Source organism: Vibrio sp. OPT18 (assembly GCF_015163615.1).
Classification (GTDB): domain Bacteria; phylum Pseudomonadota; class Gammaproteobacteria; order Enterobacterales; family Vibrionaceae; genus Vibrio; species Vibrio coralliirubri.
Genome location: NZ_JADDYK010000036.1, coordinates 63,878 through 121,548 on the forward strand (window position 1 = coordinate 63,878; position 57,671 = coordinate 121,548).

The window sequence follows — 57,671 nt, forward strand, 5'->3', positions numbered from 1 at the left end:
TCAATATCAGGGTCGAGCAGCGCATCTATCGCCATGCCTTGATAAACGTTCTTTGGTGTGATGTCCCACGCTCTGCGATTCATCAGCCTTTCGCGGCTGAGGTCTCTCAGTGTAATGCTTTCCGGCTCAATCTCCTCGACTCGAGCGGCAAAATCACTTTCTTCGTCAATCACATATTGGTTGAGGAAGGTTGGCTCGAACGGCGCTCTTGCTAAGGTGTGCAGCGTCTTTCCGCCTAGGCTTCTGCTCTCGACATTATCGATACCATCCCAAAATGAGCCTTCCAGTTGTTGGAAGCCTTTGGTGAGGTATTGGATATCATCAATCAGTTGGTCGGTTTGATAATCTTCAACAAAACGGACACCAGCGCCTTTGGCTCGCAAACGCATGTTGATGTCTTTGGTGATGAGAACCACTTCGCGTGGCGCGCGTTTATTTTGAAGATAGAGGACTGCGTTGAGGATTCGGTTATCGCCTGCCTTGTCATCGGCGAAGGCTTTGATGCTTTCTTGAAGTTCGTAGTCAGCGAGTATTGAAATACTGCCAGATGCGTTTATGTCTTTAGAAAAAGGGATGCCTTCAGATATTTGGTCTGGTGTGGCTTCCCTGAACAGGTCTTCGAGCGTTCGAATCGCAATTCTCGCGTCTCGAGCAACGTCTCTTTTACTGTCTTTGATTCTGTCGAGTTCTTCTAGCACTGTCATTGGGATAACGACATCGTGCTCTTGGAAAGAAAATATAGCGAAGGGTTCGTGAAGTAGAATATTGGTGTCTAAAACAAATAGCTTCCGGTTGGTCTCGCCCATAGCATCTCCTTGCCGACATGCGGCTTGCCTTGCATTCATTGAACGTAGATAAAGCTCATATAAAGATTAGTATCTGATTTTGGTGATAGTCAACTACTCACCTAAACTTCATCTAGAGGAACAGCGCCATATCGTTACGAGTGAACATGGCGTATTCGTTTGAGAGCAGCAATCTGCTACCTATAGATTAACCATGAATTTTTGACAGTTTGATTGCACTGGCGAAAACAGAAAAAAAGCATGAAATCATCTCCTTTAGGCGTGACCTAAATCACAGCATCGAGTAAGATTAGCGACCTTTTTCTGCACCATTTTCTCGAGATATTTATTATTGAGAGCGCACTTAAAAAGTGGCTGCAAACTAGACATTTTTGGCTATATTTTTAGTTCAGGAGCGATAACGTTCTTGTTTGAAACTGCAGTTAAGAAGACCAAATTCCAACTATAAGATTGAGGTAGTCGATTCATGACATTTGCTTTGGGGCAACGCTGGATAAGCGATACGGAGAGCGATTTAGGTTTAGGTACCGTTGTAGCAATGGATGCTCGCACAGTGACACTAATGTTTGCAGCGTCAGAAGAAAACCGTGTTTATGCACGTACTGATGCTCCCGTAACCCGAGTAACGTTTAATGTAGGCGATGTCATCGAATGCCAAGAAGGTTGGTCTCTGTCTGTCGAGGAAGTTATCGAAGACAAAGGGCTGCTAACCTACTTAGGTACTCGCGAAGATACCCAAGAAACAGAAGTCACCCTGCGTGAAATCTTCTTAAGCAACCAGATCCGCTTTAACAAGCCACAAGATAAGCTGTACGCGGGTCAAATCGACCGTATGGATAACTTTGTGTTGCGTTACCGCGCGCTGAGCAACCAGTACCAACAACACAAGAGCCCTATGCGTGGCTTGTGTGGTATGCGTGCTGGCTTGATCCCTCATCAGCTATACATCGCTCATGAAGTGGGTCGTCGTCACGCTCCGCGCGTTTTACTGGCTGATGAAGTTGGCCTAGGTAAAACCATCGAAGCGGGCATGATCATCCACCAACAGGTGCTGTCTGGCCGTGCTGAACGCATTCTGATTGTGGTTCCTGAAACTCTACAACACCAATGGTTAGTAGAGATGATGCGCCGTTTCAACCTGCATTTTTCTATCTTCGATGAAGAGCGTTGTATTGAAGCGTTTGCTGAATCAGACAACCCATTTGATACCCAGCAATACGTTCTGTGTTCTTTGGATTTCCTACGTAAGAGTCGTAAGCGCTACGAGCAAGCACTTGAAGGCGAGTGGGACTTGTTGGTTGTCGATGAAGCGCATCACCTTGAGTGGAGCCAAGACAAACCAAGCCGTGAATACCAAGTGGTTGAAGGCTTAGCGGAAAATACGTCTGGTGTGCTACTACTAACAGCAACGCCTGAACAGCTTGGTCGTGAGAGCCACTTTGCACGTCTGCGTCTGCTTGATCCTGATCGCTTCTACGATTACGAAGCATTCGTTGAAGAAGAAGACCAATACGCACCGGTTGCTGATGCAGTAACGGCATTGTTCTCCGGCGTGAAGCTTGAAAACAGCGCGAAGAACCAGATTACGGAACTGCTCTCTGAGCAAGATGTTGAGCCTCTGTTCCGTGTGATTGAAGGTGATAGCAGCGAAGAAGAGCAAGCGTTAGCTCGCCAAGAATTGATTGATAACCTTATGGATCGCCATGGTACAGGCCGTGTTCTTTTCAGAAATACACGTGCTGCAATCAAAGGCTTCCCTAAGCGTAATGTAAACCTACTGCCGATGGAGATTCCAACGCAGTACACAACCTCAATGCGTGTATCTGGCATGATCGGTGGCAAGATGGCTCCCGAAGCTCGTGCAATGAAGATGCTGTACCCAGAAGAGATCTTCCAAGAGTTTGAAGGTGAAGATTCAAGCTGGTGGCAGTTTGACTCACGCGTTAACTGGTTGATTGAAAAGATCCAAGACAAGCGCAGCGAGAAAATCTTAGTGATCGCCTCTCGTGCAAGTACGGCTCTTCAATTAGAGCAAGCACTGCGTGAGCGTGAAGGTGTACGTGCAACTGTATTTCACGAAGGCATGTCGATTCTAGAGCGTGATAAAGCTGCGGCTTACTTTGCTCAAGAAGAGGGCGGCGCTCAGGTTCTTATCTGTAGTGAAATCGGCTCTGAAGGTCGTAACTTCCAGTTCGCGAATCAATTAGTGATGTTTGATCTGCCGTTCAACCCAGACTTGCTTGAACAACGTATTGGTCGTTTGGACCGTATTGGTCAGCTGCGTGATATCGACATTCATGTTCCTTACCTTAAAGGCACATCACAGGCGATTCTTGCGCGTTGGTTCGATGAAGGTCTGAATGCATTTGCGGAAACTTGTCCAACGGGTCGTACGGTTTACGACAAGTACTCAGATGTTCTTATCGAGATGCTGGCTTCTGGCAACACAGAGCAACTTGATGAAGTGATTGAAGAGTCTGCCAAGCTAAATCAAAGCCTGAAATCAGATCTAGAAAAAGGCCGAGATCGCCTACTAGAGATGCATTCAAACGGCGGCGACAAAGCGCATGAAATTGCAGAAAAGATCGCGTCGACTGACGGCGATACTAACCTAGTGACGTTTGCACTGAGCCTGTTCGATACGATTGGATTGAATCAAGACGACAAGGGTGAGAATGCGCTAGTTGTGACACCATCTGAGCACATGATGGTGCCAAGCTACCCAGGCTTACCATACGAAGGAGCAACCATCACGTTCGATCGTGATACTGCACTTTCTCGTGAAGACATGAACTTCATTAGCTGGGAACACCCAATGATTCAGGGCGGTATCGATCTGCTACTGAGTGAAGGTGTTGGTGCATCAGCGGTATCGCTACTGAAAAACAAAGCGCTGCCAGTAGGTACTATCCTGCTTGAGCTGGTCTATCTTGTGGATGCGCAAGCGCCGAAACGCAGCGGTATCAGCCAGTTCTTACCTAAGACGCCAATTCGTTTGATGATGGATGGCCGTGGTAATGACTTATCAGCTCAGGTTGAGTTCGACAGCTTTAACCGTCAACTAAGCCCTGTAAACCGTCACCTAGCGAGCAAGCTAGTTAACTCGGTACAAGGTGAAATTCACAAGCTAATCGAAGCGGGTGAGACGCACGTACTTCCTAAAGTGGAAGAAGTGCGTGAACAAGCTCAACGAGACATGCAGACTAACCTGAACGGTGAATTAGAGCGTCTACAAGCGCTTAAAGCCGTGAACCCTAACATTCGTGATGAAGAGCTAGAAGTCATTGAAGCTCAAATCAATGAATTGACTGGTTACATCAGCAAAGCTCAGGTTCAGCTAGATTCATTACGCTTAATTGTGGTTTCTCACAACTAGTTTTGAATTAGCGAGATGCTTCAACGAAATAAGGCCTTCATCATGAAGGCCTTATTTTTATCTAGCGTTTGAAAGCTGTATTGGTTGTTGAAAGATGTATAGGTAGAAGAGCTACATCAACCACTTCCACCAAACAAATACCGCTAAGAAACCAAACAGGTAAACAAGACCCGCGATAGACAGCCATTTTAGCTTGCTGCCAATGGCTAGGGCTTCTGGAAGCTTAGCTTTGTTCACCAAGATGAAGTTAAGCAGCGCGAAGAATGGCGTAGTCGCAAAGGCAAGCACCATCGCAAAATCAAGCATTGGCATCAGTGCAGCGCTAAAGAACATCACAATCGCTAATGCCGCGAGAGAGACAATGATGATCCAGCCTTGCAGCATTCTTGGGCTTGAATCTTTTTTGAATAATAGACGCTGTGATTCAGCAAGCACGCGTGAGTAGCCATCGATAACGGTAATCGTGCTACCAAAGATACAGAAGAAAGCGATAAGAGCGATTAATGGACGAGACCATTCACCAATTGTCGAAGCGTAGATGCCGACCAATTGATGTGTGAAACCAACACCAGAGCGAGACAGTTCAACACCTGAACCGTGAAGTACTAGCGCGCCTAACGCAACAAATACTAAAGCAAGCAGTGCAGTACCAATGTAGCCGACATTGAAATCGAACAGCGCTGATTGTGCGGTCACTTCCTGCTTCTCTTTTTGGCTTTTTAGCCACATAGAGGTGATGCTTGAGATTTCGATAGGCGCAGGCATCCAACCCATGGTCACCACGATAAAACCAATAGCAGCCAATGACCAAGGCGACGGCGGAACAAAAGCAGCATCAGGTTCGACAGGTGAGCCAATAGCAATGGCGACTGCAGCTAAGGTTGTGATGGTTAAGATCGCCATGATCGCTTTAGATAGTGTATCTAGAGCACGATAATGGCCAGCAAACAGAATGATCAAACAGGTCGCTAAAACGATCATGCACAAGGTGCTGGTGGCTAAATCGAAAGGAACAAAGTAACTGAGTAGGCTTGCACTGAATAATAGCAGGGCAGCGGTATTCACGACCGCAGAAATAGCACTCAAGATCGAAAAGATCACAAGGTATGGGCGGCCTAGGTTAGAGTAACCTTCCACCAAGCTTTGACCCGTTCCTAGCGTGTATTGGATGCCGGCTCTGAAGAATGGATATTTAAATACGTTAACGAGGATAATGAGCGCGGCAAGCTGCCAACCATAAATCGCACCCGCCTTGGTTGAGGCGACTAAGTGAGAACCACCTACAGCCGCTGCAGCCATCATAATGCCTGGGCCAAGAGACTTAATTAAACTTGATAGGGGAGCTGAGGTTGGTGCTTTTGTGTTGGTGGTTTTAACCGTACTGTCCATCGTTTTTCCTTTGATGCTGACTTCTTATTATCCGTTACCCTATCAATACCATGTTTTGTAAAGTCGTCAACTTTTATGTACGAAAACGTTGAAAATTGTATTTATTTATAAACAAATTAAACGTGAATTATTTATTAACTAGCAATTAAGAGGCTTCAATGGCGTTAGAACAGTACACACCACCGCGTGAACCGTGGATTGATATTGTTTATCAAGATGACGATATTCTTGTGGTGAACAAGCCTGCAGGCCTGCTTTCAGTGCCAGGAAGGTTACCTGAGCATTACGACAGTATGTGGAGTCGGTTAGTTGTCGAATTTCCAGAGATTCAAGTCGTGCATCGATTGGACATGTCGACATCGGGCTTGATGCTGCTCGCTAAACACAAACAAGCTGAGCGTCATTTGAAGAAGCAATTTCAATATCGACTGACACACAAACTCTATTACGCGCGAGTATGGAGTTCCGTTGAAAAGAAAGAAGGCGTGATTGACCTTCCTCTTATTTGCGACTGGCCAAATCGACCAAGACAAAAGGTGTGCTTCGAGGATGGTAAGCCATCTCAGACTCGCTATGTGGTGGAACAAGAAGAGGCTCAAACGACCTTATTGAAATTACTGCCAATTACCGGGCGTTCCCATCAGTTGCGAGTGCACTGTATGGAGATGGGGAATCCGATTGTGGGTGATGAGTTTTATGCAACACCAGATGCTTTTAACTATAGCGATAGGTTGGCTCTGCACGCGTGTGAACTCAGTTTTTATCACCCGGCCAATGATCAGTTGTTCAAAGCCTTTGTTCCGTGTGAGTTTTATCCTCAAGCATCGCCACAAATCGAGCTGCACTTTGAAATTGCGTCAGAGCTTCCAGACTACAGTAAGCTAAAAGCTTAGAATGGTCTCATCAATACCAATTCAAGGACGTACAATGCCGAAGTTGAAAGTGGTCTTTCTCGACAGAGCCACCATCCCATCTCAAATCCATTTAAAACCTCTCAGCTTTGAACATGAGTGGGTAGAGTATGACTTTACTGCTCCAGAACTCGTTGCTGAGCGAGTTGTCGGAGCAGATGTTATTATCACCAATAAGGTTGTGCTCAATGCTGATAATTTAGCTCAAGCACAACAACTCAAGTTGATCGCTGTGTCAGCGACAGGCGTCAATAATGTCGATGTCGACTATTGCAAGAGTAACAATATCGCAGTGGCTAATGTGCAAGGCTATGCGACTCAGTCGGTACCTGAACATGTGATTGCTATGCTGTTTACGCTAAAACGAAATCTGGTTGGCTACCATCAAGACATTGAAGCCGGCGAGTGGCAAAAGGATAAGCAGTTCTGTTTCTTTACTCATCCTATTCAAGATGTGGCTGGTAGTGCATTGGGTTTAATTGGTAGTGGCAGTTTAGGGCAAGCGACTGCGATATTGGCTAAAGCGATAGGTATGAAGGTGATTTTTGCTGAGCGAAAAGGGGCGGAATTTTGTCGAGAGGGGTATCTACCTTTTGATACAGTGTTGCAGCAAGCGGATGCGATCAGCTTACATTGTCCGTTGACCGAAGCGACTCGAAACCTGATTTCAAAGCGAGAGCTAGCAATGATGAAACCAAGTGCGGTGTTAATTAATGCTGGCCGTGGTGGACTTGTCGATGAGCAAGCCCTAGTTGAGGCTTTGAAAAGTAATGAAATCGCAGGTGCGGGTATGGATGTGTTCACACAAGAGCCTGCAGACAATTCGAACCCACTATTGGCCAACAGTCACCTACCTAACTTACTGCTGACACCACATGTGGCATGGGGCAGTGACAGTTCAATTCAAAAGCTGTCTGATATCTTAATCGACAATATTGATGGGTTTGTTGCGGGTAATCCGCAGAACTTAGTGAGTTGATTGAAGAATTAAATTGCGTGAACGAAAAACAAAAAAGGTTGGCTTTTAGGCCAGCCTTTTTAGATCGTTGTGTCGATTAAGTGATTTAGCCTTGCGGCTTAACTACCAATACATTGATTGGTGAGTTCTGTACCACTTTGCTTGCAACAGAACCAAGCACAACTTTGTCGATTTTCGAACGCTTATGGCTAGGCATCACGATAAGGTCAGCGCCCAGTTTTTCTGCGTAATCTAGAATCGTTGTGTAAGTCTTGCCTTCGGCAACGTGAACTTTATACACCACTTCATCGTCAATGTGCTTGTCAGCAAACTCTTTGAGCTGATTTTTCACATCAAGCTTCATTTGGTTCGCTGCATCTTTCGGGAAGTAAGACGCAACCATCGACATGTGAATGCCCGGTAGTACGTTCAGAATGTGGACTTCAGCATTGCTGTGTTTCGCGTGCCATACCGCTAGCTCGACTGCTTTATCAGAAAAGCCTTTGTCGTTAAGATCAACGGGAACAAGGATTTGTCTATACATGTATTCGTCTCTTTTTGAGCAGCGCTTAGTACATACCAAACGCTGTAATTATCTTTTCCATGTAGTAAAAAAGCCAAATAGAGTAGAGCGCTACTTGGCTCTATCCATTACGCGCTAATCTCATCCTTACGAGCACGCCTTCTTTGGTTCATCGCTAAACCAATCAAAATCAGTAGGGCAGGTAAGAATACCCACTCTTTCATTGGTCGTTCTGCGTCTTGGATAACTGATTTAATTTCCCAATCAAAGTCAATGCCAGCGGCTTCTGCAGGGCTACCAAACTCAACCATATCAACAATCATCTTGTCGTCAGCTTGTGTCAGCATTAGGCCCATTGAAGCAATGCGGTCTTCACTTGTTGTCGCAGAATCTTCAAACGGAAGGCGAACTGTTTTCTCAGAATAGTTACCTTCTAAGTTTTCGCCACCTACTCTCAATTCAAGTGATTGTCCCACAGATAGGTTTTCTGTGATTTGAGCGATCTCAACTCCAGGTGAAAGAACTTTCTCTGGATAAATCATGTCCCACCAGAAACCTGGGCGGAAGAAAGAGAAGGTCAGAACGATAAGCAGTATAGTTTCCCACCACTTGTTCTTGGTGAACCACCAACCTTGAGTTGCTGCGGCAAAGATAAGTACCGCAGTCACAGAAGAGAAAATCGTTAGTGCTAAGTGCCACCAAGAATCAATGCCCATCAACAGTAGTTGGGTATTGAAGATGAACATGAACGGCAAGATCGCGGTCCGGATATCGTAGGTGAAACCTTGAATACCTGTACGAATTGGGTCTGATTTCGCAATCGCGGCGGCCGCAAAGGCTGCGAGACCAACTGGAGGTGTGTCATCCGCAAGAATACCGAAGTAGAACACAAATAAGTGAACCGCAATCAGTGGAATGATCAAGCCGTGCGCTGCACCTAGGGTCACAATTACCGGTGCCATCAGTGTTGAAACAACGATGTAGTTCGCCGTTGTTGGCAAGCCCATACCTAAGATCAAGCTGATTACCGCAGTGAATAGCAACATAAGAATGATGCTACCGCCTGAGATGAACTCAACGAAATCCGTCATTACAAGGCCGATACCCGTTAGAGTCACCACACCTACAACCGTACCTGCAGCCGCTGTCGCGACACCGATACCAATCATGTTACGTGCACCTGAAACCAAGCTCTCTGCGAGATCAACGAAGCCAGCTTTAGTTTGCTCTGCAAGATCGTCAGATTTGTTCATCAGAGTCATTAAAGGACGCTGCGTGATCAAAATGAAGATCATGAACACGGTCGCCCAGAATGCAGATAGACCTGGCGAGAAACGTTCAACGGTTAGACACCAAACTAGCACTACGATAGGCAGTAGGAAGTGCAAACCAGATTTAATTGTTGGACCTGGATCTGGAACTTCTTTGAGATCCGCATCGATTTCCATGCCGCCTTCAGCTGCGTATTTTGCTGATACACGAACCAGAGCGATATAAGCGACTAATAGAGCCACCGTTACGATTGGTGTTGCAGCATCGCCAAAGACATCTTTCGTCCAACCGACACCGTAGTAAACTGCGGCACTGATAACACACAGACCTAAAATGGTACCAGTGAAAGACAGTAGGCTCTGTACGATAGTTGGCGTGCGGCGACGAGGTAGGCCAGTCATACCTGCTTTACATGCTTCTAGGTGAACAATGTAAATCAGAGCGATGTAAGAGATCAGAGCGGGCAGTAGCGCGGCTTTGATAACTTCTACATACGAAATGCCCACATACTCAACCATCAAGAAGGCTGCAGCACCCATAATAGGTGGCGTTAATTGACCATTGGTTGAAGCTGCTACTTCTACTGCGCCTGCTTTAGTGCCAGGGAAACCAACACGCTTCATAAGCGGGATAGTAAAAGTACCCGTGGTTACCACGTTTGCAATAGATGAACCTGATACCAAACCAGACAGACCTGATGCAACAACGGCTGCTTTCGCTGGGCCGCCTTTCATGTGACCAAGCAGTGAGAATGCGACCTTGATGAAGTAAGCACCGGCGCCAGCACGCTCTAGCATTGCACCAAACAGTACAAACAAGAATACGAATGACGTTGATACGCCAAGTGCCACACCGAATACACCTTCAGTTGTTAGCCACAGATGCGACATTGCCTTGTTCAGGCTCGCACCTTTGTGGGCAATAACGTCCGGCATGTGAGGGCCGCCAAAGGTATAAAGTAGGAATACTGCTGCCACAACCATAAGAGGTGGACCCAAAGCGCGTCGTGTTGCTTCAAGCAGTAAAACCATACCGAATACAGCCGCAACAATATCGAATGTTGTTGGTGCGCCTGAGCGTTCAGCGAGCTGAGTATAGAAAATATAGATATAAGAAGCTGAAAAGCTACCTACAAGCGCTAATATCCAATCGACTGCGGGGATGCGATCCCTAGGCGAATTCTTCATGGCTGGATAAGCAGTAAAGGCTAGGAAAATAGCAAACGTCAGGTGAATTGCTCGAGCTTCAGTGTCGTTTAAAATTGCGAAGTTAAAAATGAACGGCAGCGGAGATGCATACCAAAGTTGGAACAGTGACCAACATAGAGGCACAAACCATAAAATACGGCCTTGGATACCACGAGGGCTACGCGCACCAGTATCTGATTGTGCCACCATTTCTTGCACATCTGGAGACGGTGATGTTGTCTGCGTCATGTACTTTATCCTTATTATTGATGGTCTGCCTTTTTTTACGAACAACCAAACGTTATTTATTTCCTATCTAGTGTAGTGAATGGATAGGGAAATGCGTTTTTTGTTCGTCTTTGTCTTAGGCTTGATACGAAGGTAAGTCCTCCAAATTGGAGAAACTTAAAGGGCTGTTCTTTTCACTTAAGTTATTTTTATAAAACGTGAAAAGCCAATAAGGAGGGCTAGCCTCCTTATTGGTGTAGTAGGCTTAAAGTAGAGTTACTTTAGAAGACCCACTTCTTTGTAGTATTTTGCTGCGCCTGGGTGAAGAGGGATAGAGATACCCGCTTTAACCATGTCTTCTTTTTTCAGGTTAGCAAATGCTGGGTGTAGGCGTTTGAAAGTGTCAAAGTTTTCAAATACTGCCTTAGCAACGTTGTATGCAACTTCTTCAGAAACGTCTGAAGTTGTTACCATTGTTGCTGCAACACCGAAGCTGTTTACGTCAGCGTCAGTACCACGGTACATACCAGCAGGAACTGTGCTGTAAGCGTAGTATGGGTTTTCAGCTACGATCTTGTCGATCTGTGGACCTGTTGCTGAAACCAGTTTTGCATCACAAGACGTTGTTGCTTCTTTGATTGATCCGTTCGGGTGACCAACCATGTAGATGAATGCATCAATCTTGTTATCACAAAGTGCTTGTGAACGCTCAGAACCTTTAAGTTCAGAAGCAAGCTTGAAGCTGTCGTTAGTCCAGCCCATAGCGTCCATTACAACACCCATCGTTGCACGATCACCAGAACCTGGGTTCCCAATGTTTACACGCTTACCTGCTAGGTCAGACACATTGTTGATGCCAGCATCTGTACGAGCGATGATGTTGAACGGTTCTGTATGTAGCGAGAACATAGCGCGAAGTTTCTTGTATTCGCCCTGATCTTTGAACTTACTTGTACCGTTGTAGCCGTGGTATTGCCAGTCCGATTGAACAACACCGAAATCTAGTTCACCAGCACGGATGGTGTTAACGTTGTAGATTGAACCACCAGTAGACTCTACAGAACAACGAATGTTGTGGTCTTTGCGGCCCTTGTTCACTAGTTTACAAATCGCACCACCAGTTGGGTAGTAAACACCCGTCACTGAACCAGTACCAATCGTGATGAACTCTTGAGCGTTAACAGCGCCAGCGCCCATTACAGCAGCTGCAATAGCACCAACTTTAATAAGTTTGGTAAATGCCATGAATTTCCCTTCCTTTATTCATTATTAACCCTGAAACAAGTGTAGTTGCTTCTGGAGTTTCCTATTTGGAAACGGCACCTTTTTCAATCCATGTGATGAAAAAGTGGCTGAATAATATCAAAAATTGGCAGAAAATTACTCGAATGTTAAAAGATATAGCTAAAAAATCTAACAAATGATGTCTGGATCTCGTGTTTGATTTGCTACTGATTTTTTTAAAATCAATGGTTTAGTGTGATTTTGGAAGGGAGGTATGGATATTCTAGGATGTGATTTGGATCACGAAGCAAATAGATACTCGTGATCCATTAGTAAGGTTGATAATTATGAAACAGAGATCAATTATCCTGCGTATTCAAACAGTTCGCACACTGAATCAAACAGTTGCTTAGTGGTAACCGATAACGTTGGAGTAATGAAGATAGTGTCATCACCTGCGACTACGCCCAGTATACCTTCCGACTTACCTAGTGAGTCTAATAAACGAGCAATCAGCTGCGCCGCACCAGGGCCTGTGTGTATCACCACCAATGCATTGTTGTGGTCAATATCTAGTACTAATTCTCGTAAAGAGCTAGAAACGGTCGGAACACCAAGTTCAGCAGGAAGACAGTAAACCATCTCCATTTTTGCGTTACGAGTTCGAACGGCACCAAACTTGGTTAACATACGCGAGACTTTAGACTGGTTGATGCTTTCAAAACCTTCATGTTTTAGGGCATCCACAATTTCGCCTTGTGAGCCAAAACGTTCTTCTTTTAGTAAGGCTTTAAATGCACGAACTAAGTTGTCTTGCTTTTCTGTATTGCGCATATGTCATTCTTATTCATTAACAAAGATGTTTGCATATTCTCGCATACATATTCAATTTTAGCCAAAACATCCCTGTAATTTGTTAGTCATATCACTGTAAATATTTAATAGAATAATGTGTTATTTGCGACGACTTATTTTGTTATTTCAGTCGATTATCGCCATAATGCGAACTTGCTGTGTAGCACGGTTTTATTGACTTGCGCGAAGTCGCAAAGCTAGCGTTAATTGATTGTAATCACTTTGTGATTAATATAGTTTTTTAACTTAGATTTAGCTCAAGAATTACCCTACAAAGAATCTATAAGAGAAAGCTCTCAAGGAGAATAACAATGAAAGTAGCTGTTATTGGTGCCGCTGGTGGCATCGGTCAAGCCCTAGCCCTACTACTTAAGAACCGCCTACCTGCTGGTTCAGATCTTGCACTTTACGACATCGCTCCGGTAACACCGGGTGTTGCTGCCGATCTTAGCCATATCCCAACGCCTGTTTCGATCAAAGGTTACGCGGGTGAAGATCCAACACCAGCACTAGAAGGTGCGGATGTTGTACTTATTTCAGCGGGTGTTGCTCGTAAGCCTGGTATGGATCGTGCGGATCTTTTCAATGTGAACGCTGGCATTGTTAAGTCTCTTGCAGAGAAAATCGCAGTTACTTGTCCTACTGCTTGTGTTGGTATCATTACTAACCCAGTAAACACAACAGTGCCAATCGCGGCTGAAGTACTGAAGAAAGCGGGCGTTTACGACAAGCGTCGTCTATTCGGTATTACGACTCTTGATGTGATTCGTTCTGAAACGTTCGTTGCTGAACTAAAAGACAAAGATCCAGGCGACATCCGTGTTCCTGTTATCGGTGGTCACTCAGGCGTAACGATTCTTCCTCTACTTTCTCAAGTTGAAGGCGTAGAGTTCACTGATGAAGAAATTGCAGCGCTAACGACTCGCATCCAAAATGCAGGTACTGAAGTAGTAGAAGCTAAAGCTGGCGGCGGCAGTGCGACACTGTCTATGGGTCAAGCGGCTTGTCGTTTCGGTCTTGCACTAGTTAAAGCACTTCAAGGTGAAGAAAACGTGATTGAATGTGCATACGTTGAAGGTGAAGGCGAGCACGCTCCATTCTTCGCACAGCCAGTTAAACTAGGCAAAGAGGGCGCTGAAGCGATCCTTAGCTACGGTGAGCTGAGCGACTTCGAACGTAACGCTTTAGATAGCATGCTTGAAACGCTAAATGGCGACATCGAGATTGGTGTTGAATTCGCTAAATAAGCAAAACGCTATTTAACTTAGTCTTAAGCTAATTAATAAGGGCCGGTCATTATGATCGGCTTTTTTGATCCTGAAGTTCAAGCTATTCGTATGTACCTCCAAACCAAGGTGAAGGTAAATGTTATGGCTACTGTTCAGAAAGGTATGAATGTCGAATATTTGGGGCACTTAGGAAAAGTGTTGGTCATTGATGAGCAAGAGCAGTATGCCCTAGTAGAGACTTACAACGGGCATGAGCAGTACGCGGTGCCAATGGAAGAGCTTGAAGAGATTGAAGCACAACTGCCGTTATCATTAGAAGCCAGTCGATATTGAATTTGGCCCACCTACAAATATTTGTTGAAAACCAAAAAAAGAGCCCAGAGGCTCTTTTTTGTTATTTATATAGAAGCTAGAAGCGAGTTGTCTATTAACCTGCTTACTTACTGCGTTTAACAGCTAAGTGTGCGAGCGTGGTTAGCGCTTGCTTATATTCTGAGTCAGGAAGTACAGAAAGCTCAGCGATGGCTTTATCGGCCTCTTCGTAGGCTTTATTTGTTGTGTACTCTAAAGAGCCTGTCTCTTTCATTACAGCCATAATGTCGTCAAGACGTTCCATGCCGTTCGCTTTCTCAATCGCTTCACGAATCATGCTTGCTTGTTCAGGAGAGCCATTATGCATTGCGTAAAGCAGAGGCAGTGTTGGTTTGCCTTCGGCTAGGTCGTCACCAACGTTTTTACCCATCTCTTTACCATCTGCAGTGTAATCCATCACATCATCAATCAATTGGAATGCAGTACCGAGGTATTTACCGTAGTTTTGCATCGCCGTTTCGATTTCTGGTGATGATTCGCTAAGAATTGCACCGATTTGCGTTGCAGCTTCAAACAAACGAGCGGTCTTCGAGTAGATGACCTGCATGTAGCTTTCTTCTGTGGTGTCCGGGTTATTACAGTTCATTAATTGTTGAACTTCACCCTCGGCAATCACGTTTACCGCTTCACTCATTAGCTCAAGGATCTTTAAGGATCCTAGCGTTGTCATCATTTGGAATGAGCGTGTGTAGATAAAGTCACCCACCAAAACGCTAGCGGCATTACCAAAAGCGGCATTGGCCGTCGCTTTACCGCGTCTCATGTCTGATTCATCGACAACATCGTCGTGAAGCAGGGTTGCGGTGTGAATAAACTCGATAAAGGCTGCAGAGGTGATATGAGCTTCACCTTGATAACCAAGTGCGCGAGCAGATAAAAGAGCAAGCAAAGGGCGTAGGCGTTTGCCACCACCGCTAACGATATAAAAACCAAGCTGGTTGATTAAACTTACGTCAGAATTAAGTTGGGCTTGAATTGTTTCATTCACTTTTGCCATATCATTGGCAGTAAGCGTTTGGATAGCTTTAAAATCCATTGTTCATCCGGCTGAAGTTAGACCCTGTAAGGCTTATACGTTGTATTTAATTGTTGAATAATACACTAAAAAACGTTGATTAATACATCGCTAAAGGGCATGATTGCCGCACTTTTCTTTGGCGAACAGGTTTTCGCCAATTTTTTAAAAATATGGCTTGTCATAGCGCCATGATTCCCGTAGAATCTGCGCCCTATTGATTAGTTTAGCGCACACCCGAGTTGTACAATTAACAACCATAGGCTGTGCGGAAAAAGCGGAGTAAAATATGTACGCTGTTTTCCAATCTGGTGGCAAACAACACCGAGTAAGCGAAGGTCAAACACTTCGTTTAGAGAAATTAGACGTTGAAACTGGTGCAACTGTTGAATTTGATAAAGTTCTTCTTGTTGCTAACGGCGAAGAAATCGCTGTTGGTGCACCTCTTGTTGAAGGTGGCAAGGTTACTGCAGAAGTAGTACAACACGGTCGTGGCGATAAAGTAAAAATCGTTAAGTTCCGTCGTCGTAAGCACTCGCGTAAGCAAGCTGGTCACCGTCAGTGGTTCACTGAAGTGAAAATCACTGGCATTAACGCTTAAGTATTAGGAGAGTTTAACAATGGCACATAAAAAAGCTGGCGGTTCTACTAATAACGGCCGCGATTCAGAAAGCAAACGTCTTGGTGTTAAGCGTTTTGGTGGTGAATCTGTTCTTGCAGGTAACATCATCGTTCGTCAACGTGGTACTAAGTTCCACGCTGGCACAAACGTTGGCATCGGTAAAGACCACACTCTTTTCGCTCTTACTGAAGGTAAAGTGAAATTTGCTGTTAAAGGTCCTAAAAACCGTAAGTTTGTAAGCATCGAAGCTGAGTAATTTAATCTTTAACTAGATTATTTTATTAGCTTTCAAGCTGAATTCAAAAGCCCTGCCGATTCGGCAGGGTTTTTTATTTATAGCAAGAATAAAAAAGCAGACGCTCTTGTTTTGGTTTTGAGAAGCCGTTTTATTTTTTGATAAACAGATTAGTTTTTAAGAAGCCGTTTGTTTTTAAGAAATAAGAAGCAAAGAACCTCTCCTTATTTGTTCCTTGGTTGCAGGTCGGCCTAGATCTTAGGTGATCGATCTAAACACGGATCTGCTAGAATTTATATCACTCCTTGATGAGTGGTAACGCAACGTAAGTGCGGAGTTAAAAAATGAAATTCGTTGATGAAGCGGTAGTAAAAATAGAAGCCGGTGATGGCGGTAATGGTACAGTTAGCTTTTGGCGCGAAAAATTCGTCGCTAAAGGTGGTCCTGACGGCGGTGACGGCGGTGACGGTGGTGATGTTTACATCCAAGCGGATGAGAACTTAAACACGCTGATCGATTATCGTTTCCAACGTTTTTACAACGCAGAGCGTGGTGAGAACGGTCGCGGTGGTAACTGTACTGGTAAACGTGGTAAAGACATTACACTGAAAGTGCCTGTAGGTACTCGTGCAGTTGATATCCACACCAACGAAATCGTTGCTGAAGTTGCTGAACACGGCAAGAAAGTGATGGTTGGTAAAGGTGGTTGGCACGGTCTTGGTAACACGCGTTTTAAATCGTCTGTTAACCGTGCTCCTCGTCAAAAGACAATGGGTACTAAAGGCGAAGTTCGTGAACTGCGTTTAGAGCTTCTTCTATTAGCTGACGTTGGTATGCTTGGCCTACCAAACGCAGGTAAATCTACTTTTATTCGTTCAGTATCTGCTGCGAAACCAAAAGTGGCTGATTACCCGTTCACTACTTTGATCCCAAGCTTGGGTGTGGTAAGTGTTGTCCCTGAAAAGAGCTTCGTTGTTGCCGATATCCCAGGACTAATCGAAGGCGCAGCTGATGGCGCTGGCCTTGGTATCCGATTCCTTAAGCACCTTGAGCGTTGTCGTGTTCTTCTGCATATGATCGACATTATGCCGATCGATCAATCTGATCCTATTCAGAATGCACTAACGATCATTGATGAGCTTGAGCAATACAGTGAAAAAGTTTCACAGAAACCTCGTTGGTTAGTGTTCAACAAAGTTGACCTAATGCCAGAAGACGAAGCAGACGAAAAGATTCAAGAAATCATCGATGCTTTGGGCTGGGAAGGCGAGTACTTCAAGATCTCTGCTGTGAATAAAATCGGTACCAAAGATCTTTGCTTCAAACTAGGTGAGTTTATGGAAAACCTACCTCGCGAAGTTGTAGAAGTTGAAGAAGAAGAAAAAGTAGACTTTATGTGGGATGACTACCATAAAGATGCGATGAGCGGTAAGAATGTCGTTACTGAAGATGACGACGATTGGGACGATTGGGATGACGAAGAAGATGACGGCCATGTTATCTATGTTCGTGACTAATCCTCTTAGTTTCTCATAACTCATCGGTCGCTTCTTCCAAGTACACTGATAGTTTTATTAAACCGCAATGAAAATTGCGGTTTTTTTGTATCTAAATCATTATGTACTGTCGAATTTTAATGCAGAATTTATTTCTAGATAATTAATACTAATCGTAGTAAATAACTGGTCACCCTAGCTTGTTAAAACGCTCGATAACTGCGTTAGAGGTTTTGATTGTAGAATAACTACTTATCGAAAATCTCTGCCTTGTTTTCAAGCTTTTTTCCTGCGCTATTTCTGATCACTTACTTACTGTGATTGGTATAACGCCTATGGGAAGGAAATCATGGCATCAAAGCAAAGAGCGATCTCAAGACTCGTCGCTCAATCAGGACAAATGTTATTGGCGCACGGGGCAGAGAGCACTCTGGTTGGCGATATCATGCGCCGCATCGGTATTGCTTGTGGGGTTAATGAGGTTGAAGTCGCACTGTCAGCCAATGCGTTGGTGGTAACTACCGTAATGGATGATCACTGTATTACCACAACTCGAAGTTGTGCTGATCGTGGCATTAACATGCAGGTTATCACCGACATTCAACGCATTTGCATCATGATGGAGAAGGGAATTCTCGATTATGATTTGGCGTATAAAAAGATTCAAAATATCAGCCCCGAGCGCTACAACCGATGGTTAGTGGTTGTGATGATAGGGTTGTCGTGCGCCTCTTTTAGCCACCTTGCGGGTGGAGACTGGCAAGTTTTCATGATGACTTTTATTGCTTCAGCTTGCGGTATGATCGTCAGACAAGAGATTGGTCATCGCCATTTCAATCCGCTATTAAATTTTGCTATCACAGCATTCGTTACCACTACCATTTCTGCTCAAGCCGTACTTTACAATATTGGCGGTCAACCCACGATCGTGATGGCTTCATCTGTATTGATGCTAGTACCCGGTTTCCCTCTGATTAACTCCGTCGCTGATATGCTTAAAGGCCATATTAATATGGGGTTAGCGCGCTTTACCATGGCCAGCTTATTAACTTTGGCGACAAGCTTGGGCATTGTTGCGGCGATGAGTCTGTCGGATGTTTGGGGGTGGGTGAGTTAATGAGTATTTTCGAACTGTTTTTAGGTTTGCTCAACGATATGTTTTTCGCCGCTATTCCAGCGGTTGGGTTTGCATTGGTGTTTAACGTTCCGCAACGTGCTTTAATTTATTGTGCACTCGGTGGTTCTATCGGTCATGGTAGCCGTTATCTGATGATGCACTTTGGTATTCCAATCGAATGGGCGACGTTCTTTGCCGCGACTGTCGTTGGCATGATAGGGGTTCATTGGTCACATAAACTGTTAGCACATCCGAAGGTGTTTACGGTTGCAGCTCTAATTCCTATGGTTCCAGGTGTGTTTGCCTTCAAGGCGATGATTGCGATGGTCGAGATTAACAGGGCAGGCTACACGCCTGAGCTGTTGGCAATGTTGATGGAGAACTTTTTAAAATCGATGTTCATTATCGCAGGGCTGGCGGTTGGCTTAGCTGTGCCAGGGCTGTTATTCTATCGCCGTAGACCTATTGTCTAACGTTAATTTTCTTTTAGGGACAGGACATTCGATTTATGATCATCAGCATGATAGCGGCAATGGCGAACAACCGTGTAATTGGTAAAGACAATCAGATGCCTTGGCATTTGCCTGCGGATTTCGCATGGTTTAAACGCTCGACTATGGGTAAACCAGTCGTGATGGGACGTAAGACCTATGACTCAATTGGTCGCCCTTTACCGGGTCGGCCGAATATTGTTATCAGCCGTGATGAGAGTTTAAAGATTGAAGGTGTAACGACGGTAACCTCTATTGAACAGGCACTAGAGCTGCTCAGTGATGTTGAAGAGGTGATGATCATTGGTGGCGGCTCGATTTATGAGAGCTGCTTACCTAAAGCGGATAAGTTGTATCTGACTTACATCGATTTCGCCGTCGATGGAGATACACAATTTCCTGACTGGGGTGAAGGTTGGAAGCAGAGCTTTAACGAGAGTTATCAAGCTGACGAGAAAAACAAACACAACATGGAGTTTGTGATTCTCGAGCGTTAACTGTGGTTATCAATAGCTAGTCTCTGAAAAATACTTGCGTTACTGTACCAAGGTAGCGCAAGCTTCTCGTATCTCTATAGCGCTTTTTGGGTAAAGAACTGTTTATCTTCCCAGCGAAGTATCGTCAACTCTCCTCCCCAGACGCACCCAGTATCGAGTCCAATCACGTCTTTTCCGTTATAGCCTTCAAGCGCAGCCCAATGCCCAAAAACAACGGTTTTATCGAGCTTTATGCGTTGAGGAAGGTCAAACCACGGCACTAATGGTTCATCGGTTATTTCATTCGGTGGTAGCTTACATGCCATGTCGAGTCGGCCATTTTCAAAACAGAAACGCATTCTTGTCAGGCTATTTATCGCATAGCGATAGCGCTCAATATCATGTAAATCCTGATGCCATAAATCAGGTGCGTTGCTGTACATGTTTTCGATTAACCATTGCCATTTATCGGACTTTAACAAGGATACGATCTCTCGATTTTCAACACGTGCTCTTTCTAGGCCCCACTGCGGTGAGATACCCGCATGGCACATCACGAACTCTGGGTGTTCTTGAAGCAAAGGCTGTTGTCTTAACCATTCGAGTAGCAGTTCACGATCTTCAGCATCAAGAATCGCTTGAGTCTTATCTTTTGGTTTCGCTGGAAATAGCCCTAAGGAGACCGCCAGAAGGTGTAAGTCGTGGTTGCCTAGTACAACCTTAGCTGCGTCACCAAGGCTACAAATAAAGCGTAGTGTCTCCAATGACTTAGGGCCTCGAGCAACTAAGTCTCCGGCGACCCATAAAGTATCTTGGTGTTTATCAAAGCTGATAGTTTCAAGCAGTAATTGAAGTTCGTCGAAGCACCCTTGGATGTCCCCGACAATATAATTCGACACAATAATTTCCTGTAGATACGGATGTACGGCTAATTAAGAATATTAGGGATTGCGAGTCTGAATGGGTCAACTTCGGTAATAAAATCAATGCCCTTGTTATCGGTCATCACATAGTGACCTTGCATAACGCCAACAGGGGTTTCGATGACAGTACCACTCGTGTAAGTGTATTCGTCGTTAGCTTCAATCACGGGTTGTTGCCCAACCACACCATCACCCTCAATGGTGAGTTGCTTGCCGTTAGAGTCGGTAATTAACCAGCGGCGAGACATAAGCTGCACCGTTGTTTTACTTAGATTTTTGATGGTAATAATGTAGGCGAAGACATAACGATTCTTCGTTGGCTCAGATTGTTCTTCTATGTACTTAGAGTGAACCTGGCATTTGATACAAGGCGTAGATATATCCATATTCGCACCTTTTGTTGTTGATATACTTAATGTAATTAAAGTATTACATAAAAAAGGCTCCTAACCGAAGTGTAGGAGCCTTTTTTATTTATTTGTCAGCGTTGTGACTGTCGTACAACCAGTTTGCCATGTCGACAAACTGCTCGAGCGTTAAGTTCTCAGGACGCATGCTTGGGTTGATACCTAGCTCTTCAAGCACTTCTTTATCGATTAAGCTCTTGTAGCAGTTACGAACTGTTTTACGACGCTGGTTAAAGCCTTCACGACATACGCGATCAAGCCATTTCAGGTCTTTTGCCGGGTAAGGCAGCACTTCGTATGGCTGTAGGCGAACGACTGCTGAGTCTACTTTCGGTGGCGGAACGAAGGCCGTTGGTGGCACTTCTAACACCGGCGTTACTTTACAGTAGTACTGAGCCATTACAGTAAGGCGGCCGTAAGCTTTGCTGCCAGGGCCTGCAGCTAGACGGTTAACCACTTCTTTTTGAAGCATAAAGTGCATGTCTTGCACGTCTTTATGGAATTCAAAAAGGTGGAACATCAATGGTGTAGAGATGTTGTATGGCAAGTTGCCAAAGATGCGTAGCTTATTGTTTGGCTTAACCAGTTCTTGGAAGTCGAACTTCATCGCATCGCCTTCACGGATCGTTAGCTTGTCAGCAAGATCTGGATGGTTACGAAGACGTTCTGCAAGGTCTCTATCCAATTCGATAACGGTAAATTTATCGACAAGCTTACCCACAGGCTCAGTAATTGCGCCTAGACCAGGACCGATCTCTACCAAGTTTTGACCTGGTAGTGGGTTAATGCTCGATACGATGCCATCAATAATGTATGGATCGTTAAGGAAGTTTTGACCAAAACGTTTACGCGCTTTGTGCCCTAAGTGGACATCATTTCTCATTGCTTTTTCTCTACTAATTCAATGGCGTGCGTGAGCGCTGTTCTAAAGCTCCCTGTATCGGCTTGGCCTTTCCCTGCCAAGTCTAAGGCGGTACCGTGGTCGACTGATGTGCGAATAAACGGTAAGCCAAGCGTGATGTTCACTGAGCGACCAAACCCTTTGTATTTCAATACCGGGAGTACTTGGTCGTGATACATACCTAAAACAGCATCTGCATCTTGCAAATATTTTTCATTAAAGATGGTATCCGCTGGCAATGGGCCAACTAAATTGATGCCATCTTTTTGGCGAATTTTTTCTAGCGTTGGGGTGATGGTTTCAATCTCTTCACGCCCTAAACAACCATCTTCACCAGCATGTGGATTCAAGCCACATACGTAGATAGTTGGTTTTTCAATAGCAAATTTCTCAACCAAATCCTTATTCAGAATAGCAATAATCTGCTCTAATCTGTCTTCGGTCACTGCTTGAGATACATAAGCTAGTGGGATGTGCGTTGTTACTAGCGCAACACGCAGCCCTTCAGTTGCCAACATCATCACCACCAGTGGTGTATTGGACTTCTCTGCAAAGAACTCGGTATGGCCGCTAAAAGCAACGCCAGCTCGGTTAATTACACCCTTGTGAACAGGGCCGGTGACAATAGCATCAAATTCATCATTCATACAGCCAATTGCTGCGGTTTCTAAAGTATTTAATACGTAATGACCATTAGCTTCGTTGAGTTGACCTGCGACTGCCGTTTCAGCAAGTGGAACGTGTTTCACTACCAGTGTGCCGGCGCGTTGCGGTTGCTTAGCTGCGTTTGCGTCATAATCTATCAGATCAACGTCGATACCAAGAATTTTGGCTCTCTCGGATAGCAGTGTTTTATCAGCACAAACCACGAGTTGATGAGGCCAGCTTTCTTGAGATAGAGCCAGAGTCAAATCTGGACCTATCCCTGCTGGTTCACCTGCGGTTATGACAATACGTTTAGTTGTTGTCATCTTGGTCGTCCTCAACCATTTCAACAAACGCACTTGCTCTTACTTCTTGCAGCCAAGCGCCAGCTTCTTCGTTGAATTTACGGTTAAATAGAATTTGGTAAGCCTTGTTTTTCAAAGCTGAATCGGTACGGTCTACTTCGCGACGGTCTAGTACTTCAACAATGTGCCAACCGTGTACGGTTTTGAATGGCGCACTGATCTTACCTTCAGGTAGCGTTTCTACTTGGTGTTTGAACTCTGGTACATACAAATCTGGTGTTTGGTAGCCTAGCTCACCATCTTGTACTGCAGAACCTGGATCTTGACTGTATTGTTGTGCAAGGTCACCAAAGCTCGCTTCCCCTGCGTTTACGCGGCGCGTGATCTCTTCAAGTTGTTCCTTCGCGCCATCGTCACTCAAGATTACGGTTGGCTTAATCAGGATATGACGAGCATTCACTTCCGTTACTGCTACGGTTTCTAAGCCTTTCACATCTTCAATTTTTAGAATATGGAAACCAACGCCACTTCTGAAAGGACCGATGATGCTGCCTTTATTTTGCATTTTGATTTGATCAGCAAAGATGGTTGGCATTTCTTCTTTACGCATCCAACCCCAATCACCACCTTGCAGTGCTTTAGGGCCCTTAGAGTAAGTATAAGCCATGGTGCTGAAATCTTTGCCTGAGTTTAGTTCTTCAACCAGTTCAGTAGCTTGAGCTTCTAACTCTTCTTTGGTTTGGTCATCATTAAAGCGCAGTTGAATGTGGCCAATTTTGTATTGAACGGTCGCGTTAGTCTCTTGAGCTAAGATATCTGCTAGGTTATCGACTTCCGCAGGAAGAATATTGATACGACGACGAACTAAGGCATTACGTGCTTCACTTGCCGCAATCTCTTTTCTTACTTGCTCACGAAACGCATTATAGCTAAGGCCTTCTTCCGCAACCGATGCGGTAAGTTGTTCAACCGTTTGATTGTTGTCTTTCGCGATGCCTTCGATTGCTTGATCAAGTCTAGTATCATCAATACGAACGCCAATACGTTCCGCTTCTTGAGTTTGAATTGTATCGATGATCAGTTTTTCGAGCACTTGTTCATTGAGCACGTCTTGCGATGGCAATGTTTGACCGCTTTTTTTAGCGTTTGCACGCAGCGTCTTCATCGAGGCATCGATGTCGCTTTGCAAGATAACGCCTTCGTTAACGATAACTTTTACGCTATCGAGCTCTACCGGCGCTGCAAAGCTTGTTGATAAAGTACAAGTCGCTGCGATAGCAATTAATGTGCGTTTCCACAATGTCATGTGTAATCCTTTAAATTTACTGATGTCTTATCAGTAAAGAAAATTAGTTGTTTAAGAAGAATGGGCGGCCGTACTCTAAAGAGTTTCCAGAACTATCGAAGCCTGAAACGTTTGACCCAGATCCAGCAGATGTACCGAAGCCTACAATACCAAAATTGACACTAAAGTTGTTTTCGTAAACAGGATCAGCATTTATGTCTGAGTAGCCATTACCAGTCCAGCTTCGGAGTTCGTTGCTATAGGTAACTCCTACATACCAACAGTCATCTTTATAGCGTAGGTTTGCTAACCATTCGATAGCTATGTTTTCATTTACATCATGATAGTACTGAGCGCTCGCGTACCATTTTGGAGTGAACTGGTAGCCTGTGACTAAACCTGCTTGTGAGATACCTTCACGTGTTATTTCATCTATATTGGTAATGGTCTCACCGACATTGTCTTCAATGTACTCTTTGGTGACGTATCGGTAGTTTGCTTGAATAAAACCGTTACTGTCTATTCTATATTCAATAGTACTATTGGCTAATTGCATTTCTGCAGAGTCGATATCGTACTGAACGCCGCCATGGTAAAAAAGATAGTCATCATAATTAAAATCTACTTCAACGGCCCAAGATGAATAATTAGAATTTTCTGATGAATCGTTGCTGCCAGATGACTGCTTCGTTTCTTTATCGATATAAAAAATTTGACCAAAAGAGATATTCAGTCGCTCTTTGTATTCGTCATCAAAGAAACGAGACGATGCCCCATAGCTAAGTTGATTGGCAGCTGCTATAAAATCTACGCCGCTGTATTTCCTGCTTCTAAATAAGCCGTAATAATCTGTCTGTAAAAGAGTTGTATCGTATCGACCAATATTAGTCTGATCTTTTTCAGGAACATAAAGATACTGTACTTGTGGCTCAAGAGTTTGTGTATACCCATTCATTAAAGTAGTGTCGCGTTCAAGCACAAGGCCTGCATGACTTCTAAATTCTGGAATTACTCGGCTAACGCTTGTTTCTAAATCTGCATACTCTGATGTAGATGTATCCACACCACTGAGGTCTTGGTTATAGTATGTTCCAAGTAGGCGAGCCTCGGTTGTCCATGTTCCCCAGGTTGTGCTTAATGGTACTTTTAATCCTGGTTCTATGTGCAATCGTGTTGCTGTCGGTTTTCCTTTTGCATCTGTATCAAATTGAGAGACATGACTAATCATATCAACCTCTACAGAGTCCCATATAATAGGAGCGTAATAGTTAAACGTTAGCTGTGGCATTAAGCGATAAGCTTGGGTATTTCCATCGGTGAGTACTTGGAAGTCACGAACGGCGAGAGAAGCATCCCAATTCAATGCTCGATAACTTATTTGGCCAGACTGCATTAGTTGACCATCTTCACGATTACCTATGTTCGAATCCACGTCTGAAAAATAGTTAACATCACTTACCTTCGAGTAATCGATATCAAACTTCCATGCTTCTTTATAGATACCTTCAAAGTTGAACTGTCCTCCCCAGCGACTGCCTTGTTCTGGATATTTATCATCGCTTTCTAGGAACTCAAATTTTAAATTGCTTTCACCAAAAGCACTTAAATGACGGAACTCATTGTTTAGTTGTGTTCCACGCTCGGCCATATATTTAGTTGTGAAAAGTAGATCGTAGTTTGGTGCTATATTCCAATAGAAAGGTATTTCGGTTTCGAAACCATCACTTGAACCGTACGAAATCGTAGGGTACAAAAAGCCAGTTTTACGCTTATCTCCTACTGGAACAGTGAGATATGGCATGTAGAAAACAGGAACATCTAGAATCTCAAAACGTGGGTTGTAGAATGTGGCTTGTTCTTCATCTTGGTCTAGCTCGATACTAGAAGCTTTTAGCCTCCATGACTTATCACCTAGTGGGCAAGAAGTGATAGATCCATCTTCCATGGTATAAACCGCTTTACCAGTGCGGGATATATATTGGGCATCCCCTCGGCCTGGTTCACAAAGGAACTGGTATTGGGTGTTCTCTAGTTCGATTTGATCTGTAGTCAGATTATTGGTCGCTCTGTCTGAGATAGATTTGATTTGACCATCACTAAAGTTTACGTTGCCTTCAGCTACAACGATATTTTCTTGTTGGTGCAGGGTTACGTTATCGGCAAGGATGGTCTTGTTCCCTTGCGTAACTACTACGTCACCTGAATATATGGCCTTGTCACCATTGATAGCTTCTAAGCGATCTGACTCAACGTGAGCGGGTAGCTGTGTCTCGTTTTCTGCAGCGGGCTCGATCAAGCATTGATCTATAGAGGGCATTTCCTGCACACTACTATTGGTGATTGTTTCAGCTTGAGTTGTCGACACGTATAACGCTGTACTTATAGACGCGGCTAACAAGGTGCGGGAAAAAGATTGCATGAAGTTGAACTATCCTGTGTCACTAGATGAAGGGTTGATCTAGTATCAATCCAATTAATAAAGCATTTTCCTTATGATAAAGGAAATATTAGCATTCAGCATCATCAGACAGCGTTACTCAGATAAAATTCATAGATAGAGAACACATAATGCAAATATTTGGCAAAATTTTGGGCGCTTTTTTTGGCTTTTTATTTGGGCACATCCCCGGTTTATTTTTTGGCCTGTTTTTAGGGCATCAATTTGATAAGGCTCGACGTTTAAGCCAATCGGGCTTCAATAGCTCTGGTTTTGGCCGAGGTCCAAGCCAAGCTGAAAGACAAAATGAGTTTTTCAAATCCGCTTTTGCGGTTATGGGACATGTTGCTAAAGCGAAGGGGCAGGTAACGCCAGAAGAGATTCAGCTTGCTTCTACTATGATGGAGCGCATGAACCTACATGGAGAGCAACGTAAAGCGGCGCAAGATGCTTTTCGTGACGGTAAAGAGAGTGACTTCCCGCTGAGCGACGTACTTGAGCGAGTGAAAATCTCATCGGGTGGTCGTTTTGATTTGCTGCAGTTCTTTTTAGAGCTACAAGTATCTGCTGCATTTGCTGATGGGAGCTTGCATCCAAGTGAGCGTCAGGTCTTGCATAAGATCGCGCAAGGCCTAGGGTTTTCTGCAGAGCAACTAGAACGCCGCTTACAGATGCAAGAAGCTGCGTTCCGTTTCCAACAGCAAGGTGGAAGCTTTGGTGGCCATCAAGGCCATGGGCAATCATCAGGTTGGCAACAGGCTTCACAACAGAACCAGCTAGGCGATGCATATAAGGTTCTTGGTGTGAGTGAAAGTGCTGACGGTAAAGAGGTGAAGAAAGCCTACCGCAAGCTGATGAATGAGCATCACCCAGATAAACTGATGGCGAAGGGCTTACCGCCTGAGATGATGAATGTTGCGAAAGAGAAATCGCAAGAAATTCAAAATGCTTACGACCTGATAAAGAAAGTCAAAGGTTTTAAGTAATCGAACACTAAACCGAGTAATAACAAAGTTACTCGGTTTTTTATTAAAGGGAATTATATGACGGTAACGTATCAGGATGTTCTAGAGTTTTGGTTCGATGAGTTGACGCCTAAAGATTGGTTTACTGGCGGCGCCGAGATTGACACTTTGATAGAGTCTCGATTTTCTGAACTGCATCAAACAGCCGTTCAAGGTGAGCTATTTGAATGGCGACAAAATGCACAAGGGCGATTGGCAGAGATTATCGTGCTTGATCAGTTTTCTCGAAATATAGGCAGAAACAGTTCAACAGCATTTTTTGCTGATCCGATGGCGTTGGCTCTAGCCCAAGAGGCGGTCGCGGGTGGATTTGATCACCAGCTTAACGAGCAACAGAAAAGCTTCCTGTATATGCCTTATATGCACAGTGAGTCTTTGTTAGTCCATGAACAAGCCGTGGAACTCTTTTCTCAAACGGGATTAGAACATAATCTGGATTTTGAGTTTAAGCACAAGGTTATCATTGAGCAGTTTGGTCGCTACCCTCACCGTAATGAGGTGTTAGGGCGAGCTTCAACTCCTGAAGAGGTTGAGTTCTTGCAGCAACCGGGCTCAAGTTTTTAATTGTAGATATATAGTCCAATAGATAAAAAGAGGCAAGGGCGTGTTGACCTTTCGAGCTGATTTTTCCAGCAAACGCTGCCCAAAGGGTTCGGCTAAAAGCGTTTTACTCTTTGTTGAGGGAGATTGGCTTAGAATGACTAGGCTACTTCCCCTCGCCGCGATTAAAACGCTTTTATCTCGAACAAAATTTAACCGCGAAAGGTCAACACGCCCTAGCGGTAAATAAAACCTCTCGCCTATTTTTTTGCTTTAGTGATGAACTTTAGTGATCAACTTTAGCCTTAGAGCTAGTTTGCTTGGTTGAGCGACCAATCGTATTCATAACTGATGTTTTGAGTATTGGTTACTGCTTCAGTTCGATATTGGTCTAAGTGCTGAATAAGTTGTTTCTCTGTACCAAAATCCACAGCAAACCATTCGTAAATCGATGATAGTTGAAGCTTATTGTTTGTAACCATCACGCCTTTGTCACTGCTTACAAACTCAGTTGCAGCTTGCTCTAGCAAGGCTTCAGTATTGTCAGAGGTAAAAGCGTCAGGTTGTAAGTTAGGGCAACCTAGGCTAGCACAGTTCACTGCATAATGCGTGCGAGGATCTTGCCAAATCGGTCTTAGGATTCGGTGTTCAATGTCGTTGAGTGTCAGTGATTTTCCGTTAACGACTACCACATCATCTCCCCACGGCCCAAAACTAAATAGTCCGCCAAGTTTAGTGATGGATTTGATCGGATAGGCATCAAGAATCAAATCGACAGTCACGGCGTTGTATAGGTTAACCCAATAGGCATACTGCTCCGCTTTTGAATAGTCGAGCGGATTCACCTGTTCGAGTTGCTTGATGTATTGATTGAGTTTTGTCTTATCGGCAGTGTTCACTGCTTTATAGCGAACTAGGGTGTTTTGCCCTTGTTTAACTAAGTAGTTATCGAGAAATTGCTGCCAATCTTGGTGAGATACCTGTTCTAGATTGGCTTCGTCGCTTTGGTTCCAGTATGGCCAAAGATCGGATTTAGGCGCAGACCAAGCTAAGGTTGAGAAAAGTAGGCTGACAATAAAAAGTAGTTGTTTCATGGCATTCTCCTGATGACTGACTACTAAGACCTTAAGGCTTACCGTTTTCTTTCATTGCTCTTCATTTTAATAAACATATGAAGTTAAGTTAAAAGCTTAGACAAATAAAAAAGGTTGGCACTTGGCCAACCTTTAGATTTATTCAGAAACGTCTCATTATTTTAGGAAGCTAGGAATCTTAGCTTCAAACTCTGAGATCTTATCGGCGTGTTGAAGTGTAAGGCCGATATTATCTAAACCATTCAGTAAGCAGTGACGACGGAACTCATCAATTTCAAACGAGTACTCTTTGCCGTTCGCGCTAACTTTCATCGCTTCTAGATCAACCGTGATTTCTGCTCCTTCATTCGCTTCAACGAATTGGAATAGCTCGTCCACTTCTTGCTCAGTCAATCGAACTGGCACCATTTGGTTGTTGATCGAGTTACCGTAGAAAATGTCGGCAAAGCTTGGTGCGATCATTACTTGGATACCGTAATCGGCAAGCGCCCAAGGTGCGTGTTCACGAGATGAGCCACAACCGAAGTTTTCACGAGCTAGAAGAATTGAAGCGCCTTGGTAGCGAGCTTCGTTCATTACAAACTCAGGGTTTGGTTGTTGGCCTGCGTCATCTAGGAAGCGCCAATCGTGGAACAAGTGTTTACCAAAACCGATGCGGTTTACTTTCTGTAGAAACTGCTTTGGAATGATCGCATCAGTATCGATGTTGGCCGTATCTAGAGGAACGACTAATCCGGTGTGTTGTTGAAAACCTGACATGTTAAATCCTCTAATTAAAGTTCACGAATATCGACAAAGTGACCAGCGATTGCCGCTGCGGCTGCCATTGCTGGGCTAACTAGGTGCGTACGACCATCACGGCCTTGGCGACCTTCAAAGTTACGGTTTGATGTAGAAGCACAGCGCTCTTGTGGACCTAGACGGTCGTTGTTCATTGCAAGACACATAGAACAGCCTGGTAAGCGCCATTCAAAGCCGGCTTCGATGAAGATCTTATCTAGGCCTTCAGCTTCAGCTTGTGCTTTAACTTGCTCTGAACCCGGAACGATAAGCGCTTGAACATGTTTCGCTACTTGACGGCCTTTCGCTACCGCTGCTGCTGCACGCATGTCTTCGATACGCGAGTTAGTACAAGAACCCACGAACACTTTATCTACGTTGTAATCAGATAGAGATTTACCGGCTTCAAGGCCCATGTAAGCCAGAGCTTTTTCTGCAGATGCTTTTTCAACAGGGTCAGCGAAGCTTTCTGGTGCAGGGATTGGCGTGTCTACCGAGATAACCTGACCTGGGTTAGTACCCCAAGTAACTTGTGGTTTAATATCTGCTGCTTCTAATGTAACAACTGCATCGAATTCAGCGTCAGCATCGGTTTTCAATGTGTCCCAGTATTCGATTGCCGCTTCCAAGTCTTGGCCTTGTGGAGAGAACTTACGACCTTTGATGTACTCGTATGTCGTTGCATCAGGGGCAATTAGACCTGCTTTAGCGCCAAGCTCGATAGCCATGTTACATACCGTCATACGACCTTCCATCGTAAGGTCTGTAATTGCCTCACCACAGAATTCCACAACGTAGCCAGTACCGCCTGCAGCTGTAGTTTTACCGATGATCGCTAACACGATGTCTTTTGCCGTGATGCCTGGAGCAACCTTGCCTTTTACTTCGATCTTCATCGTTTTAGCACGAGCTTGTTTTAGTGTTTGCGTAGCTAGAACGTGCTCAACTTCTGAAGTACCGATACCGAATGCAAGAGAACCAAATGCACCGTGTGTAGCCGTGTGTGAGTCACCACATACGATGGTCATGCCCGGTAGCGTAATACCTAGCTCAGGACCCATTACGTGCACAATACCTTGGTATTTGTGGTTTAGATCGTAAAGCGTGACACCAAACTCTTCACAGTTCTTCGATAGCGTTTCCATTTGGATACGAGCCATCTCACCAGAAGCGTTGATGTCTTTAGTTTGTGTCGATACGTTGTGATCCATGGTCGCAAAAGTTTTGCCTACTTGGCGAACTTTACGGCCTTTTTCACGCAGACCATCAAAGGCTTGTGGCGACGTTACTTCGTGGACTAAGTGACGATCGATATAAAGAATTGGCGTTTCGCCTTTTGCTGCAACCGCAACGTGAGCGTCATAAACTTTTTCGTATAAGGTTTTTGCTTGCTGGTTTGTCGACATAGCTTTTCTTCCTTGGGAGCATCAGTCCCAGTGTTTGTTTCGAGCCAAGTCATGCGGTTTACGCTGACTTGGCTTGATATTATTCTTATGTACTTGCTTCTAATCGGAGCATTTAGCTTATGAAGCTAAGATGTACTCAGCGATCTTGTCACCCATTTCAGAGGTAGTCAGTGCTTGGTTCTTACCTGCAAGGTCTGCCGTTAGCTCGCCTGCAGAAAGCGCTTTAGATACCGCTGATTCGATGTCTTGTGCTGCCGCTTCTTCGCCTAGGCTGTAACGAAGCATTAGCGCTGCAGAAAGAATTTGCGCTACTGGGTTCGCGATGTTCTTACCTGCGATATCTGGTGCGCTGCCACCTGCAGGTTCGTATAGACCGAAGTTGCTTTCGTTTAAGCTTGCAGAAGGAAGCATACCCATAGAGCCGGTGATCATTGCGCACTCATCAGAGATGATGTCACCAAAGATGTTTGAACATAGCATTACGTCAAACTGAGATGGGTCTTTGATTAGCTGCATGGTCGCGTTGTCGATGTACATGTGGTTTAGCGTGACATCTGGGTAATCTTTTGCGATTTCTTCAACCACTTCACGCCATAAGATAGAGCTCTGCAGAACGTTTGCTTTGTCGATTGAGTAAACGTTTTTGTTACGTAGACGTGCAGATTCAAACGCGATCTTTGCAATACGTTCAATCTCGTAACGGTGGTAAACCTCGGTATCAAAAGCTTTTTCCGTTGCGCCTTCGCCTTCACGACCTTTAGGTTGGCCGAAGTAGATGCCGCCAGTTAGTTCACGGACTACAACGATGTCGAAGCCGTTACCTGAGATGTCAGCACGCAAAGGCGAGAAAGACTCTAAACCTTTGTGGATTTGTGCAGGACGTAGGTTACAGAACAATTGGAAGTGTTTACGTAGAGGAAGTAGGGCACCACGCTCTGGTTGATCGTTTGGTGGAAGGTGTTCCCATTTAGGGCCGCCAACCGAGCCAAATAGTACTGCGTCAGATTCTTCACAACCCGTTACTGTCGCTTCTGGAAGTGGACAGCCGTGGTTATCAATTGCGATACCACCAACATCATACTCTTCACGAGAAAAGCTAATCGCGTGCTTCTTTTCAATCGCGTCTAGCACTTTGTGTGCTTGCTGCATTACTTCTGGGCCAATGCCATCACCAGGTAGTACGGCAATCTTGTATGATTTATCAGTCATGTTAATCCTTTAATTCTTGTTACTGAGCTCTTTCGCTCGTTTTAAATTTTGTCCCTAAAGCCAACAACATCGGCTCTAGGGCTCTGTTATTGGGTGTTTAAACTGTTGCGATTCTTTGCTGTTTCATTTCAGCAATGGTGTCTGCGCGTTGAATGCTATTAATAACGTGCAGTAGCGCCTGACCAGAGGCTTCAACGATATCCGTTGAAACGCCCGTACCGTGGTACTTGCGGCCTTTATAGTTAGCAATAATATCAGCTTGGCCTAAGCCATCTTCGCCTTCACCTTTCGCGGTAAGGTCGAATTTATCCAATGCAATTTCGTAACCCGTTAAGCGGTAGATACATTGGTATAAAGCATCAACCGGGCCGTTACCGACAGCCGCTTCGCATTTCTCTTCATCACCACATTGCAGCTTGATGCTGGTGGTAGACATAACACTACCAGATTGTACGCTTAGGTAGTTAAGTTTATAGAAGTCATCTTCGTCACGTAGATTTGCGAAGTGCATCAGTGCTTCTAGGTCGTAATCGAATACTTGGCCTTTACGGTCAGCCAGTTTCAAAAAGTCTTCGTACAATGAATCCAGGTTGTACTCATTGTCTTTGTAGCCCATTGCGTCCATGTGGCTCTTAACGGCTGCACGACCACTGCGGCTTGTTAGGTTCAATGCTTTGTTTTTTAAGCCAATAGACTCAGGCGTCATGATCTCGTAAGTGTTCTTGTTCTTAAGCATGCCGTCTTGGTGAATACCTGAAGAGTGGCTGAATGCGTTAGCACCAACGATTGCTTTGTTGTCTTGAATTGGCATGTGGCAAAGCTGGCTAACTAACTTACTGGTACGGTGAATCTCTTTGTGGTCCAAACCAGTATGAACACCTAATAGCTCTTGACGAGTTTTGATGATCATTGCAATTTCTTCTAAAGAACAGTTACCCGCACGCTCACCAATACCATTGATTGTGCCTTCAATTTGTCGAGCACCTGCTTGAACGGCAGCAATTGAGTTAGCAACCGACATGCCTAAGTCATCGTGACAGTGAACAGAGATGATCGCTTGATCGATGTTTGGTACGCGATCAAATAGCGTTTGGATAATGCCACCAAATTCATTCGGTACTGTGTAGCCTACGGTGTCTGGAATGTTGATGGTTTTTGCGCCAGCGTTAATCGCGGCTTCAACCATACGACATAGGTTGTCGATAGGGGTACGACCGGCATCTTCACAAGAGAACTCAACATCGTCAGTGTAGTTACGCGCATGTTTTACTGCTTTCACTGCCATCTCGACAACATCGTCGTAGCTGCGGCGTAATTTGTCTTGTACGTGAACCGTCGATGTAGAAATGAAGGTATGAATACGGAACTGTTCAGCCACTTTTAGTGCTTCGGCAGCGGCGTCGATATCTTTTGCAACGGCACGAGAAAGCGCACAGATGCGGCTATCTTTAATATTTTTGGCGATGGCTTGTACTGATTCGAAATCGCCTGGCGATGAAACAGGGAAACCCGCTTCAATAACATCTACACCCAGTCGTTCAAGTGCATAAGCGATCTGTAATTTCTCTTTTACCGTAAGGCTTGCTGCCAACGCTTGCTCGCCATCACGTAAGGTCGTGTCAAAAATTATCACTTGATCGTTCATGGGTGCTTCCTTATATCGATAATGAATCGATTGCTATCCAAATTATTATTAAGAATGATGTTCTTTTAAAAGTGCCAGTTACAAAAAAACCCGCTCAGCGCGGGTTTTAATATTTGTGTAGTTCTTGACCCACAACTTACCCGCGCGATTGGTTCACGATAAGGAGAAGTTTCAGCAGTCGAGAAGAAGAAAAAATCATTACACAAATATCCGTAAATAAACTGTTAACACCATATTTACCGCAATTTATTCTGAGCGTCAAACAAGAAAATCCAATATCAGCGTGCATTGGCGACGTTTTGGTTTGGTTTGTGCTGTTTTGTACTGTGTTATTGGCTAAATCATCTGATTGGTGGTTTTGTATTGGGGGGTTAGTTTATCGTTTGGCTTATGTGTAGGTTAAAACTTTGTAGTAAATCTTTTTGATGGAACGATTCACCAAAAAAATCACAAGCGTGACCAAATTAATTAATCACTTGATTAAATAGTGAGTAATTAATCTTCTACTGTTACGCCTGTTTATCTCTATAATTAATCAGATGATTAATTATAGAGATGGATTTTTGCCATGACGGCACGAAAAGCGGGGCGACCTCAAAAGAACTTAGATGTTCGACAGTTATTGATTGAGCATGCTCGTGATCTGTTTGTCGTTCAGCCATACGACAAGGTCTCGACACGCCTGATTGCTGAGCGTGCGGGTGTGAACATTGCGATGATCCGTTATTACTTTGGCAGTAAGGCCGGGTTGTTTGAAGCGATGCTGCGTGAAACGCTACGACCGATGCAATTGCAGATGCAAAGGTTGGTTGAAGAAAGCAGTCATGAGAACTTTCTTGATTTAATGCGGACTTACTACAAAGAGATGGTCAAGGTGCCGAAGTTTCCGCGCTTGATAGCCCAAGTGATGAATATGCCTCCCTCTGAAGTGCAAAGAGAGTTGCTCGAAAAGGTTTTCCTCGATGTTGCAAAGCCAGCCCAAGATGTCATTTTTGAAAAGTTGGTTGAACAAGGCATCTTAAAACAGAACATGGATCCAAAATTGTGCCGTGTTTCGTATGTAAGCTTGATGGTGTTTCCTTTCATCGCTCCGCCGCCTTTATTGGCAATCCATGGGATTGAAATTAATGAAGAATTTCTTAATCGTTTAATCGAACACAACATTCAACTGATGACTGAAGGCTTTATCAACGCGCCGAGCCCTTCTTCCGTGCAGGACCAAAGATAATGAAAATAAATAAAAAACTACTCTTCTTTCCAGCACTTGCGGTTGGTGTGATTGGCCTTGTCGCCGCGATTAACTTGAAGCCGGATCTTCCAACCAAACCTGCGGGTGATAGGGCTCGCTTAGTTGATACTGTGAGCCTAGAACAACAACTGATAGCGCCGTTAGCGGTCGGCTTTGGCAAAGTGGTGCCTAAAGTTGAATGGAAAGCGATTGCTGAGGTGACAGGACAGATCGTGTATCGACATCCAGATCTTGAAAAAGGCCAGGTGATTCCTGAAGGAACGGTCGTGCTCAAGGTTGATCCATTGGATTATGAATTGAAGCTGATACAAGCAGAGGCGGATCTAAAATCAAGCCAAACTTCATTAGCGAAATTGAATCAAGAAGAAGACAACCTGAATCAGACTCTTAAGATCGAAAAGAATCGTTTGGTGATCAGCAATAAAGAGCTACAGCGTAAACAAGATCTGCGTAAGAAAGGTCTCACTTCTCAGTCTGATGTCGACCTGCAACAACAAAGTGCATTGTCTCAGCAGAAATTGGTATTAGATATTGCGAACCAAATTGCCTTAATGCCAGATGAAAAGCGTGTCGCGGAGGCGGTGATTAAGGTCAACGTGTCTAAGGTAAAAGAGGCGCAGCGCTCTCTCGATAAGACCACTATCACTTTGCCAAGGGCAATGCGAATTGCTCAGGTTGATATCGAACAAAATCAAGTGGTTAATCTTCAACAAGAGATGTTTATTGCTCACGGAATTAATGTCATGGAAGTGGAGGCGCAACTTTCTATTCACGATATGCAAACTTTAGCCTCCAGTTTCAACCAGTTCCCTCGCGATGCTGCAGGGATCCCTAATCCTTATGAAGCGCCAATCAAAGCGACGATTCAACTTAACAGCGGCAACCTGAAGCTGAGTTGGCCTGCGAAGGTGGCAAGAATCAGTGAGACGGTTGATGAAAACCAAGCGACAGCCGGAATTATTCTTGAGATCGCTCAAGACTATTCACAACTGCAGCCAAGCAATGCGACCCCTTTGGTCAACGGCATGTTTGTAAAAGCTGAGATTGAAGGTGTCGCGAATCTAAGTTGGGTGGTTCCAGAGCGAGCACTGCATGGTGATAAGGTTTATCTGATGGATGACAATCAGCGTTTGCAAGTGGTGAATGTTGAAGTGCTTTATCGCAGAGACAATCAAGTGGTTGTGAGTGGCGAGCTACAAACGGGAGATAAACTGGTTCTCAATGATGTTCTGCCAGCAATAGAAGGCATGCTACTAAGAGAGTCGAACTCTGAAGAGGCTGAGCTTGAATCAGATACTCAGGAGAGTGTGTCATGATCAAGTTTTTCTCTCGGCACCCAACAGCAGCAAACTTGTTGATGCTTGGATTGTTGATCTTGGGTATAAGCTCACTATCGACCATCAAACGTGAAACCTTCCCCGCTTACGATCCGCCTTACATTATGGCTGCGATTGTTTATCCCGGAGCTTCTCCACAAGAAGTGGAAGAGAGCTTATGTGTGCGAATGGAAGATGCAGTAGACGGCTTAGCCAACATTGAAGAGACTCAGTGTGAAGCCATCGAAGGCAGCGCCCGTTTAATTCTCAAGTTAAATGAGAAAGCGGACATCGGCCGAATGCTGGTGGATGTGCAAACCCAGATCAACTCGATCAATGACTTCCCAACTGAGATTGAATCACCTGTTGTTCAAGAGCTAGATTGGAATGAACCGGTTGTTGATATCGCTATCACAGCCGAAACGTCATGGCCGGAACTTAAGGCCTACGCGGAAGATCTTAAGCGAACCATGAAGCTTGATTACGATGTCTCTTTGGTCGAGGTCAGTGGTTTCTCTGATCATCAATATCGAGTGGAACTGGATACCCAAGCGATTCGCCAGCTGGGCTTGAGTGTCGGTGATATCGCAGACCAAATTGGTCGACAGAATGTAAAACTGCCGAGTGGTAACGTTGAAACACCAGACAAAAACTTTCTGATTCGTTTCGACGAGAGACGAATTACGCCTGTTGAACTGGAAAGCATCGTGGTTGGATCTGCGCCTAATGGATCAGTGATCCGTCTGAGGGACATTGCAAAAATAACCGACCGCTTTGAGCTTGATGAACAGAAGGTGTTGTTTGATGGCAAGCCATCGGCTCTGTTGAAAATCAGTAAAAACAAAGAAGATGATGCGCTACGAATCAAAGAGAACGTGACGCGTTTCGTTGAAGATCAGAGCGCGATTGCCCCTGATGGCGTGACGCTACAAATGACCAACGATCTCTCCTCTGTGCTGTGGGATCGCCTTACCATGATGGTTCGCAATGGCTGGCAAGGTATTGTGCTGGTGTTCGCAACCATGTGGCTGTTCTTCAGCTTACGTTATTCATTTTGGGTCGCGGCGGGGTTGCCGGTGGCCTTCCTTGGTGGCTTGTTCTTAATGGCCAACCTTGGTTTGTCGATCAACATTATGTCGCTGGTCGGGTTGTTGATGGCAATCGGTATTATGATGGATGACGCCATCGTGATCGCTGAATCGATAGCGTCCCATTTAGACCGAGGGCAGAATGTTGATGATGCGGTGTACAACGGCGTTAAGAAAGTGCTTCCCGGAGTACTGTCTTCTTTCCTAACCACTGTGTGTATTTTCGGTAGCTTATTGTTTCTTGATGGTGAGATGGGCGCGGTGCTTAAGGCCGTTCCTCAAGTCTTGATTTTGGTGCTGTCGTTGAGCTTGATTGAAGCCTTCCTGATTCTACCTAATCACCTATCTCATTCATTACACAAAGAAAAGAATGACAAGCCAGTGCTGCGCTTTAAGGTTGTGTTACTTGAGAAATTCGAGAACTTTCGTAATACCACTTTGATGGACATGGTTGAGAAAGTCGTGACCTTCCGTTATGCCTTTATGGGCGGAGTGATTACGCTGTTGTTGCTTTCAGTAGCCTTGATTGCTGGTGGCGTAGTTAAGTTTCAACCTTTCCCAGAGCTGGATGGCGATATTGCCGAGGCGCGTATTATTCTTCCGCCGGGCGCATCACTGTCTCAAACCGAGAAAGTGGTCGACAAAATCGTCGCGTCTGCTGAGCGTTTGAACAAGCAATGGAGCGAAGAGGTTGAAGAAGGCAATACACTGGTCGAGCATATCACCAGCCAATTCAATGCTAACGCCGATGCCAATGAATCTGGCCCACACTTAGCCACTGTGCGTTTAGACTTACGCGGAGCAGAGAGCCGTAACACCGTTATCGATGATTTCATCAATGCATGGCGAGAGGATATCGGTGAGCTGGCGGACCCTATTTCATTAGTGTTCAAGCAACCGACAATGGGGCCGGGTGGTCGTGCTATTGAAATCCGCGCCAAACACGATGACCTGAGCGCGTTGAAATCTGCTTCTTTGGATATTCAGGAGTACCTCAATCAGTTTGATGGTGTGCACGGCGTGCTTGATGACATGCGAATGGGTAAGGAAGAGATCTTAGTTAAACTTCGTCCAGGTGCGGAAACCTACAATGTGAATGGGCAGATGATTGCATCTCAGTTACGAGCGGCTTTCTTTGGGCAAACGGCGGACGAGATTCAAATCGGTGTTGAGAATATCTCGATTGAAGTGCGTCTTGATAAGGAGCAAGCAGGAGACATACAGCAGCTAGCTAACTTCCCAATCATTACCGCAGATGGCAGTCAGATTCCATTGGCTACATTGGCAACGTTAGATTTCCAGCGTAACTACGTGCGAATTCAACGTATTGATGGGCTGAGAACCATCAGTATCTTTGGTGATATTGATAATAAGAAAGCGAGTTCATCCGCGATTTTGGCTCAATTCCAAAAAGATGAAGCCACCAAACTTATTCAGAAGTACCCGGGTTTACGCTTTGATTTCGAAGGGGAAGCCAAAGATGCGGCTAAGACGGGCGCTTCGATGGGCAAAGGATTCTTGCTTGGCTTATTCGGTGTGTTTGCGATTCTTAGCTATCAGTTTAGAAGCTACTTAGAACCTGTGGTCGTGATGTTGGCCATTCCACTCGCCTTTATTGGGGTGGTCGTTGGACACTGGATACTTGGCCACTCTTTGAGTATGCCAAGCATGATGGGTTTTGTGTCGCTTGCCGGTATTGTGGTTAATGATTCCATCTTGTTGGTGCAGTACATTCGTCACCATGTCGATGAGGGAGATAGCGTGCATGACTCGGTGGTGAAAGCCAGTCGTGAGCGTTTCCGAGCGGTATTCTTGACCTCAATGACCACAGCGGCAGGTTTGCTACCGCTATTGACGGAAACCAGCTTACAGGCACAGGTTATCCAGCCATTGGTTATTTCGATCGTATTCGGCATATTTGCCTCGACCTTACTGGTGCTGTTTATGATCCCAGCGGCCTACGCGATATTGGCGGATTTCGGTTTGGTGAAAAAGCACGAGCCATTAGCGCTATAGCCTTTAGTACTTAATTATTAGCGAGCTCTATTATCATTAGCGAACGCTATAACCATTAACACGATAGAAGTAGCGTTAATGGTTATATAAAGAAGTGAAAACATAGAAGAATAAAGCGGCCTTGGGTCGCTTTATTTTTATCGGTCGCTTTTATCGCCATCCTGACTTGATCCATTGACCAGCCTATCAAGCATGGGAAATTTCATTTTAGTTCATTCAAAACGTCACTTAACTGTCATTTGTTGGGCATAACTTGAGCCTTAACTGAATAAGGATTGTTAAGGAGATCGTATGCGTACTATCGAACCTATTGTCCGCTGGGATGTGGCATTTTCTGTTTTCTGTTTAAACAACCGCTATGGCGGGCAGCATGCAACGCTTAGTAAAGCGGTGTCTCATACTGGAGATGGACACCTTTATGTTTTGATTGCCTTGATTGCACTGCTGGCCGATAGCGACACCGGTCGAGACTTTCTATTGGTGGGCTTAACCGCCTTCGCAATCGAGTTACCTATTTACTGGTTTGCTAAAAATACCCTCAAGCGCCGTCGACCAGCTGAATTCTCTTCATTACTTCACTCTCATATTGTGCCATCCGATAAATACAGCCTGCCTTCAGGGCATTCCGCTGCTGCTTTTGTTATGGCGACCTTAATTGGACATTTCTATCCGAGCTTGTACCTCTTTAGCTTGGTGTGGGCAACTGCGATTGCAGGCTCTCGAATCCTGCTCGGTGTGCACTTTTTAACGGACGTACTGATTGGCGCAGCTTTGGGCATCGCTTGTACCAGCCTCGCTATCAGCTTCATCCAGTAATTATTTTGTTGGCAACCACTGCCGAGCTTAAGTGGCAACTCTAAAGGAAAAAGCATGAAAATTTTATATGGCGTACAAGGCACAGGAAATGGGCACATCGCTCGAGCGAGAGCAATGGCCGTCGCTTTTCGTCAGCAAAATATTGATGTCGACTTTCTGTTCTCTGGGAGAGATGAGAGCAAGTACTTCTCGATGGAAGCGTTTGGCAACTATCAGACCCGCAGCGGCTTAACTTTTTACAGCGAGCAGGGGCAGGTGAAATACGGCAAAACATTCATGAAGAACAACATCTGGCGATTTCTCCGTGAGATTAACCAGATCGATCTTACGCCTTATGACTTAGTGATTAATGATTTTGAGCCTGTCACTGCATGGGCGGCTAAGAGACAAGGTGTGCCATGCATTGGGATAAGCCATCAGAATGCGTTTCGTTATGATGTACCCAAAGAAGGGGGCAACTGGATTGAACATTCAGTGATTCAACATTTCGCCCCAACCGAGCACTCAATTGGGTTGCATTGGTATCACTTTGAACAGCCGATTTTGCCGCCTATCGTTCACACGCTGGTTGGTGAGGAACAAACCAAAACAGCACAAGACTTTACGTTGGTCTATTTGCCATTTGAGGATCTTGAGTCGATCTCAGAGCTGCTGATGAAGTTCATTTCGCACAACTTTGTCTGTTACCATCCGGATGTTATTGAGCACAGCCGAGTCGAAAATATTGAGTTCAAACCACTCAGTCATGCTGGCTTCCAATTCGACCTCAATCAGTGCTCTGGCGTGGTCGCAAATGGTGGCTTTGAATTGCCTTCTGAAGCCCTCACTTTGGGGAAGAAATTGCTTCTCAAACCACTCGAAGGGCAGTTCGAACAACAGAGCAATGTGGCGACGCTAGAGGCTCTTGGATTAGCTCAAACCATGACCTTTTTAGATGCGGCTATCTTGCGTACTTGGCTCAGTGAAAAACAGGCTGAAGTGGTCACCTATCCAGACGTGGCAAGTGCACTCGTTGAGTGGGTATTAGCGGGGAATTGGTCTAATCAAGATGACTTAAGAAAGCAACTTTGGGACAAGGTAGACTTTCCAAGTTATGCATCGCTCACCTAACTCATAAGTGTTATTTCTGAATCAACTGGTCAACTAATTCATCGGTTCAATAAATTGTAACAATTGTAACCAAAAGATAGAACAGCTAAATAAGTCGAAATCAAACTCATAAGTTACGCTTTTTATATTTTTTTATAACTCTATAAATTACTGATTTTTAGATGTTATTTAATCATTAAGATAAAATAAAATTATTCTTTATCAATCTTGTTGGTAGCTCGAGATGTATTGGTTAATAGTAATGTCAATCCGAAAAACATCGGTCTGATAAATATAAGAATTAGTGGTTATCTATTCTCATACCATTACCAATTTAACGCTGTCGAACCGACAAGAGGCAACTTGAATGTTAGATAAAAAAGACGCAATGAGTGCTATTGCAAGCTACAGAATGGAAAGCACACTTCGTGGAGTCGACTTAAATCTTTTGACTGTATTTGATGCAGTTATGCAAGAGCAAAACATTACACGTGCAGCTCACAATCTGGGTATGTCTCAGCCTGCTGTAAGTAACGCTGTTGCTCGTCTAAAAGTGATGTTTAACGACGAACTATTCATGCGTCAAGGTCGTGGTATTCAACCGACTCAACGTGCTCGTCAGTTGTTTGGTCCAATCCGCCAAGCGCTACAATTAGTGCGTAACGAACTACCAAGTTCTGTGTTCTCTCCAGAGTCGTCTTCTCGCCTGTTCAAACTTGCGATTTGCAGCCCTTGTGACATGCGTTTTGCTCCTAAGATTATGTCGACAATCAACGACCAAGCACCGAGCGTTAAACTGCACATGGATGCTGAATTCGATCGTCAACTTTCTGAGCGTATGCGCTACCAAGAAATCGACTTCGTTATCGATTACGCTCGTTTTGATGAGCAAGGCTTCTCAAGCACTGAAATCTTCCAAGACGAATTAGTTGTGGTTGCTTCTGCTTCTCACCCACGCATCAACGGTGAAGTTTCTGCGGCAGAGCTGCTTAACGAAAAGCACGCAAAACTGTCTCGCATCCATGGTCAACGTAGCTTCTCTGAGCAAGCTTACCGTGACCTAGATTGCACGCCTTTCTACGAAGGTACGAGCTTGAGCAACGTTCTTTACGTTGTTGGTCAATCTGAACTAGTAACGATTGCTCCTCGTTGGATGGTAGAACATGCAGCAAACAAAGAGCAGCTTCAGATTCTAGATTTCCCATTCGATAATGCGGCGATTTCTGGCTTCCTAAGCTGGCACGAATCAAGTGAAAAGGATAAAGGACACATTTGGTTACGAGATCAGTTAATGATGATCTGTGGCGAAGTAGTGGCACTTAACTAGACACTAATCCCTATGATTTATAAGCCCTAAGCTAGGAGTCTGGCTTGGGGCTTTTTTATGCGCGCTATTTTAGTGGATAGAAAACTTAGCGTTAGACGTACTATTACTGATAACTTTGAGCTTCATCAGTTGCCTTTTCCATGATCAGAGGTACACTTGTGCGCTCAAAAAAGCTTACAGGTGTAAGCCAAAGGTAAAGAGATGGCCAATTTAGATTTTCATATCGTAAAAAGACTTCGTGACCAAATTGCCCAAGGCGGCAACCGTACAGCTTTGAAGCACAAAGTAGACAATGTATGGCAAGGTATTAGCTGGGAGCAGTTTGGACAACAAATCGATACGCTTTCATTAGCACTATTGGCTCAGGGACTGAGAGTTCAAGATAAGATCGGTATCTATTCAAACAATATGCCTCAATGGACAGTGGCAGATTTTGCATCTTTACAAGCTCGCCTTGTGACTGTGCCGATTTATCCAACCAACACAGCAGCTCAGTCGTCTTACATCATCCAAAACGCAGATGTGAAGATCTTATTCGTTGGTGAGCAAGTTCAATTCGATGCGGCAGTTAGCCTGTTTGAAGAGTGCGAGCAGCTAGAAGTTGTTGTAGCTATGTCTGATGACATCGACCTGCAAGGACACAGCTTTGCCGTATCTTGGAATGACTTCATGGCGCGTGGCGTTGAAGCACAACAAGCAGAACTTGACGCGCGTCTTACTGATGCAAGCATGGATGACTTACTGACTCTTATCTATACCTCTGGTACCACAGGTCAGCCAAAAGGCGTAATGCTTGATTACACTAACATTGGCTACCAGTTAGAAGGCCACGATGAGCGCCTTAGCCTGAGCAAAGACGATGTCTCATTGTGTTTCCTACCGCTATCACACGTATTTGAGCGTGCTTGGACGTTCTACGTTCTCTATAAAGGCGCAACCAACTGCTACCTGCAAGATACGATGCAAGTGCGTGATGCGCTAAGTGATGTGAAACCGACCGTAATGTGTGCGGTTCCACGTTTCTACGAGAAGATCTTCTCTGCGATTCACGAGAAGGTATCTAAAGCGCCATTTATTCGTAAAGTGCTATTTACTTGGGCGGTGAACATGGGAGCAAAGCTTTCAGTTTGTCACCAAGAAGGTCGTACTCCATCGTTGATGCTGAAGAAGAGCCATGCGCTAGCTGATAAGCTTGTGCTATCTAAACTACGAGCTCTACTCGGCGGTAACATCAACTTCATGCCATGTGGTGGCGCGAAGCTTGATGAGACGATTGGTCGCTTCTTCCATGCTATCGGCATCAACGTAAAACTTGGCTACGGCATGACAGAAACTACAGCAACAGTATCTTGTTGGGATGACCGTTGTTTTAACCCAGATTCGATTGGTATGTCGATGCCGGGCGCAGAAGTAAAAATTGGTGCTAAGGACGAGATTCTTGTTCGTGGTCCAATGGTGATGCGTGGCTACTACAAGATGCCAGAAGAGACGGCTAAGACATTCGATGAGCGCGGTTTCTTGAAAACCGGTGATGCGGGTCATTTTGATGAAAATGGTAACCTGTTCATTACTGATCGTATCAAAGAGCTGATGAAAACCTCTGGTGGTAAGTATATTGCACCGCAAGTGGTTGAAGGCGCGATTGGTAAAGATCACTTTATCGAACAGATTGCTGTTATCGCTGATACGCGCAAATTCGTTTCTGCGCTGATTGTTCCTTGTTATGACTCGCTAGAAGAGTATGCCAAAGAGCTTAATATCAAGTATCACGATCGCGTAGAACTTGTTAAGCATCACCAAATCGTCGAGATGCTAGAAAAGCGTGTGAATGACCTACAGCAAGAACTGGCTAAGTTTGAGCAAGTGAAGAAATTCAAACTGCTACCAAAAGCATTTTCTATGGATGATGGTGAGCTGACACCAACTCAGAAATTGCGTCGTAAAGTTATCAACGATAAGTATCAAGACGAAATCGAAGAAATGTACAACGAAAAGCCTAAAGATAAGTAGTTTTCTGCTTAGATAAATTTTCAGTTGTTTAAAAATCCCCCTACGAATGTGATTGCATTTTTAGGGGGATTTTTTGTATCTAATGACACAGCACAATGTGCGAAAGCGCACACCAGCAAGCTCGCGGTTTATCGATAAATAGCGATCTATTGAAATATTAAGTGCTTTTTTTTATTCGCTAACTAGTGTTTAAACCTAGTATGGTGGGCTGGGTTGGGTTTTATTTAATGCTTTGAGCTAATAGTTGGTTTTTTGGCACAGTTGCCGAATAACAGGTGTTAGACCAGATGATAATAAAGCGTTAAAGTTGTTTCGTATTACTGTTTGTTGTTATCACGACAGACAGCCATAGCCGAAAAAGTGGAAGTATTTCGAATTAGGCTACGAATAAGCCCTAGACTATGAAAAACCAGCCCAACATGTTCACCAAATATGATTGGAAACTGGTGAGGAGAGCAATATGACAACAAAACCTGAAACAGCAATGTTATCCGGCGCTGAGATGGTGGTGCAGTCTCTAATTGAAGAGGGTGTAGAACAAATCTTTGGTTACCCAGGTGGTTCTGTACTTGATATCTACGATGCGCTGCATGCTAAAACTGCTGAAATTAAACACGTATTAGTACGACACGAACAAGCCGCTACCCACATGGCAGATGGCTATACTCGTTCTACCGGTAAACCGGGTGTAGTACTTGTGTGTTCTGGTCCAGGTGCGACCAATACCGTTACTGGTATTGCAACAGCCTACATGGACTCAATCCCAATGATTGTTATTTCTGGTAACGTACCAAATAACCTTATTGGTAACGACGCCTTCCAAGAGTGTGACATCGTGGGTGTATCACGCCCGATCGTTAAACACAGCTTCTTAGTTAAGAAAGCGGAAGATATCCCTGAAGTCGTTAAAAAAGCATTCTATATTTCAACGACAGGACGTCCCGGTCCTGTGGTTATTGATCTGCCGAAAGACATCTTGAACCCACAAATAAAGCTTCCTTATGAATACCCAGAAACGATCAAAATGCGTTCGTATAACCCAACGGTTACGGGTCATAAAGGTCAGATCAAAAAGGCGCTAAAAGCCCTTCTTGAAGCGAAGAAGCCGGTACTTTATGTCGGTGGTGGTGCGGTTATTTCTGAGGCAGATAAGCCGCTGTTAAAATTAGCAGAGGCACTGAATTTACCTGTGGTAAGCACCCTAATGGGGCTTGGCGCTTTCCCTGGCACCCATAAGAACTCTTTGGGTATGTTGGGCATGCATGGTTTGTATGAAGCCAATATGGCGATGCACAATGCGGATTTGATCTTTGGTATTGGCGTGCGTTTCGATGATCGAACGACCAATAACCTAGATAAGTACTGCCCTGATGCGAAGATCATGCACATTGATATCGACCCATCTTCAATCTCTAAGAACGTAAAAGTGGATCTACCGATTGTAGGTTCTGCTGAAAAAGTTCTAGAGAGCATGGTGAACTTGCTCGTTGAGCAAGGCGGCACTAATGATGCAGAAGCGATTGAAAGCTGGTGGAGTGAAATCAAGCAGTGGCAAGAGCGTGACTGCCTAGCTTACGAGAAATCGTCTGAGCGCATCAAACCACAGCAAGTAATTGAAACGCTGCATAAAGTAACCAATGGCGATGCCTATGTTGCTTCTGATGTAGGTCAACACCAAATGTTTGCTGCTTTGTACTACCCGTTTAACAAGCCACGTCGTTGGATTAACTCTGGTGGTCTAGGCACAATGGGCTTTGGCCTGCCAGCTGGTATGGGCGTTAAGTTTGCTAAGCCAGATGAAGAAGTGGTTGTGGTAACCGGTGACGGCAGTATTCAAATGAATATCCAAGAGCTGTCGACTGCGCTGCAATACAATATTCCTGTTAAGATTATTAACCTTAACAACCGTTTCCTAGGCATGGTAAAACAGTGGCAAGACATTGTTTATCAAGGTCGTTACTCTAACTCATATATGGACTCTGTTCCTGATTTTGCTGCTATCGCTGAGGCTTATGGCCACGTTGGTATGCGTATTTCATCTCCGGATGAACTGGAATCAGGTTTGGAAAAAGCACTGGCGATGAAAGACCGTTTGGTATTTGTCGATATTAGTGTGGATGACACCGAGCACGTATACCCAATGCAAATCAAAGGCGAGGGTATGGATAACATGTGGCTAAGCAAAACGGAGAGAACATAATATGAGACACATTATTTCACTACTAATGGAAAACCAACCTGGTGCGCTTTCTCGTGTGGTTGGCTTGTTTTCTCAGCGTGGCTACAACATCGAGTCTTTGAACGTATCTCCAACCGATGATCCGACGCTGTCTCGTTTGAACGTCACTACTAACTCGAGCGAAATGCAGCTTGAGCAGATTCAGAAACAACTGCATAAGCTAATCGACGTACTTAAAGTACAAGAAGTGTCTGAGCTTGAGCACATTGAACGTGAGCTGTTGATGGTAAAAGTACGTGCGAGCGGCTTTGCTCGAGCAGAAGTGAAGCGCACAGCAGATATCTTCCGTGGTCAGATTGTTGATGTCACGGCTTCTCAATATACGGTTCAAATGGCGGGTACTAGCGAGAAACTGGATGCCTTCATTCAGGCACTGTCTGAAGTGACGGAAGTGCTTGAAGTAGCTCGAAGTGGTGTTGTTGGCATCGCACGAGGCGAACGTGCGTTGAAAGCCTAGACGATAAGTCTTTAAAAAATAACTTTAAAGCCGCTTTTTTAAGCGGCTTTTATTTTGTTAATTTTTTAGAGTGCTATAATCCCGCGCTGCACTTCCATTCATCTGAGTTAGCAATGCGAAATAAAAAATCAATAATTACATTGCTGATTATCTCTATCATATTGTCTTCTGCAGTATGTCTGTATTATTTGCAGCGTTACAAAGAAGTAAAACAACAGAGCTTTGACTACTCGGCTAAGCAAGCTGTTCATCAGTTAGTGTATGCCAAGCGAGATTACGATCTTCTCAAGACTCAGTTAGTCTCGGTAATGGAGCTACTCAGTCATAGCCAGAGCTTGGTTAACTTTGCTTCCTCTCCCTCAGAGCAGACCAAACATCTACTTGAAGAGGTCTGGCAATCTGTTCTGGTGAACCAGAAGTGGTATACACAAATCCATCTGTTAGATATCACAGGCAAAGAATTGGTGCGCGTTAACTACTCCTCTGATACCGGTAGAGTGACGTTTCCTCAACAACTGCAAGATAGGTCGGATTCTAACTACTTCCAATACGCTCAAAAACTAGAGGCCGAACAGATTGGCGGTTGGGGTATTGAGCTTGAAACTGAGCATGGTGAAGTCACCTTCCCTTATTCGCCGGTAATCCGTGTCTTTACCCCCGTAGAAACCCCTGACGAAAGAGTAGGCTATCTCGTCATCAATCTCGATGTATGGGGCTTATCGTCGCGTCTGAGCTTTTCACCTGATAACGATCTTCGAGCAGAAGTTCTCAATGACGCGGGCTACTTCATCGCGAGTAACAACAGCGGTAAATTGTTCGGAGACTCTATTCCTGAAAGAAAAGGCTACAACCTGAAAAATATCGCGCCGAAGACGTGGGATGCGATCTCCAATGATCAGGTGGGACACGTTTTTGAAGATGGTAATTTGTTTGCTTTTAACACGGTTATGCTCGCGAACAGTCAAAAGGTTCATTTGCTTATTCAACTTAATCAGAAGCAATTGATGGATAGGGCTGAGCGTGATCTAGATGATTTGGCCCATGAAGAGATCATTGTTCTGATTACGGTGCTGATTTTCGCTTTCCCGTTTGCTTACCTGGTGACGCACTACCGACGCCGAAGCCTGGAGAGTAAATTGGCACGCGCCGCATTGAATGGCATGTCGGCAGTGATGATCTCTGATAAGCAGCACCGCACAATGATGATCAACAACGAATTTGAGAACATGACTGGGTACTGCAAAAAACAAGTGATCGGTCAAAATGCGTTGCAACTGTTGCTTGAGAATACCGACCAAGTGCTCTCAAGCTCGGCTATTTGGAGTCATTTAGAGCAAGAAGAAGTATGGGAAGGGGAGGTTCAGTGTAAGAACAAGCTGCGTATTCCTTTTACTGCGATCATGCGAGTGCATGCGGTCAAAAATAATTCAGGCAAAGTCAGTTACTACATCACCTCGTTGGTTGATATTTCCGTAAGGAAGGAGCTTGAGGTGCGTTTGAGGATCTTAAGTGAACGTGACGCTTTGAGTAATCTCTGGAACCGACGAAAATTCGAAGAGCAGCTGGCTTACTATTCTCGCTTGGTTGAGCGTTATCCGAACGAAGCGACCACTTGCTTAGCCTTAGTCGACATCGATAACTTCAAGCGAATCAATGACGAACTTGGCCACGACGAAGGCGACCGTGTGATTGCTGGTGTTGCTAAGCTTCTGCAAGATAGCCTTCGTGGGACGGACTTTGTTGCACGTGTCGGAGGAGAAGAGTTTGCACTCTTGATGCCACACACCTCACTGCCAGAAGCAAAGCGCGTATTGGATCGCTTGCGAATTGAGATTGAGCTAGCCGCCGGAACTAAGGTAACGGTGAGTGTTGGCTTTACGGATTTAACCAGTAACAGTACTCGCTCATACAAGTGTGCTGATGTTGCGCTTTACGAATCTAAATCGTCTGGTCGTAATACGGTCTCTATGTGTCCTAGCTATGATGATGTCGCTTAGGTTCGCTTCTATCTAGTCCTGTCGTCTATTTGCTTCACCTCTTCAAGTCGCGCCCCGACTCTTTTTTCCTTTCCCCCTTTTTATTAGGAATCTCACTTTTGAGCGACCTATGTCACAAAATCTATACAGTTAGACTAAAGTCTAATGCTGGTGAAAATTTGAGCTAAAATGAACGATAAGTAAACTACTTTGCTTCAGATTACATCGTGTTAAACGATGTAATAAATAGAGTGTTTACCAGATGTAAAAGGATGACACCGTTAACTTAATTCAGCTGGTTAGCTAGCCTTATCAATAACTTGGAAGGCAGCAGTAGAATTAGGTTAGCTGGAGCAAGAGTTTGGGGATCATACAGTCTGGTTAAAAGAGGCGTGGTATGTTTGTCGATTTTTTAGTGAGGTTAACCATAGGCACATTAGCCATTCTTGGCTTTCAGCTTAGTGCATTGTATTTTTTACCTATGGTTGTGCTGCTCAATACTCATCACAAAGAGTTTTTTGGGTGGTAGTTCAGTCGTGGTACTGGAAACAAAAAAACGGAGCCGTTGGGCTCCGTTTTTATTTGGTTAGAATCTATCTTGGCATCATGCCGCTTCGATAACTTCTTCAATTCGTTTCATTGAACCTAGTAAGTGTTGATCAAGCAATTCAGTCGCTTGTTCTACATTCTTAGAGAGTACTAGTTTCATGATCATTTCGTGCTCATCAATATTGAACAGATCATCAGATGCGCTTTCTGCAGACATAGCGAGGAAGCGGTAACGTTTCACTTGGTTAATTAGGTCATCAAAGAACTTAAACATGTTCTCTGAATCTGCCCCTTCAAGTAGTGCGACATGGAATTGCTGGTGGCGCTCTTCCCATTCTACACAATCAAACTCTTCAGATACGTACTGCACTCGTGACAGTTTATGGTAAGACGTTAGTACATCCAGTTCCCAGCTCTCATCACCCGCTGAAATCGCTTTTTTAAGCAGAACCGATGATACAACACGAAGGCTTTCGTATAGGTCATTCAGTTCTTTCTTTGACACTGGCGATACCCAGCAGCCTTTTTGTGGCTCTAGCTTTACGTATTTGCTCCAAGATAACTGTACCAAGGCTTCACGAATAGGGGATGCGCCAACGTTGTAGCGTGCTTTTAGATCAGCAACAACGAGCTTTTGGCCTGGGGTTAACTCACCATTAAGAATATCTTGGCGAATCATCTTTGATACTTTGTCAGTGAGCGTAGGACTAGACATTACAAACCTCATCTATATATGATTTCTAGTCTGCTAATCCGTCTCTTAGAAAGAGCCAATTGGAAGTTAACAGTACGTAGTTCTATTGTGATTGATAATACAGCGTACTGAAAAGTTAGGCAAGATTTTGTTTCATAAAAAAAGAGGGCCGAAGCCCTCTTTTATATTTTATGCGAATCGGTTCATTCTTATAGAACGTGAACAGATGCCGTGTTTGTAGTACCAGAAGCTACTAGAGCACCAGAAACCATAACTACGATGTCGCCTTTGTTACCTAGGCCAGATTGTAGAGCGATTTCTTTACCGTTGATGTAGAACGCGTCTGTGTTCTCGATAGAGTCAACAAGAACTGGCTTAACACCTTTAGTAAGAACTAGCTGTGCAGCTGTCTTTTCGTTAGTTGTTAGAGCAAGGATGTTTGCAGTTGGGAAGTACTTACGTACTGAACGTGCAGACTTACCGCCTTCAGTTGCAACAACGATTAGAGGAGCAGCTAGCTTCTCTGCTGTGTCTACAGCGCCTTTACATACTGCTTCAGTGATACGTAGACGTGGGCTGTCTAGACGAGAACCTAGCTCAGCTTTAAGAGCTGAATCAGTACGGTTCGCGATTTGAGCCATGATAGTAACAGCTTCAACTGGGTACTTACCTTTAGCAGTTTCACCAGAAAGCATTACTGCATCAGTACCATCCATGATTGCGTTCGCAACGTCACCCGCTTCTGCGCGAGTTGGACGTGGGTTGCTGATCATAGAGTCAAGCATTTGAGTTGCAGTGATAACCATCTTACGTGCACGGTTACACTTCTCGATCATCATCTTCTGAGCGAAGATTACTTCTTCAGCTGGGATTTCAACACCTAGGTCACCACGAGCAACCATGATGCCGTCAGAAGCTTCAAGGATTGAATCGAAGTTATCTACACCTTCTTGGTTTTCAATCTTAGAAATGATGTGGATGTTCTCGCCGCCGTTAGCGTTTAGAAGCTCACGGATTTCTTTAACGTCTTCTTCTTTACGGATGAAAGAAGCAGCAACGAAATCAACGCCTTGCTCACAACCAAACTTAAGGTCAGCTTTGTCTTTCTCAGAAAGAGCTGGAAGTTGAACAGAAACGCCAGGAAGGTTAACACCTTTGTTTTCGCCTAGAGCACCGTTGTTAAGAACTTTACACTTAACTTCAGTTTCTGTTGTTGCGATAACTTCCATTTCGATTAGGCCGTCATCAACAAGGATAGTGTTACCTGCTGTTAGGTCTTTAGCGAAACCTAGGTAAGTTACTGCTACTACGTCTTTGTTACCAACAACTGTTGCGTCAGTTGTGAAAGTGAACTCTTGACCAGCTACTAGATCTACGTCGTTACCATCTTCAAGTTTGATAGTACGGATTTCTGGACCTTTAGTATCTAGAAGGATAGCAAGTTGCTCACCTTTGTTTTCCATTACTTTACGGAAGTTCGCGATACGAGTGCCGTGCTCTGCGAAATCACCGTGAGAGAAGTTAAGACGCATAACGTTCATGCCAGCATCTACTAGTTCAGTTAGCTTCTCTACAGATTCAGTTTTAGGGCCAATCGTACATACGATTTTGGTCTTTTTCATGGAAGGTACTCTCCGGTAAGTATTGTTACAATTTGAAATTTATTTAAGTTCTGAAGATTGGTCCGCTACATCAACATTTTGTGCCTGTTGTGTAAAAGCGCGGGACTTCCAATATGTCCTTCAGAGTTGTAAGTCTTTCATCAATTTTAGTCATTTTATGACTAAAAGATTTTGATTCAATATCGGTTTTCTGTGACTTACCCCACTATATAGGGGGTAAGTTGCAAAAAAATAACAGTCAGTTTTGTAATTTTTTTTCTTTTCGGGTGCGGATTCTACCACCTAATGAGTTCAATATCACTGCTTAACAATTGTCTTAGGACAAGGTTTTATCGCTATTTATTAATTTTTTGGATCAAAATAAATGGACTAAATGGTTTCGTTGTAACTATAATATGTTTCACATCGAAACTTAATGGCCTTTTTTAAATGTCGAAACGAAACACCCAGCTTAGAAGACATGCAATTTCTAACCTAGTGAATGAAAAAGGGGAGGTTAGTGTTGATGAATTATCCGCTAAGTTCGAAACCTCAGAGGTCACTATTAGAAAGGACTTGGCGTCTTTAGAGAAAAACGGTCAGCTTTTACGCCGTTATGGTGGTGCGATTTCGTTACCGAAAGAGGTTGTCAACGAAGAACTGGGTCAACAAGTTTCGACTCGAAAGGTTTCATTGGCAAAAGCCGCTGCAGATTTAATTCGCGACCATAACCGTATCGTGATCGATAGTGGCAGTACTACCGGTGCCCTAATTCAGCAGCTTAATGCTAAGCGTGGCTTGGTTGTGATGACCAACTCATTGCACGTCGCTAATGCGCTTAATGAGCTTGAAAGCGAGCCGACGTTATTAATGACTGGCGGCACTTGGGATACCCATTCGGACTCTTTCCAAGGCAAAGTCGCAGAGTCGGTGCTTCGCGCTTACGATTTTGACCAACTATTTATTGGGGCCGATGGTATCGATCTTGATAGAGGCACAACCACGTTTAACGAACTGGTTGGCCTGAGCAAAGTAATGGCTGAAGTGTCACGAGAAGTGATCGTGATGGTTGAGTCGGAAAAAGTGGGACGAAAGATCCCGAACTTAGAGCTGGCGTGGGAACACATTGACATCTTAATTACCGATACAGACTTAGGCGAAGAATCCAAAGCAAGTATCGAATCACATGATGTTCGAGTGATCCTGACCGATCCAGCGTAAAAACAAATTTAAATATTATGCATTTACCTTCCTATAATTGATCTTGATGAAGATCTGGCCTTTGCTTGCTGCCAATAGGAATAAAACAAAATTGATGGAGTGAAACTATGTGTGGAATTGTTGGTGCAGTAGCACAGCGTGATGTAGCTGAAATTTTAGTAGAAGGCCTTCGTCGTCTAGAATACCGTGGCTACGATTCAGCTGGTGTCGCTGTAGTCGATACTGAATCTAACCTAACTCGTGTACGCCGCCTAGGTAAAGTACAAGAGCTAGCTGACGCAGTAGAAGAGCAACAAGTGATTGGTGGTACAGGTATCGCTCATACACGTTGGGCAACACACGGTGAGCCATCTGAAGCGAACGCACACCCACACATGTCTGGTGATATTGCAGTTGTACACAATGGCATTATCGAAAACCACGAAGCACTGCGCGCTATGCTGCAAGAGCGTGGTTACGTATTTACTTCACAAACGGATACAGAAGTTATCGCCCACCTAGTTGAGTGGGAACTTCGCACTTCAGCTTCTTTGGTTGAAGCACTACAGAAAACAGCAAAACAATTAGACGGTGCGTACGGCACGGTTGCGGTTGATCGCAAAGATCCTAGCCGTATTGTTGTGGCTCGTTCTGGTAGCCCAATCGTTATCGGTTTTGGTGTCGGTGAGAACTTCCTTGCTTCTGACCAACTGGCGCTACTGAGCGTAACTCGTCGCTTCATGTACCTAGAAGAAGGTGATGTTGCTGAGGTGACTCGTCGTGATGTTACTGTATTTGATGTCGCGGGCGAGCGTGTTGAGCGTGAAATCGTTGAATCAAACGCTGAACATGACGCTGGTGACAAAGGTCAATACCGCCACTTCATGCAGAAAGAGATCTTCGAGCAGCCAACAGCGCTGATCAATACAATGGAAGGCCGTATCTCTGACACTTCGGTTATCACTAACGCGATCGGCGTTAAAGCTGAAGAGATCCTAAGCAAGGTTGAACACGTGCAGATCATCGCATGTGGTACGTCTTACAACTCAGGCATGGCAGCGCGTTACTGGTTTGAATCTCTAGCTGGCGTAAGCTGTGACGTAGAGATTGCTTCTGAATTCCGTTACCGTGATTTCGTTGTTCGTCCGAACAGCCTATTGGTGACTCTGTCTCAATCTGGTGAAACGGCTGATACGCTTGCTGCACTTCGTCTTGCAAAAGAGAAGGGTTACATGTCAGCAATGACTATCTGTAACGTTGCGGGTTCTTCACTGGTTCGTGAATCTGATTTTGCATTCATGACTCGCGCAGGAACAGAGATCGGTGTTGCTTCTACTAAAGCTTTCACAACTCAACTAGCAGCAATGCTGATGATGGTAACGTCAATTGGTCGTCTACAAGGTCGCATCAATGAAGAGAAAGAAGCGGAAATCGTTCAAGCACTTCACCAACTGCCTGCTGATATCGAGAAAGCATTAGCATTTGATAAAGAGATCGAAGCACTGGCACCTGATTTTGCTGATAAGCACCACACACTGTTCTTGGGTCGTGGTGAGTTTTACCCAATCGCGATGGAAGCGTCTCTTAAACTGAAAGAGATCTCTTACATCCACGCAGAAGCATACGCTGCTGGTGAGCTTAAGCACGGTCCTTTGGCTCTTATCGATGCAGATATGCCTGTAGTCGTTATTGCACCAAGCAACGACTTGCTAGAGAAGCTGAAATCGAACGTTGAAGAGGTACGTGCTCGTGGCGGTCTACTTTATGTATTCGCTGACCAAGACGCTGGCTTTGAAAGCGATGAGAACATGAAGATCATCAAGATGCCTCACGTAAGTGAAGTAACAGCACCTATCTACTACACAGTACCGATGCAGCTGTTGTCTTACCACGTAGCGCTAATCAAGGGTACCGATGTTGACCAACCTCGTAACCTTGCGAAAGCGGTAACGGTTGAGTAATCGTTAGCCTATCTAAGAAAATTAGATAATAAGAAGCCCATCCTGTGATGGGCTTTTTTGTGTCTGTTAGCTAACGATCAGCGTTAGATCTAGCTTTAACGGCGTTAAGCGTTAAGTGCTTGTTCTAGGTCAGCCAAGATATCGTCAATGTGCTCAATGCCTACTGAGAGGCGGATCATCTCTGGTGATACACCCGCTTGTTTTTGTTCCGCTTCGCTTAATTGGCGGTGTGTTGTAGAGGCAGGGTGACAAGCGAGAGATTTCGCATCGCCGATGTTGACCAAGCGCTTGAAGATTTGTAGCGCATCATAGAAACGAACACCTGCTTCATAACCATCTTTCAAGCCAAAAGATAAAATGGCCGATGGCTTACCTTGCATGTATTTCTCAGCCAGCGGATAGAACTCAGACGTTGGTAAACCCGCGTAGCTCAACCAACTCACTTTCTCATGTTGCTGAAGGTACTCCGCTACTTTCAGTGCATTCTCTGTGTGTCGCTCCATGCGTAGCGATAAGGTTTCTAAGCCTTGCATTAGCATGAATGCATTCATTGGCGACAGCGCAGCACCCGTATTACGCAGTGGAACCGTTCGAGCACGACCAATAAACGCGGCTTCGCCAAAAGCCTCGGTATAAACCACACCATGGTAAGAAGGTTCTGGCTGATTAAACACGGGGAAGCGATCTTTGTGTTCTGCCCATGGGAATTTACCTGAATCGACAATCACGCCACCTAACGTTGTACCGTGACCACCCACGTATTTGGTTAGTGAGTGCACCACTATGTCGGCTCCAAAATCGATAGGTTTACACAGCACAGGCGTTGCTACTGTGTTATCGACAATCACAGGCACACCTTGTGCGTGAGCAAGCTCAGCAACACGTTCTAAGTCGATAATATTGCCTGCTGGGTTACCGATACTTTCACAATAAACCGCTTTGGTTTTTTCATCGATCAGTGCAGCCAAGCTTTCAGGCTTGTCGTCTTTGGCAAAGCGAACTTCGATCCCTTGGTTTGGCAGCATGTGCGCAAATAGGGTGTAAGTACCGCCGTAAAGCTGAGGTGTTGAAACGATGTTGTCACCGATCTGTGCCAACGTCTGAATAGCGTAGTTGATCGCGGCACTGCCCGCACTCACGACTAAGCCTGCAATCCCGCCTTCTAAGGCTGCCATGCGCTTTTCCAACACATCGTTGGTTGGGTTCATTATACGAGTGTAGATATTGCCTGGTACCGCAAGGTTGAAGAGGTCGGCGCCATGTTGTGCGTCATCGAATTCGTAAGCGACGGTTTGGTAGATAGGAGTGGCAACCGATTTGGTTGTTGGATCAGTGTCGTAACCGAAGTGAATCGAGAGTGTTTCGTCTTTCATGAGTCTTCCCTGAACTATGGATCGATTTATGTACGTTCATATTGCCGCCTTTTTTATAAAAGAAAAGTAAGCTTAGTCACAGAGAAGCAATTGAAACTGTGTGCGGGGCGATTCGGTATTTGTAGGGAATACCGCGTGAGTTGTGCAGATCCAGAAAAGCAAAAAGCCAGAGCAGCGTGAACTGTTCTGGCTTTTCTGATTTGGTGGCCCCTCCCAGATTTGAACTGGGGACCGAACGATTATGAGTCGTGCGCTCTAACCACTGAGCTAAGGGGCCGTAGGGCATAGATTATAGGGGAAGCATTCAGTGGTGTCTAGACACTATA

The 57,671-nt window shown here is 44.6% G+C and carries 46 protein-coding genes and 1 tRNA gene; 25 read left to right on the forward strand and 22 right to left on the reverse strand.

Annotated features, from left to right (window positions below; all coding sequences use genetic code 11):
- Positions 1-806 (reverse strand): PIN domain-containing protein (locus tag IQQ51_RS26825; protein WP_228012748.1); only part of this gene is annotated, 806 nt, incomplete at its 3' end.
- Between the two features lie 466 nt (positions 807-1,272).
- On the opposite strand from IQQ51_RS26825, the gene rapA reads away from it, so the two are divergent.
- On the forward strand, positions 1,273-4,182 hold the full coding sequence (rapA, locus tag IQQ51_RS08380; RefSeq protein ID WP_017062952.1) for an RNA polymerase-associated protein RapA: 2,910 nt from the start codon (positions 1,273-1,275) through the stop codon (positions 4,180-4,182).
- Positions 4,183-4,293: 111 nt separating this feature from the next.
- On the opposite strand, the gene IQQ51_RS08385 is transcribed toward rapA, so the two are convergent.
- A complete protein-coding gene (locus IQQ51_RS08385; protein WP_193840814.1) occupies positions 4,294-5,571 on the reverse strand; it encodes an NRAMP family divalent metal transporter in 1,278 nt (425 codons plus the stop codon).
- A 158-nt stretch (positions 5,572-5,729) separates the two neighbouring features.
- On the opposite strand from IQQ51_RS08385, the gene IQQ51_RS08390 reads away from it, so the two are divergent.
- Together IQQ51_RS08390 and IQQ51_RS08395 are read left to right on the forward strand one after the other, a co-directional pair.
- Positions 5,730-6,464 carry a pseudouridine synthase gene (locus IQQ51_RS08390; RefSeq protein WP_193840815.1) on the forward strand — a complete coding sequence of 245 codons (735 nt, stop codon included), beginning with the start codon at positions 5,730-5,732 and terminating at the stop codon, positions 6,462-6,464.
- 34 nt (positions 6,465-6,498) lie between these two features.
- Entirely contained in the window at positions 6,499-7,461 is a 963-nt protein-coding gene (locus IQQ51_RS08395; RefSeq protein WP_193840816.1) for a D-2-hydroxyacid dehydrogenase, read from the forward strand.
- Between the two features lie 85 nt (positions 7,462-7,546).
- Here IQQ51_RS08395 and IQQ51_RS08400 read toward each other — a convergent pair whose 3' ends face one another.
- From IQQ51_RS08400 to argR, 4 genes are all read right to left on the reverse strand, one after another.
- The gene (locus IQQ51_RS08400; protein ID WP_048609641.1) at positions 7,547-7,984 is read right to left on the reverse strand and encodes a universal stress protein; all 438 of its coding nucleotides are present in this window, start codon (positions 7,982-7,984) and stop codon (positions 7,547-7,549) included.
- Positions 7,985-8,091: 107 nt separating this feature from the next.
- The gene (locus IQQ51_RS08405; RefSeq protein WP_193840817.1) at positions 8,092-10,671 is read right to left on the reverse strand and encodes a TRAP transporter permease; all 2,580 of its coding nucleotides are present in this window, start codon (positions 10,669-10,671) and stop codon (positions 8,092-8,094) included.
- Between the two features lie 255 nt (positions 10,672-10,926).
- The gene (locus IQQ51_RS08410) at positions 10,927-11,895 is read right to left on the reverse strand and encodes a TAXI family TRAP transporter solute-binding subunit (RefSeq protein ID WP_017061374.1); all 969 of its coding nucleotides are present in this window, start codon (positions 11,893-11,895) and stop codon (positions 10,927-10,929) included.
- 342 nt (positions 11,896-12,237) lie between these two features.
- Positions 12,238-12,708, reverse strand: a complete 471-nt coding sequence (argR, locus tag IQQ51_RS08415) for a transcriptional regulator ArgR (protein WP_004740827.1) — start codon at positions 12,706-12,708, stop codon at positions 12,238-12,240.
- Positions 12,709-13,040: 332 nt separating this feature from the next.
- On the opposite strand from argR, the gene mdh reads away from it, so the two are divergent.
- Positions 13,041-13,976, forward strand: coding sequence for a malate dehydrogenase (gene mdh / locus IQQ51_RS08420; protein ID WP_009847834.1), 936 nt, complete (start codon positions 13,041-13,043; stop codon positions 13,974-13,976).
- A 123-nt stretch (positions 13,977-14,099) separates the two neighbouring features.
- Positions 14,100-14,291: a hypothetical protein gene (locus IQQ51_RS08425; RefSeq protein ID WP_017061375.1), complete on the forward strand. Its 192-nt coding sequence runs from the start codon at positions 14,100-14,102 to the stop codon at positions 14,289-14,291.
- Between the two features lie 103 nt (positions 14,292-14,394).
- Here the strand turns inward: IQQ51_RS08425 and ispB are convergent, their stop codons facing one another.
- A complete protein-coding gene (gene ispB / locus IQQ51_RS08430; RefSeq protein ID WP_050651963.1) occupies positions 14,395-15,366 on the reverse strand; it encodes an octaprenyl diphosphate synthase in 972 nt (323 codons plus the stop codon).
- 268 nt (positions 15,367-15,634) lie between these two features.
- Here ispB and rplU point away from each other — a divergent pair, with 268 nt between their 5' ends.
- The 6 genes from rplU (at position 15,635) to folA (ending at position 19,803) form a co-directional block, all read left to right on the forward strand.
- Positions 15,635-15,946: a 50S ribosomal protein L21 gene (gene rplU, locus IQQ51_RS08435; protein WP_004740823.1), complete on the forward strand. Its 312-nt coding sequence runs from the start codon at positions 15,635-15,637 to the stop codon at positions 15,944-15,946.
- A gap of 19 nt (positions 15,947-15,965) precedes the next feature.
- Positions 15,966-16,223, forward strand: coding sequence for a 50S ribosomal protein L27 (gene rpmA / locus IQQ51_RS08440; protein WP_004735905.1), 258 nt, complete (start codon positions 15,966-15,968; stop codon positions 16,221-16,223).
- A 323-nt stretch (positions 16,224-16,546) separates the two neighbouring features.
- Entirely contained in the window at positions 16,547-17,719 is a 1,173-nt protein-coding gene (cgtA, locus tag IQQ51_RS08445) for an Obg family GTPase CgtA (protein ID WP_017061377.1), read from the forward strand.
- A 328-nt stretch (positions 17,720-18,047) separates the two neighbouring features.
- Positions 18,048-18,815, forward strand: coding sequence for a threonine/serine exporter family protein (locus IQQ51_RS08450; RefSeq protein WP_193840818.1), 768 nt, complete (start codon positions 18,048-18,050; stop codon positions 18,813-18,815).
- Entirely contained in the window at positions 18,815-19,288 is a 474-nt protein-coding gene (locus IQQ51_RS08455) for a threonine/serine exporter family protein (RefSeq protein ID WP_017062945.1), read from the forward strand. The genes IQQ51_RS08450 and IQQ51_RS08455 overlap by 1 nt, the downstream gene beginning before the upstream one ends.
- Before the next feature lie 35 nt (positions 19,289-19,323).
- Entirely contained in the window at positions 19,324-19,803 is a 480-nt protein-coding gene (folA, locus tag IQQ51_RS08460; RefSeq protein WP_048614861.1) for a type 3 dihydrofolate reductase, read from the forward strand.
- A gap of 74 nt (positions 19,804-19,877) precedes the next feature.
- Here the strand turns inward: folA and IQQ51_RS08465 are convergent, their stop codons facing one another.
- From IQQ51_RS08465 to lptD, 6 genes are all read right to left on the reverse strand, one after another.
- On the reverse strand, positions 19,878-20,681 hold the full coding sequence (locus IQQ51_RS08465; RefSeq protein WP_193840819.1) for a symmetrical bis(5'-nucleosyl)-tetraphosphatase: 804 nt from the start codon (positions 20,679-20,681) through the stop codon (positions 19,878-19,880).
- Between the two features lie 29 nt (positions 20,682-20,710).
- Positions 20,711-21,091, reverse strand: coding sequence for a Co2+/Mg2+ efflux protein ApaG (gene apaG, locus IQQ51_RS08470; RefSeq protein ID WP_004735899.1), 381 nt, complete (start codon positions 21,089-21,091; stop codon positions 20,711-20,713).
- Positions 21,092-21,179: 88 nt separating this feature from the next.
- Positions 21,180-21,995 carry a 16S rRNA (adenine(1518)-N(6)/adenine(1519)-N(6))-dimethyltransferase RsmA gene (gene rsmA / locus IQQ51_RS08475; protein ID WP_017062942.1) on the reverse strand — a complete coding sequence of 272 codons (816 nt, stop codon included), beginning with the start codon at positions 21,993-21,995 and terminating at the stop codon, positions 21,180-21,182.
- Positions 21,992-22,984 (reverse strand): 4-hydroxythreonine-4-phosphate dehydrogenase PdxA, encoded by a 993-nt coding sequence (pdxA, locus tag IQQ51_RS08480; protein WP_193840820.1) that lies wholly within the window; start codon positions 22,982-22,984, stop codon positions 21,992-21,994. Before pdxA ends, rsmA begins: the two co-directional genes overlap by 4 nt.
- Entirely contained in the window at positions 22,971-24,269 is a 1,299-nt protein-coding gene (gene surA / locus IQQ51_RS08485; protein ID WP_193840821.1) for a peptidylprolyl isomerase SurA, read from the reverse strand. The genes pdxA and surA overlap by 14 nt, the downstream gene beginning before the upstream one ends.
- Before the next feature lie 43 nt (positions 24,270-24,312).
- Positions 24,313-26,667, reverse strand: coding sequence for an LPS assembly protein LptD (lptD, locus tag IQQ51_RS08490; RefSeq protein ID WP_193840822.1), 2,355 nt, complete (start codon positions 26,665-26,667; stop codon positions 24,313-24,315).
- A 149-nt stretch (positions 26,668-26,816) separates the two neighbouring features.
- On the opposite strand from lptD, the gene djlA reads away from it, so the two are divergent.
- Together djlA and IQQ51_RS08500 are read left to right on the forward strand one after the other, a co-directional pair.
- The gene (gene djlA / locus IQQ51_RS08495; protein ID WP_193840823.1) at positions 26,817-27,671 is read left to right on the forward strand and encodes a co-chaperone DjlA; all 855 of its coding nucleotides are present in this window, start codon (positions 26,817-26,819) and stop codon (positions 27,669-27,671) included.
- A gap of 57 nt (positions 27,672-27,728) precedes the next feature.
- On the forward strand, positions 27,729-28,274 hold the full coding sequence (locus IQQ51_RS08500) for a DUF924 family protein (RefSeq protein ID WP_193840824.1): 546 nt from the start codon (positions 27,729-27,731) through the stop codon (positions 28,272-28,274).
- 287 nt (positions 28,275-28,561) lie between these two features.
- Here IQQ51_RS08500 and IQQ51_RS08505 read toward each other — a convergent pair whose 3' ends face one another.
- From IQQ51_RS08505 to leuA, 5 genes are all read right to left on the reverse strand, one after another.
- The gene (locus IQQ51_RS08505; RefSeq protein WP_193840825.1) at positions 28,562-29,344 is read right to left on the reverse strand and encodes a DUF547 domain-containing protein; all 783 of its coding nucleotides are present in this window, start codon (positions 29,342-29,344) and stop codon (positions 28,562-28,564) included.
- A gap of 156 nt (positions 29,345-29,500) precedes the next feature.
- Positions 29,501-30,103, reverse strand: a complete 603-nt coding sequence (gene leuD / locus IQQ51_RS08510) for a 3-isopropylmalate dehydratase small subunit (RefSeq protein WP_017061388.1) — start codon at positions 30,101-30,103, stop codon at positions 29,501-29,503.
- 14 nt (positions 30,104-30,117) lie between these two features.
- Positions 30,118-31,530 carry a 3-isopropylmalate dehydratase large subunit gene (gene leuC / locus IQQ51_RS08515; RefSeq protein ID WP_048609654.1) on the reverse strand — a complete coding sequence of 471 codons (1,413 nt, stop codon included), beginning with the start codon at positions 31,528-31,530 and terminating at the stop codon, positions 30,118-30,120.
- Between the two features lie 117 nt (positions 31,531-31,647).
- Entirely contained in the window at positions 31,648-32,739 is a 1,092-nt protein-coding gene (leuB, locus tag IQQ51_RS08520) for a 3-isopropylmalate dehydrogenase (RefSeq protein ID WP_017102937.1), read from the reverse strand.
- Between the two features lie 97 nt (positions 32,740-32,836).
- The gene (gene leuA / locus IQQ51_RS08525) at positions 32,837-34,384 is read right to left on the reverse strand and encodes a 2-isopropylmalate synthase (protein ID WP_193840826.1); all 1,548 of its coding nucleotides are present in this window, start codon (positions 34,382-34,384) and stop codon (positions 32,837-32,839) included.
- A 568-nt stretch (positions 34,385-34,952) separates the two neighbouring features.
- Here leuA and IQQ51_RS08530 point away from each other — a divergent pair.
- The 10 genes from IQQ51_RS08530 to IQQ51_RS08575 all read left to right on the forward strand — a co-directional run bounded on the left by IQQ51_RS08530 (position 34,953) and on the right by IQQ51_RS08575 (position 49,988).
- Positions 34,953-35,612, forward strand: a complete 660-nt coding sequence (locus IQQ51_RS08530; RefSeq protein ID WP_048609655.1) for a TetR/AcrR family transcriptional regulator — start codon at positions 34,953-34,955, stop codon at positions 35,610-35,612.
- Complete coding sequence (locus IQQ51_RS08535; protein ID WP_193840827.1) at positions 35,612-36,949, forward strand: efflux RND transporter periplasmic adaptor subunit; 1,338 nt, start codon at positions 35,612-35,614, stop codon at positions 36,947-36,949. The genes IQQ51_RS08530 and IQQ51_RS08535 overlap by 1 nt, the downstream gene beginning before the upstream one ends.
- A complete protein-coding gene (locus tag IQQ51_RS08540; RefSeq protein WP_193840828.1) occupies positions 36,946-40,053 on the forward strand; it encodes an efflux RND transporter permease subunit in 3,108 nt (1,035 codons plus the stop codon). Before IQQ51_RS08535 ends, IQQ51_RS08540 begins: the two co-directional genes overlap by 4 nt.
- A gap of 291 nt (positions 40,054-40,344) precedes the next feature.
- Positions 40,345-40,869, forward strand: coding sequence for a phosphatase PAP2 family protein (locus IQQ51_RS08545; RefSeq protein WP_193840829.1), 525 nt, complete (start codon positions 40,345-40,347; stop codon positions 40,867-40,869).
- A gap of 54 nt (positions 40,870-40,923) precedes the next feature.
- On the forward strand, positions 40,924-41,979 hold the full coding sequence (locus IQQ51_RS08550; RefSeq protein WP_193840830.1) for an MJ1255/VC2487 family glycosyltransferase: 1,056 nt from the start codon (positions 40,924-40,926) through the stop codon (positions 41,977-41,979).
- A 346-nt stretch (positions 41,980-42,325) separates the two neighbouring features.
- Complete coding sequence (leuO, locus tag IQQ51_RS08555) at positions 42,326-43,285, forward strand: transcriptional regulator LeuO (RefSeq protein ID WP_019826889.1); 960 nt, start codon at positions 42,326-42,328, stop codon at positions 43,283-43,285.
- A 201-nt stretch (positions 43,286-43,486) separates the two neighbouring features.
- On the forward strand, positions 43,487-45,295 hold the full coding sequence (locus tag IQQ51_RS08560) for an AMP-dependent synthetase/ligase (RefSeq protein ID WP_193840831.1): 1,809 nt from the start codon (positions 43,487-43,489) through the stop codon (positions 45,293-45,295).
- A 460-nt stretch (positions 45,296-45,755) separates the two neighbouring features.
- Entirely contained in the window at positions 45,756-47,495 is a 1,740-nt protein-coding gene (locus tag IQQ51_RS08565; RefSeq protein WP_048618189.1) for an acetolactate synthase 3 large subunit, read from the forward strand.
- 1 nt (position 47,496) lies between these two features.
- Positions 47,497-47,991, forward strand: a complete 495-nt coding sequence (ilvN, locus tag IQQ51_RS08570; RefSeq protein WP_008219984.1) for an acetolactate synthase small subunit — start codon at positions 47,497-47,499, stop codon at positions 47,989-47,991.
- A 113-nt stretch (positions 47,992-48,104) separates the two neighbouring features.
- Positions 48,105-49,988, forward strand: coding sequence for a diguanylate cyclase (locus IQQ51_RS08575; protein WP_193840832.1), 1,884 nt, complete (start codon positions 48,105-48,107; stop codon positions 49,986-49,988).
- 583 nt (positions 49,989-50,571) lie between these two features.
- Here IQQ51_RS08575 and IQQ51_RS08580 read toward each other — a convergent pair.
- Together IQQ51_RS08580 and pykF are read right to left on the reverse strand one after the other, a co-directional pair.
- The gene (locus tag IQQ51_RS08580) at positions 50,572-51,243 is read right to left on the reverse strand and encodes a GntR family transcriptional regulator (protein WP_019826885.1); all 672 of its coding nucleotides are present in this window, start codon (positions 51,241-51,243) and stop codon (positions 50,572-50,574) included.
- Positions 51,244-51,419: 176 nt separating this feature from the next.
- On the reverse strand, positions 51,420-52,832 hold the full coding sequence (pykF, locus tag IQQ51_RS08585; protein WP_017061403.1) for a pyruvate kinase PykF: 1,413 nt from the start codon (positions 52,830-52,832) through the stop codon (positions 51,420-51,422).
- Positions 52,833-53,261: 429 nt separating this feature from the next.
- Between pykF and IQQ51_RS08590 the strand changes: the two genes are divergently transcribed.
- Complete coding sequence (locus IQQ51_RS08590) at positions 53,262-54,032, forward strand: DeoR/GlpR family DNA-binding transcription regulator (protein ID WP_048614888.1); 771 nt, start codon at positions 53,262-53,264, stop codon at positions 54,030-54,032.
- Between the two features lie 107 nt (positions 54,033-54,139).
- Positions 54,140-55,972: a glutamine--fructose-6-phosphate transaminase (isomerizing) gene (gene glmS / locus IQQ51_RS08595; protein ID WP_048614889.1), complete on the forward strand. Its 1,833-nt coding sequence runs from the start codon at positions 54,140-54,142 to the stop codon at positions 55,970-55,972.
- Between the two features lie 104 nt (positions 55,973-56,076).
- On the opposite strand, the gene IQQ51_RS08600 is transcribed toward glmS, so the two are convergent.
- Entirely contained in the window at positions 56,077-57,345 is a 1,269-nt protein-coding gene (locus tag IQQ51_RS08600; RefSeq protein WP_193840833.1) for an O-acetylhomoserine aminocarboxypropyltransferase/cysteine synthase family protein, read from the reverse strand.
- 201 nt (positions 57,346-57,546) lie between these two features.
- A tRNA-Ile gene (locus IQQ51_RS08605) sits at positions 57,547-57,622 on the reverse strand.
- Positions 57,623-57,671: the final 49 nt, after the last annotated feature.

What these genes read in the sequence shown, in the direction of transcription:
- IQQ51_RS08395 (WP_193840816.1), top strand. Translation starts at nt 6,499, where the DNA reads ATGCCGAAGTTGAAAGTGGTCTTTCTCGACAGAGCCACCATCCCATCT.
- surA (WP_193840821.1), bottom strand. Translation starts at nt 24,269, where the DNA reads ATGACATTGTGGAAACGCACATTAATTGCTATCGCAGCGACTTGTACT.
- IQQ51_RS08540 (WP_193840828.1), top strand. Translation starts at nt 36,946, where the DNA reads ATGATCAAGTTTTTCTCTCGGCACCCAACAGCAGCAAACTTGTTGATG.
- IQQ51_RS08410 (WP_017061374.1), bottom strand. Translation starts at nt 11,895, where the DNA reads ATGGCATTTACCAAACTTATTAAAGTTGGTGCTATTGCAGCTGCTGTA.
- IQQ51_RS08545 (WP_193840829.1), top strand. Translation starts at nt 40,345, where the DNA reads ATGCGTACTATCGAACCTATTGTCCGCTGGGATGTGGCATTTTCTGTT.
- leuA (WP_193840826.1), bottom strand. Translation starts at nt 34,384, where the DNA reads ATGAACGATCAAGTGATAATTTTTGACACGACCTTACGTGATGGCGAG.
- IQQ51_RS08455 (WP_017062945.1), top strand. Translation starts at nt 18,815, where the DNA reads ATGAGTATTTTCGAACTGTTTTTAGGTTTGCTCAACGATATGTTTTTC.
- IQQ51_RS08535 (WP_193840827.1), top strand. Translation starts at nt 35,612, where the DNA reads ATGAAAATAAATAAAAAACTACTCTTCTTTCCAGCACTTGCGGTTGGT.
- IQQ51_RS08400 (WP_048609641.1), bottom strand. Translation starts at nt 7,984, where the DNA reads ATGTATAGACAAATCCTTGTTCCCGTTGATCTTAACGACAAAGGCTTT.
- IQQ51_RS08565 (WP_048618189.1), top strand. Translation starts at nt 45,756, where the DNA reads ATGACAACAAAACCTGAAACAGCAATGTTATCCGGCGCTGAGATGGTG.
- leuD (WP_017061388.1), bottom strand. Translation starts at nt 30,103, where the DNA reads ATGTCAGGTTTTCAACAACACACCGGATTAGTCGTTCCTCTAGATACG.
- IQQ51_RS08580 (WP_019826885.1), bottom strand. Translation starts at nt 51,243, where the DNA reads ATGAGGTTTGTAATGTCTAGTCCTACGCTCACTGACAAAGTATCAAAG.
- pykF (WP_017061403.1), bottom strand. Translation starts at nt 52,832, where the DNA reads ATGAAAAAGACCAAAATCGTATGTACGATTGGCCCTAAAACTGAATCT.
- folA (WP_048614861.1), top strand. Translation starts at nt 19,324, where the DNA reads ATGATCATCAGCATGATAGCGGCAATGGCGAACAACCGTGTAATTGGT.
- IQQ51_RS08405 (WP_193840817.1), bottom strand. Translation starts at nt 10,671, where the DNA reads ATGACGCAGACAACATCACCGTCTCCAGATGTGCAAGAAATGGTGGCA.
- rapA (WP_017062952.1), top strand. Translation starts at nt 1,273, where the DNA reads ATGACATTTGCTTTGGGGCAACGCTGGATAAGCGATACGGAGAGCGAT.
- ilvN (WP_008219984.1), top strand. Translation starts at nt 47,497, where the DNA reads ATGAGACACATTATTTCACTACTAATGGAAAACCAACCTGGTGCGCTT.
- IQQ51_RS08590 (WP_048614888.1), top strand. Translation starts at nt 53,262, where the DNA reads ATGTCGAAACGAAACACCCAGCTTAGAAGACATGCAATTTCTAACCTA.
- djlA (WP_193840823.1), top strand. Translation starts at nt 26,817, where the DNA reads ATGCAAATATTTGGCAAAATTTTGGGCGCTTTTTTTGGCTTTTTATTT.
- rpmA (WP_004735905.1), top strand. Translation starts at nt 15,966, where the DNA reads ATGGCACATAAAAAAGCTGGCGGTTCTACTAATAACGGCCGCGATTCA.
- IQQ51_RS08530 (WP_048609655.1), top strand. Translation starts at nt 34,953, where the DNA reads ATGACGGCACGAAAAGCGGGGCGACCTCAAAAGAACTTAGATGTTCGA.
- leuC (WP_048609654.1), bottom strand. Translation starts at nt 31,530, where the DNA reads ATGTCGACAAACCAGCAAGCAAAAACCTTATACGAAAAAGTTTATGAC.
- pdxA (WP_193840820.1), bottom strand. Translation starts at nt 22,984, where the DNA reads ATGACAACAACTAAACGTATTGTCATAACCGCAGGTGAACCAGCAGGG.
- ispB (WP_050651963.1), bottom strand. Translation starts at nt 15,366, where the DNA reads ATGGATTTTAAAGCTATCCAAACGCTTACTGCCAATGATATGGCAAAA.
- lptD (WP_193840822.1), bottom strand. Translation starts at nt 26,667, where the DNA reads ATGCAATCTTTTTCCCGCACCTTGTTAGCCGCGTCTATAAGTACAGCG.
- IQQ51_RS08550 (WP_193840830.1), top strand. Translation starts at nt 40,924, where the DNA reads ATGAAAATTTTATATGGCGTACAAGGCACAGGAAATGGGCACATCGCT.
- glmS (WP_048614889.1), top strand. Translation starts at nt 54,140, where the DNA reads ATGTGTGGAATTGTTGGTGCAGTAGCACAGCGTGATGTAGCTGAAATT.
- IQQ51_RS08500 (WP_193840824.1), top strand. Translation starts at nt 27,729, where the DNA reads ATGACGGTAACGTATCAGGATGTTCTAGAGTTTTGGTTCGATGAGTTG.
- IQQ51_RS08600 (WP_193840833.1), bottom strand. Translation starts at nt 57,345, where the DNA reads ATGAAAGACGAAACACTCTCGATTCACTTCGGTTACGACACTGATCCA.
- rsmA (WP_017062942.1), bottom strand. Translation starts at nt 21,995, where the DNA reads ATGAGAAATGATGTCCACTTAGGGCACAAAGCGCGTAAACGTTTTGGT.
- argR (WP_004740827.1), bottom strand. Translation starts at nt 12,708, where the DNA reads ATGCGCAATACAGAAAAGCAAGACAACTTAGTTCGTGCATTTAAAGCC.
- IQQ51_RS08560 (WP_193840831.1), top strand. Translation starts at nt 43,487, where the DNA reads ATGGCCAATTTAGATTTTCATATCGTAAAAAGACTTCGTGACCAAATT.
- IQQ51_RS08575 (WP_193840832.1), top strand. Translation starts at nt 48,105, where the DNA reads ATGCGAAATAAAAAATCAATAATTACATTGCTGATTATCTCTATCATA.
- leuO (WP_019826889.1), top strand. Translation starts at nt 42,326, where the DNA reads ATGTTAGATAAAAAAGACGCAATGAGTGCTATTGCAAGCTACAGAATG.
- IQQ51_RS08390 (WP_193840815.1), top strand. Translation starts at nt 5,730, where the DNA reads ATGGCGTTAGAACAGTACACACCACCGCGTGAACCGTGGATTGATATT.
- leuB (WP_017102937.1), bottom strand. Translation starts at nt 32,739, where the DNA reads ATGACTGATAAATCATACAAGATTGCCGTACTACCTGGTGATGGCATT.
- rplU (WP_004740823.1), top strand. Translation starts at nt 15,635, where the DNA reads ATGTACGCTGTTTTCCAATCTGGTGGCAAACAACACCGAGTAAGCGAA.
- mdh (WP_009847834.1), top strand. Translation starts at nt 13,041, where the DNA reads ATGAAAGTAGCTGTTATTGGTGCCGCTGGTGGCATCGGTCAAGCCCTA.
- IQQ51_RS08385 (WP_193840814.1), bottom strand. Translation starts at nt 5,571, where the DNA reads ATGGACAGTACGGTTAAAACCACCAACACAAAAGCACCAACCTCAGCT.
- IQQ51_RS08425 (WP_017061375.1), top strand. Translation starts at nt 14,100, where the DNA reads ATGGCTACTGTTCAGAAAGGTATGAATGTCGAATATTTGGGGCACTTA.
- IQQ51_RS08450 (WP_193840818.1), top strand. Translation starts at nt 18,048, where the DNA reads ATGGCATCAAAGCAAAGAGCGATCTCAAGACTCGTCGCTCAATCAGGA.
- apaG (WP_004735899.1), bottom strand. Translation starts at nt 21,091, where the DNA reads ATGGATATATCTACGCCTTGTATCAAATGCCAGGTTCACTCTAAGTAC.
- cgtA (WP_017061377.1), top strand. Translation starts at nt 16,547, where the DNA reads ATGAAATTCGTTGATGAAGCGGTAGTAAAAATAGAAGCCGGTGATGGC.
- IQQ51_RS08505 (WP_193840825.1), bottom strand. Translation starts at nt 29,344, where the DNA reads ATGAAACAACTACTTTTTATTGTCAGCCTACTTTTCTCAACCTTAGCT.